General features: G+C 40.6%; 47 protein-coding genes (2 of these 47 running past the window's edge). 15 read left to right on the top strand and 32 right to left on the bottom strand.

The window, feature by feature from the left end; all coding sequences use genetic code 11:
* The 6 genes in view from FC093_RS12515 to FC093_RS12540 are tightly spaced (at most 54 nt apart) and all read right to left on the bottom strand, a layout consistent with a single transcriptional unit that may run on beyond the window.
* Positions 1–384, bottom strand: partial view of a glycosyltransferase family 2 protein gene (locus FC093_RS12515; RefSeq protein WP_137262130.1) — the beginning only. 579 nt of this gene lie to the left of the window's left edge; 384 of the gene's 963 nt are visible here — the first part of the coding sequence; the start codon lies at positions 382–384; its stop codon lies off the left edge, out of view.
* A complete protein-coding gene (locus FC093_RS12520; protein WP_137262131.1) occupies positions 377–1,564 on the bottom strand; it encodes an O-antigen polymerase in 1,188 nt (395 codons plus the stop codon). Before FC093_RS12520 ends, FC093_RS12515 begins: the two co-directional genes overlap by 8 nt.
* Entirely contained in the window at positions 1,542–2,843 is a 1,302-nt protein-coding gene (locus FC093_RS12525; RefSeq protein ID WP_137262132.1) for an oligosaccharide flippase family protein, read from the bottom strand. Before FC093_RS12525 ends, FC093_RS12520 begins: the two co-directional genes overlap by 23 nt.
* A gap of 26 nt (positions 2,844–2,869) precedes the next feature.
* Entirely contained in the window at positions 2,870–3,907 is a 1,038-nt protein-coding gene (locus FC093_RS12530; protein ID WP_137262133.1) for a GumC domain-containing protein, read from the bottom strand.
* 16 nt (positions 3,908–3,923) lie between these two features.
* Positions 3,924–4,943: a Wzz/FepE/Etk N-terminal domain-containing protein gene (locus FC093_RS12535; protein ID WP_137262134.1), complete on the bottom strand. Its 1,020-nt coding sequence runs from the start codon at positions 4,941–4,943 to the stop codon at positions 3,924–3,926.
* A 54-nt stretch (positions 4,944–4,997) separates the two neighbouring features.
* Positions 4,998–7,466, bottom strand: a complete 2,469-nt coding sequence (locus FC093_RS12540) for an SLBB domain-containing protein (protein ID WP_137262135.1) — start codon at positions 7,464–7,466, stop codon at positions 4,998–5,000.
* 395 nt (positions 7,467–7,861) lie between these two features.
* Here FC093_RS12540 and FC093_RS12545 point away from each other — a divergent pair, with 395 nt between their 5' ends.
* Both FC093_RS12545 and FC093_RS12550 read left to right on the top strand, forming a co-directional pair.
* The gene (locus tag FC093_RS12545) at positions 7,862–8,749 is read left to right on the top strand and encodes a polysaccharide deacetylase family protein (protein ID WP_137262136.1); all 888 of its coding nucleotides are present in this window, start codon (positions 7,862–7,864) and stop codon (positions 8,747–8,749) included.
* 27 nt (positions 8,750–8,776) lie between these two features.
* Positions 8,777–9,547, top strand: a complete 771-nt coding sequence (locus FC093_RS12550) for a Bax inhibitor-1/YccA family protein (protein ID WP_137262137.1) — start codon at positions 8,777–8,779, stop codon at positions 9,545–9,547.
* An 87-nt stretch (positions 9,548–9,634) separates the two neighbouring features.
* Here the strand turns inward: FC093_RS12550 and FC093_RS12555 are convergent, their stop codons facing one another.
* The 4 genes from FC093_RS12555 to FC093_RS12570 all read right to left on the bottom strand — a co-directional run bounded on the left by FC093_RS12555 (position 9,635) and on the right by FC093_RS12570 (position 13,575).
* Positions 9,635–10,672, bottom strand: a complete 1,038-nt coding sequence (locus FC093_RS12555; protein ID WP_137262138.1) for a PhoH family protein — start codon at positions 10,670–10,672, stop codon at positions 9,635–9,637.
* A 324-nt stretch (positions 10,673–10,996) separates the two neighbouring features.
* Positions 10,997–11,971: a deoxyhypusine synthase family protein gene (locus tag FC093_RS12560; RefSeq protein ID WP_137262139.1), complete on the bottom strand. Its 975-nt coding sequence runs from the start codon at positions 11,969–11,971 to the stop codon at positions 10,997–10,999.
* Between the two features lie 123 nt (positions 11,972–12,094).
* The gene (locus FC093_RS12565; protein ID WP_137262140.1) at positions 12,095–12,562 is read right to left on the bottom strand and encodes a hypothetical protein; all 468 of its coding nucleotides are present in this window, start codon (positions 12,560–12,562) and stop codon (positions 12,095–12,097) included.
* 323 nt (positions 12,563–12,885) lie between these two features.
* Positions 12,886–13,575, bottom strand: coding sequence for a uracil-DNA glycosylase family protein (locus FC093_RS12570; RefSeq protein ID WP_206106561.1), 690 nt, complete (start codon positions 13,573–13,575; stop codon positions 12,886–12,888).
* A 50-nt stretch (positions 13,576–13,625) separates the two neighbouring features.
* On the opposite strand from FC093_RS12570, the gene FC093_RS12575 reads away from it, so the two are divergent.
* Positions 13,626–13,973: a hypothetical protein gene (locus tag FC093_RS12575; protein WP_137262142.1), complete on the top strand. Its 348-nt coding sequence runs from the start codon at positions 13,626–13,628 to the stop codon at positions 13,971–13,973.
* Position 13,974: 1 nt separating this feature from the next.
* Here the strand turns inward: FC093_RS12575 and FC093_RS12580 are convergent, their stop codons facing one another.
* From FC093_RS12580 to FC093_RS12615, 8 genes are all read right to left on the bottom strand, one after another.
* Positions 13,975–14,580 (bottom strand): Uma2 family endonuclease, encoded by a 606-nt coding sequence (locus FC093_RS12580; RefSeq protein WP_137262143.1) that lies wholly within the window; start codon positions 14,578–14,580, stop codon positions 13,975–13,977.
* Positions 14,581–14,698: 118 nt separating this feature from the next.
* Positions 14,699–15,496 carry an acyl-ACP--UDP-N-acetylglucosamine O-acyltransferase gene (gene lpxA, locus FC093_RS12585; protein WP_137262144.1) on the bottom strand — a complete coding sequence of 266 codons (798 nt, stop codon included), beginning with the start codon at positions 15,494–15,496 and terminating at the stop codon, positions 14,699–14,701.
* Positions 15,497–15,560: 64 nt separating this feature from the next.
* A complete protein-coding gene (locus FC093_RS12590; RefSeq protein WP_137262145.1) occupies positions 15,561–16,967 on the bottom strand; it encodes a bifunctional UDP-3-O-[3-hydroxymyristoyl] N-acetylglucosamine deacetylase/3-hydroxyacyl-ACP dehydratase in 1,407 nt (468 codons plus the stop codon).
* Positions 16,968–17,494: 527 nt separating this feature from the next.
* Positions 17,495–18,400 (bottom strand): diacylglycerol/lipid kinase family protein, encoded by a 906-nt coding sequence (locus FC093_RS12595; RefSeq protein ID WP_137262146.1) that lies wholly within the window; start codon positions 18,398–18,400, stop codon positions 17,495–17,497.
* Positions 18,401–18,518: 118 nt separating this feature from the next.
* Positions 18,519–19,484 carry a TerC/Alx family metal homeostasis membrane protein gene (locus FC093_RS12600; protein WP_137262147.1) on the bottom strand — a complete coding sequence of 322 codons (966 nt, stop codon included), beginning with the start codon at positions 19,482–19,484 and terminating at the stop codon, positions 18,519–18,521.
* 222 nt (positions 19,485–19,706) lie between these two features.
* Positions 19,707–20,759, bottom strand: a complete 1,053-nt coding sequence (gene lpxD / locus FC093_RS12605) for a UDP-3-O-(3-hydroxymyristoyl)glucosamine N-acyltransferase (RefSeq protein ID WP_137262148.1) — start codon at positions 20,757–20,759, stop codon at positions 19,707–19,709.
* Between the two features lie 35 nt (positions 20,760–20,794).
* On the bottom strand, positions 20,795–22,006 hold the full coding sequence (locus tag FC093_RS12610) for an HD domain-containing protein (protein ID WP_137262149.1): 1,212 nt from the start codon (positions 22,004–22,006) through the stop codon (positions 20,795–20,797).
* Positions 22,007–22,252: 246 nt separating this feature from the next.
* The gene (locus tag FC093_RS12615; protein ID WP_137262150.1) at positions 22,253–23,665 is read right to left on the bottom strand and encodes a glucoamylase family protein; all 1,413 of its coding nucleotides are present in this window, start codon (positions 23,663–23,665) and stop codon (positions 22,253–22,255) included.
* A 278-nt stretch (positions 23,666–23,943) separates the two neighbouring features.
* Between FC093_RS12615 and FC093_RS12620 the strand changes: the two genes are divergently transcribed.
* Complete coding sequence (locus FC093_RS12620) at positions 23,944–24,294, top strand: PadR family transcriptional regulator (protein ID WP_137262151.1); 351 nt, start codon at positions 23,944–23,946, stop codon at positions 24,292–24,294.
* A gap of 21 nt (positions 24,295–24,315) precedes the next feature.
* The gene (locus tag FC093_RS12625) at positions 24,316–26,433 is read left to right on the top strand and encodes a PspC domain-containing protein (RefSeq protein WP_137262152.1); all 2,118 of its coding nucleotides are present in this window, start codon (positions 24,316–24,318) and stop codon (positions 26,431–26,433) included.
* A 173-nt stretch (positions 26,434–26,606) separates the two neighbouring features.
* On the opposite strand, the gene FC093_RS12630 is transcribed toward FC093_RS12625, so the two are convergent.
* Positions 26,607–27,746 carry a glycosyltransferase gene (locus tag FC093_RS12630; RefSeq protein WP_137262153.1) on the bottom strand — a complete coding sequence of 380 codons (1,140 nt, stop codon included), beginning with the start codon at positions 27,744–27,746 and terminating at the stop codon, positions 26,607–26,609.
* Between the two features lie 229 nt (positions 27,747–27,975).
* Here FC093_RS12630 and FC093_RS12635 point away from each other — a divergent pair, with 229 nt between their 5' ends.
* On the top strand, positions 27,976–29,364 hold the full coding sequence (locus tag FC093_RS12635) for a hypothetical protein (protein WP_137262154.1): 1,389 nt from the start codon (positions 27,976–27,978) through the stop codon (positions 29,362–29,364).
* 4 nt (positions 29,365–29,368) lie between these two features.
* Positions 29,369–29,698 (top strand): DUF2249 domain-containing protein, encoded by a 330-nt coding sequence (locus FC093_RS12640; protein ID WP_137262155.1) that lies wholly within the window; start codon positions 29,369–29,371, stop codon positions 29,696–29,698.
* 174 nt (positions 29,699–29,872) lie between these two features.
* Here the strand turns inward: FC093_RS12640 and FC093_RS12645 are convergent, their stop codons facing one another.
* The 3 genes from FC093_RS12645 to FC093_RS12655 form a co-directional block, all read right to left on the bottom strand.
* Positions 29,873–30,334, bottom strand: coding sequence for a GNAT family N-acetyltransferase (locus tag FC093_RS12645; protein WP_137262156.1), 462 nt, complete (start codon positions 30,332–30,334; stop codon positions 29,873–29,875).
* Positions 30,335–30,482: 148 nt separating this feature from the next.
* The gene (locus FC093_RS12650) at positions 30,483–32,501 is read right to left on the bottom strand and encodes an alpha-ketoacid dehydrogenase subunit alpha/beta (RefSeq protein WP_137262157.1); all 2,019 of its coding nucleotides are present in this window, start codon (positions 32,499–32,501) and stop codon (positions 30,483–30,485) included.
* 472 nt (positions 32,502–32,973) lie between these two features.
* On the bottom strand, positions 32,974–33,945 hold the full coding sequence (locus tag FC093_RS12655) for a M23 family metallopeptidase (protein WP_137262158.1): 972 nt from the start codon (positions 33,943–33,945) through the stop codon (positions 32,974–32,976).
* A gap of 227 nt (positions 33,946–34,172) precedes the next feature.
* Between FC093_RS12655 and alaS the strand changes: the two genes are divergently transcribed.
* Positions 34,173–36,797: an alanine--tRNA ligase gene (gene alaS, locus FC093_RS12660; RefSeq protein WP_137262159.1), complete on the top strand. Its 2,625-nt coding sequence runs from the start codon at positions 34,173–34,175 to the stop codon at positions 36,795–36,797.
* A 65-nt stretch (positions 36,798–36,862) separates the two neighbouring features.
* Here alaS and FC093_RS12665 read toward each other — a convergent pair whose 3' ends face one another.
* A complete protein-coding gene (locus FC093_RS12665) occupies positions 36,863–37,600 on the bottom strand; it encodes an SDR family oxidoreductase (RefSeq protein WP_137262160.1) in 738 nt (245 codons plus the stop codon).
* Between the two features lie 587 nt (positions 37,601–38,187).
* On the opposite strand from FC093_RS12665, the gene FC093_RS12670 reads away from it, so the two are divergent.
* Positions 38,188–40,626, top strand: coding sequence for a glycoside hydrolase family 127 protein (locus tag FC093_RS12670; RefSeq protein WP_137262161.1), 2,439 nt, complete (start codon positions 38,188–38,190; stop codon positions 40,624–40,626).
* A 290-nt stretch (positions 40,627–40,916) separates the two neighbouring features.
* Here FC093_RS12670 and FC093_RS12675 read toward each other — a convergent pair whose 3' ends face one another.
* Entirely contained in the window at positions 40,917–41,501 is a 585-nt protein-coding gene (locus FC093_RS12675) for a DUF420 domain-containing protein (RefSeq protein ID WP_137262162.1), read from the bottom strand.
* Between the two features lie 3 nt (positions 41,502–41,504).
* Positions 41,505–42,314, bottom strand: a complete 810-nt coding sequence (locus FC093_RS12680) for an SCO family protein (RefSeq protein WP_137262163.1) — start codon at positions 42,312–42,314, stop codon at positions 41,505–41,507.
* A 228-nt stretch (positions 42,315–42,542) separates the two neighbouring features.
* Here FC093_RS12680 and kdsB point away from each other — a divergent pair, with 228 nt between their 5' ends.
* From kdsB to FC093_RS12705, 5 genes are all read left to right on the top strand, one after another.
* Positions 42,543–43,265, top strand: coding sequence for a 3-deoxy-manno-octulosonate cytidylyltransferase (kdsB, locus tag FC093_RS12685; protein ID WP_137262164.1), 723 nt, complete (start codon positions 42,543–42,545; stop codon positions 43,263–43,265).
* Positions 43,246–44,082 carry an amidohydrolase gene (locus FC093_RS12690; protein ID WP_240743284.1) on the top strand — a complete coding sequence of 279 codons (837 nt, stop codon included), beginning with the start codon at positions 43,246–43,248 and terminating at the stop codon, positions 44,080–44,082. Before kdsB ends, FC093_RS12690 begins: the two co-directional genes overlap by 20 nt.
* The gene (gene nagA / locus FC093_RS12695) at positions 44,075–45,199 is read left to right on the top strand and encodes an N-acetylglucosamine-6-phosphate deacetylase (RefSeq protein ID WP_137262166.1); all 1,125 of its coding nucleotides are present in this window, start codon (positions 44,075–44,077) and stop codon (positions 45,197–45,199) included. Before FC093_RS12690 ends, nagA begins: the two co-directional genes overlap by 8 nt.
* 132 nt (positions 45,200–45,331) lie before the next feature.
* Complete coding sequence (locus tag FC093_RS12700) at positions 45,332–46,048, top strand: DUF92 domain-containing protein (RefSeq protein WP_137262167.1); 717 nt, start codon at positions 45,332–45,334, stop codon at positions 46,046–46,048.
* A gap of 16 nt (positions 46,049–46,064) precedes the next feature.
* Complete coding sequence (locus tag FC093_RS12705) at positions 46,065–46,883, top strand: SDR family oxidoreductase (RefSeq protein WP_137262168.1); 819 nt, start codon at positions 46,065–46,067, stop codon at positions 46,881–46,883.
* Positions 46,884–47,329: 446 nt separating this feature from the next.
* Here FC093_RS12705 and FC093_RS12710 read toward each other — a convergent pair whose 3' ends face one another.
* The 7 genes from FC093_RS12710 to lysS form a co-directional block, all read right to left on the bottom strand.
* Positions 47,330–48,529, bottom strand: a complete 1,200-nt coding sequence (locus FC093_RS12710) for a GIY-YIG nuclease family protein (RefSeq protein ID WP_137262169.1) — start codon at positions 48,527–48,529, stop codon at positions 47,330–47,332.
* Entirely contained in the window at positions 48,522–50,594 is a 2,073-nt protein-coding gene (locus FC093_RS12715; protein WP_206106562.1) for a DEAD/DEAH box helicase, read from the bottom strand. Before FC093_RS12715 ends, FC093_RS12710 begins: the two co-directional genes overlap by 8 nt.
* A gap of 161 nt (positions 50,595–50,755) precedes the next feature.
* Positions 50,756–51,514, bottom strand: coding sequence for a DUF1828 domain-containing protein (locus FC093_RS12720; protein WP_137262170.1), 759 nt, complete (start codon positions 51,512–51,514; stop codon positions 50,756–50,758).
* Entirely contained in the window at positions 51,511–52,047 is a 537-nt protein-coding gene (locus tag FC093_RS12725; RefSeq protein ID WP_137262171.1) for a hypothetical protein, read from the bottom strand. Before FC093_RS12725 ends, FC093_RS12720 begins: the two co-directional genes overlap by 4 nt.
* A 114-nt stretch (positions 52,048–52,161) precedes the next feature.
* The gene (locus FC093_RS12730) at positions 52,162–54,870 is read right to left on the bottom strand and encodes a class I SAM-dependent DNA methyltransferase (protein WP_137262172.1); all 2,709 of its coding nucleotides are present in this window, start codon (positions 54,868–54,870) and stop codon (positions 52,162–52,164) included.
* Positions 54,871–54,991: 121 nt separating this feature from the next.
* Positions 54,992–55,249, bottom strand: a complete 258-nt coding sequence (locus FC093_RS12735) for a hypothetical protein (RefSeq protein WP_137262173.1) — start codon at positions 55,247–55,249, stop codon at positions 54,992–54,994.
* A 233-nt stretch (positions 55,250–55,482) separates the two neighbouring features.
* Positions 55,483–57,006: a lysine--tRNA ligase gene (gene lysS / locus FC093_RS12740; RefSeq protein ID WP_137262174.1), complete on the bottom strand. Its 1,524-nt coding sequence runs from the start codon at positions 57,004–57,006 to the stop codon at positions 55,483–55,485.
* A 258-nt stretch (positions 57,007–57,264) separates the two neighbouring features.
* Between lysS and FC093_RS12745 the strand changes: the two genes are divergently transcribed.
* Positions 57,265–57,671, top strand: partial view of a transposase gene (locus FC093_RS12745; protein WP_137262175.1) — the 5' portion only. 28 nt of this gene lie beyond the right edge of the window; only the first 407 of its 435 coding nucleotides appear in the window; the start codon lies at positions 57,265–57,267; its stop codon lies beyond the right edge, outside the window.

The raw sequence follows: 57,671 nt of genomic DNA on the forward strand, positions 1-57,671 counted from the left end.
AGTGAACACCATTACAGGAAAGTTGCTTCCATATTGCTTTTCCAGTTCCAGCATTTTATGTAAGGTAATTGCTATTTTATTATTCATCCATTCATCATCCTGGTCACAAAACATAATGTATGCAGCATCTGTAGCTGCGCTCAACAGCGCACTAAAATTTAAAACACTACCACTATTGCTCCTGTTATTTTCCACAACAAAAATCTTATCGGGATAAGCTGTACAATATTGTTGAATAATAACAGGTGTTTTATCAGTAGAATGGTCATCGCGGATGAGTAAACGCCAGTTGCTATATGTCTGGTGTAGTAAACTCTCTATCTGACGACTCAAATATTTTTCACCATTATAAGTAGCGAGTAATATGGTAACGGATTCATTCATCTGCAGGCGTAGATTTAATGAAAAAGTGTTTTAATTTTTCAAGCAGCGGAAAAATTAAAATAATACTCAGCGGTGTAAAAGTAAATACGTTATCAAAAATGCTTAGAATGATAAGCGTGTTGAGGCAAGCGAGATAAGTGATATAATATTTACTCGCTGTATTCAATGTAAATAAAAAAACAGCAGTCAGCAACATTATAAAGAAAAACATGATATACATGCCCCAAAGACCTAAATAAGCATACGCATGGGAGAACACGGTGCCTACGTTAAAAGCAAGATTAATTTGAGTAATATCTGTACGATTGAAGTTGTACTTTTCATCAATACGTTTACTCACCGCATCCCAAAAAAACTCGTGAATCACTAATTGCTGCAAATTGTTTTTGGTAAAAGCAACTTCCCGCCTATTGATGTTGAGCTGCAGGTTTGCCAACGGGGAAGCAATATACATATACGCCCAAAAGTACGAATCGGGTATGCCTGATTGCCTGAAAGAAGGTTTGGCTTCGCTTACATTTAAAATCACCTCGCCGGCATCCACCTCATTGCCGGTTCGTAAATTACCAATAAAACCAAACGCTAAAAAAAACAACATCGCTATTACTGCTATCTTAAGAATCTTACCAGCAAAGTTTTTTTGAATAGACATCAGATACACCAAAACTGAACCGATAAAAATAAATGTAAGTGTAATACGGCTGATAACTAATAGTGTAAGTACAAGGGTTAAGATATAGTACAGCAGGTATTTCTTTCTCTTTTGAGATAAATAACTATGAAAGAAAAAGATGCTGAGAAAAACAGTAAAACCTACCAAAAACACATGAAAGACAGGAATACCAAAGGTAGCCGCAATATCCTGAAAAGTAATATTGCGCAGCAATGCAAGTAATGGAACAGACCTTGAATAAGCAAACTCCAGCAGGTAAAATAGCACTAACAATATTGCGTATATATCCTTTACTTCTACCTTTTGTTTTTTGTATTCCAGGCTCAGTAAATCTTTAAAAAATAAGGCGCCAAGAATAGCTATACAAAAAGTAATCAGGAAGAAAAACAGGAGCGTAAAAGTAAGCTTTGGAAACAGGTACGACCAGTCGAGCAGGTAAATAGGAATCACCAGCAAAAAAGCAAAACAATACGCCATGAATGGGCTAAAGATGGTGCGGTATTTCATGGCTTTTTTGTTTTAAAACTTTAAAAAAATAATATCCCAACCCAAACGTAATGAACGATTCGGTAATTAATATGGCATACACTGTTCCTAATGATTTAAACAAGTTAACCAACACAATATTTGCAATGATGTTGATGGCGCAACCGAGTATCAGCACCAAGCCATATTTATTTTTTTCGTTGTACGCAAGCAAGGTTTGAAATGCCGGAATATCGCATGCATTTATAATAATGGCGATGCAAAAAATATTAATGAGCAAAATCAAATGATAATTGATTTCGCCTTTTAAAAAATAGCTGGAGATAAGATGCGTGGCAAAGAAAACCACAACACACGCCAGCATTATAAGTGCAATAAAAGGTACAAATACCTTCTTTAGAAATGCCTTTAATGCAGTAACTGAACTTGCTGCCAGCAAACAGATTTGCGGAAAGATTACCTGTGAAAAAACATTACTTAATTGCTTCAATGCATAATATACTTTTTCGGCGATGCTATAAATACCCACTTCGGCCGGCGATGCAAAAACACCCAGAATAAAGGCATTGGAATTTAAATAAATATTCACTGCAACCGAAGAAAAGAACAACATTTTACCACTGGTAACTTCAGTTTTTACATCCTTAACAGTTATACGCACAAACCGCACATTGAATTTTTTTAAAACAATATAGATGCTCAATATACCTGCTACAATGGCCGACAAACCCTGGAATAAATTGACTAAATAATAGTCGGTTGGCAGCCGTATATACAGCAGTATGCACGCAAAGTAAATGAGCTTTGACAAGATGTTGCAGATGGCTAAAAACTTCATATCTTCCATACCCTGAAACAGCCAGATAGGAATGAGTGCCTGCCCCACTACAATAGCAAAACTGCTAAGGTGCAACCAGCGTTGAGCATACAAAACAGGAAAAGTATAAATGAGCGCTATATACAGCAGAAAGCATATTGACAAAAAAATCAGTTTGCTTATATACACTGTAGAAAAAATAGTATTGACCACCTCTTTATTACTTCTATTTACAGAGATGCGTTGCGTAGCAGATAAATTAAATCCATAATCTACAATCACATTAAAGTAATTGACAAAAGCATAAGAAAATGCAACTAATCCAAAGTTGGCAACGCCAATCCGGCTGATTAGATACGGTACAATTATCAGCGGCACTGCAAAGTTGACCACCTGATAAATAGATAAGAAAAAGTAGTTCTTAAATATGGTGGATTGTAATGTTCTTTTTAAGCTAAAATTTTCTATATACTTCAGCAGCATGTATGTAAAGAATTACAATTTTTAAACTAGGATTCTTCGAGTGTCTTTTTGATTAATAAAAAAAACACACAAAAGAAAGTAGCCAGCAAAGCGGCTATTAAAAAGGAACTCACCAGTCCCGGTTTAGACACTGGCAAAGCTAATCCCGGCTCATCAATCACCTGATAAACGGGCGTTACTTTTTGCAACGTAGCCCGCGCTATTTCCAGGTTTTGTACTACGGTCTGATACGTTTCCTGCAATACGCGTGTTTGTACTTCGCTCTTTTTTGCAGGCGCTTCTGCCGATTGAAAAGCAGGGTTTAAATTGAATACCTGCTCTCTTTGCACCAAAGAAGATTGCAGACTTTTATCCAACTCATATTTCAAACTATCTGCTTCATGCTCCAGCATTTGCAGGTTGCGCCTAGCAATGTCCGATTTTATTTCGGTGTAAAAATTAGCTGTTACATTGGTTAGCGCAAGGGGTAAAAAATGAGCAACGTGTTCGCTGCCCGATGTAACAGATATTTTATAAAAATTCAGTTCTTTCTCAATCTTATCCAGCTTCAAATAGTGCAACAGCGCATATTTATATACCTCTGTTATCAAACTGTCTTTTACACCTGTTGCAGCCGTATCGCTGATGGTAAAGGGAATCAGCGGTTGCAAACGTGCTTCTTTTTGCCAGTCTTTAAAGAAGTTTTCTTCCCTGCACATTTCATTTATCAGCAGTTGATTATTCTGCGGAATCGTTTGAAATAAAGCTCTTTCAAACATTTTTTTAGACTCAAATAATTTGATGATGTTTTCGCCATCAAACGCATTGTTTTTAGAGCCGAAGCTTAAGCCAAACTGGTTTGCCAATGCCATCAATCCACCGCTTGGGTTACTTTCGGAAGAGAGTACGAATGTGAGGTTACCGGTATAAGTGGGTTTCGAAAAAAGTGCAACCATCAAGCCTATAATGCCACCAATGAGCGCTACGATAACAATGCGCACACGCCTTGCTGCCAGGTACCGAATCCAGTCCTTTGCTTTTGCTACAAAGTTTTTGATAGAGATGTAATTGATGCTTGCAGGCATGACTCATTTACTGGGTTCAAAAGATATTTTGTGCAAATTTTTTGGCAACAACAAACAATACAGCCAATATACCGCCGATAAACAAACCGGCAATAAGGCTCAATAGTTTTCCCTGTCCAATTCTTTCCAGCGGCAGATGCGGCTCGTCCAATATCAGGTAAATAGGAGATTGCTTTTGTAATGAAATTTTTGCCAGCTCCAGGTTCTTCAGCACTTCGCCGTAAGCCGCTTCGTTTACCTGTGCTTTAAACTGGTTTTTGTATATGGGCGAACGCTGTGCCTGCATGGAAGGATTGAGATTAAACACCTGGTCGGTTGCAGTGCCGGTAGCAGTAATAGCACCGTTGATGAGCGCATGAATACTATCTGCCTCTCGCTGCAACATTTGCAGGTTTTGCCGTGCAAGACTCGTCTTTGTATCAATATAGAGTTTTGAAGTGGCATCCACTATGTATTTGGTAAAATAACAACTGAATACTTCGCTGCTATAAATAGTTTTTACTGTAAAAAACGAGAGCTTGGTGTCGGGTCTTCCAATCTCCAGATATTTAGTAATAATGTCTTTATGTATTTCGCGGAGCAGGCTATCCTGCAAAGGCGAAACTTTCTCCATATTATCCGGAAAAGGTAGTACATGTTGCAATCGCTGCTCTTTGCCCCATTCTTTATCCAGTTTATTTTCTTTTACATAAATGTCCAGCAGCTTTTGGTTAGTATTTGGTACTTTTTGAAAAAGCGCCCATTGCACCATTTTTCTGGAGGTAAAAAGATTAACGATGTTGTCTGCCGAAAAAACGTCGTTGCTACCGCCCAAGCTGATGCCGAACTGACTGGTAAGGCTGGATAAATCGTTGTTGTCTTCGTTGGATAATACAAAAGTCAGTTCACTTTTGTACGTTACTTTTTTAAACAAGGCAAACACCAGTCCCAGTACACCGCCTATTACAGCAACGAGCAGGATCAGCTTCCATTTGCTCCAAATGTAACTGCTCCATTCTTTGATAGCGGCAATGTTTTTCTTTTCAGTTTGCTCCATGAAGTAAATACTTTGCTTACGATAACGGTTGAATGCGTTCTTTGCTGGCGTACTTTATTTTATGTAATTCATCAATGCCACTACCACAGCCGCCAGCGATGCCACGCTGCCGGTAATAGCTACTACTTCAGAGGTGGTAAGACGGTGTCTTTCTCTTATCTGCTCTTTGGGCACAATAATTTCGGCGCCGGGCTCTATCTTAGGTGTGTGTTTAAAGAATAAAAAATGGCTCACCTTACGGGCTTCCCCATTGGGATATAATACCAGCGTGTTTTTCTTTTTACTGTTGGGTGCGTAACCACCGGCGCGGTCAATATAATATTCCAGCGATTTGCCTTTTTCGTACACCGAGATAGAAGGATTATATACCTGTCCACTCACTTTTACATTATTATTAAGGCGGTTGATGACCAATACATCGCCCGGCTTCAGCACTACATCCTGTACCGAACCCGGATGTGCTCTTAAAAAATTAAGGTTTAGAATAAATTTATCATACGCGCTTAGCATATCGTTGGTAATATACACCTGCTTCTCATCGCCACTAGTAATGGCTTCCAGGTGCCGCCGGCGTTCTGCTTCGGAGGCATTATCCCGCAGTCTTAATAAATAAGCCGAGCCGGCATTAGCCGTAGGCAACAACCCGCCGCTACGATCAATGAGCGAAGTAGCCGTTTCCATTTTTGTTTGTAAAGTATAGCCACCAGGATACAATACTTCGCCATTTACAAAAGCCTGCTCCGGCAGTACAAAAGAAGGATTGGTTTTTACAAAAATGCGGTCGTAAGGCTGCAGCCAGATATTGCTGCTGCCGTTGAAAAACGAGGAGTCGTACACCACTTCTATCGTTTGTGAGATGGGGGCATTCTTATCAAAAGGGTTGGTATTTTTTACCCGGCGCGAAATTTCTATTTTCTTATCCGCCCCGATAGTTAAGCCGCCGGCCTGCAAAATGGCATCCTGCAAGGTAAGACTGTCTATAAACGGAATATTGCCCGGCTTGGCTACTGCACCATCTACCGTAACATTAAAGTTCTCGCGCAAATCAAAATTGGATAAAATGGTTACTATATCTTCTCTTTGCAATACCACATTACTTCTGCCGGCAAGCACATCCGCTACATTAAAGTCCACTGCCATTGGAGTATAATCGCTTTGCAGGCGGCGTATAAAACCTTGCTTCAGATATGCTTCTTCCTTTATACCTCTTGCCTTTTCGAACAGCTCTTTTAGTGTCATGCCGGGGTGCCAGGCGTAGTTGCCGGGCGCAAATACAGCGCCGGTTACCTGCACACGGTTTTCGTAGCGGTCCTGAACCGTATCTGCAGTATATACATCGGCGTTTTGGGGTACAAAAGTGGCGTAGTCACTGTTGGGTATATCCACAATACGGCGACCAGTGCCTGTAATTTGCACATCCGAAATAAATGCAGTTGCCGCTGAGTCGCTGAAGCCGCCGGCATAGTTCATAACATCCTGCAGGGTTTCGCCAGACGCTACTTCAAAAATGGCGGGACGCTTAAAAGCACCTTTGAGTGTTACGCGCCTGGTGTAGATTGGTATGCGAATAATGTCTTGGTCGGCTAATAAAATATTACTGCTTAGATCGCCTTTGCTCAAAAAAGCATATACATCCAATGTATCCACTACGCGGTTATTGCGGATAACCTCAATATTGCGGAAAGAGCCGCGGTTATTAGGCCCGCCAGAGGCATATAAAGCGTTGAAAACGGTAGCGAGCGATGGCAAAGTATAAGTGCCCGGTCTTTTTACTTCGCCAATAAGCGTTACATGTATGCTGCGGATATCGCCAAGCGTAATATTTACTTTGGTAAGACCGGTGCGTATATTGCTGTAGCCATTAGCAGCCAGTTTGTCTTTAATGCGCTGCGATGCTTCTTCAAATGTTAAACCCGCCACATACACTACACCAACATTGGGAATAGAAATAAATCCTTCGGGGTTTACCTTAAAACGGTTGTTGTATTCCTGGTAGCCCGAAATAATAACAACAATTTCGTCATCTGGACCAATAATATAATTGAGTGGTGTGGCAATGCGCAGGTTAGGCTCAAAAGTAAGATTACTGTTGCTAAAAATTTCTGCACCATACACTTGCAACTGGTTAGGATTGGGCCTTACATGGAGTGTATCATTGGGTTTTCTTCGCCCCAGCGAGTCGAAGCCAAGGGTATCGCTGTTGTTGAAATTGTAATTGCGGCCGCTATTATAATTATTAATAGCAGTATCGTTACGATCATTGGCGTTCAGCGGGCCTGTTTTCTTATTAATGCGTTCCTGCACAAGGTTCGCTTCCGAAGGGTTCATGCCTCTTGCTACGGCAAGCTCAAAAAACTGACCGGGCGTATAGCCTGCAGCCGTCATTTGCTGGATAATTTGCGTAAGCTGATTGTCGGAAATAGAAGCTGACTTTATATTTGAAAAATTAGCCGGCAAGGTTTGAGCATACAAGGTATAAAAGCAGGAAAGCAGTAAAAGCCCTAAGAAAATGATTTTTTTCATAATGATTTTAGCAAAGCCAAAGGCTTTAATACTTAATAAAATAATACTGTACCCGGCTTGTACAATTACAAAGCAGCACTGCAGCAGTAATTAAAAAAAGTTTAATGCAAGAACTTTGTACAGCAGTAATTTTTAAACGATTTTCCGTTTAAAAAAGCGTGCAAATGTAGAGTTTTTAACGCTTACTTGCGTAAGTACGCACCTGCTGAACCCGCGTAAAATGGGCGATGTATGAAATTTTATATTATTATTTTTTATTCTTACAAAAGTGTGTTCATATTTACAGCGGCAGCAACAAAGCGCTATGTTGATATCTTTGCTGTTTAGTTAAATTATCCTTTACGCTTAAACTTATTAGGCTGCCCTTCTATCTTTACTCCCTCATTTACCAAAATATGTTGTCCGCAACCTGGTGTTTTCTCCGTTTTACCCTTCTGCTTTCCCTTGTAAATAGTGTACTTGTAAGTTGCAACAGCCCATCGGGTGATACACATAACGTGCGGCATATTGCCGGTGCAAAGGCCGAAGCCGGAATAGCTGCAACAAAAAATACAAAGGCTGGAGTAGCTGCTGCGAACGAAGCTATTTACGATAGCACCAAACAGTACATTTATCTTACTTTCGATGATGGCCCACAGCCCGGCACTATGGCTTGCTTCCGTACGATAGAGCAGTTGGGCGTAAAAGCAAGCTTTTTTATGGTAGGTATGCACCGGTGGGATGCCCATTACAAAGCCATAGCAGATACTATTGACGATAATTACCCGGTTACCTTATTAGCCAACCACAGCTTCAGCCATGCTTTTCGCGATAAATACAAAGCATTTTATACCCATCCTTATGCCGCTTTGGCAGATTTTAAAAGGGCACAGGATTCGCTACAAGTACCTTATAAAATTGTTCGCCTGCCGGGTAATAGCAGTTGGGTACGCAACGGCGTTATCAAGGCTTCAAAACTTACTAAGCCGGTTTGTGCTTTGTTGGACTCAGCCGGGTATAAAGTAATAGGCTGGGATGTGGAGTGGAACTTTAAACCGGACCGTGGTGGCGCCAGGCCGGTACAGAGCGTGGAAACTATGGTAAAAATGGTGGAGAATACGCTGCAAAAGAACGAATGTTATAGAAAGAATAATATTGTATTATTGGCACACGACCGTATGTTTCATACACCGGCTTATACCGATTCTTTATTTAAATTTGTATCTATATTAAAACAAAATCCGCATTATGTATTTGAAACTGTTGACAAATACCCAATGCAACGGCAAACAATCAATTTATAAGTAAAAAATAAAAAAGGAAATAAAACTATGGCACTTTTTCAATCAGGCAATCCTACGCTGTCCGAAAAGATTTTCGAGCGAAGTGTAGATCGTACCAACGACGGCGTAATGACCGTAAGAGGCTCTATTGTAAAGTTTGGCTTTTTGCTGACGATGGTGATTGTAGGCGCTGTGTACACCTGGAATATGTATTATAACCTGCAGCAAAACACTATGAGCACCTTCTTAATGATTGGTCTTTTTGGTGGAATGATTACCGGTTTGGTTATCTCATTCAAGCCTACGCTTGCCAAATACCTGGCGCCTGCCTATGGCTTGCTCGAAGGTTTTGTGTTAGGCGCTTTATCAGCCATTTTCAACGATATGTTTGCAGCAAAAGCTCCCAACCTGATATTGACAGCCGTTGGACTTACATTTGGTGTGGCTGTCGCTATGTTTCTGCTGTACAGCTTCCGCATTATCAGGCCTACACAAAAATTTAAAGCCGTGATTATGGCTTCGGTGTTCGGTATTATGATTTTCTATCTCATCACTTTTGTGTTGTCTTTATTTCATATTTACATACCATTTATGAGTATCAGCAACAGCAGCCCCCTGGCTATTGGTATCAACCTGTTTATTGTGGCCATTGCTGCATTAAGCCTGATTCTTGACTTTGAAATGATTGAAGTAGGAGCAAACACCGGCGCACCCAAATACATGGAGTGGTATGGCGCATGGGGCTTACTGGTAACTATGGTTTGGTTGTATTTGGAAATATTGAAGCTTTTAAGCCGTTTTGCCAACAACAGAAGTTAATTATTTGTAGCTTTTCCATAAACAAGTAATAAATAAAACAGCCGGTCTTTTTAAGAACCGGCTGTTTTTGTTGTATCTCCCTTCTAATTATTCTCTATATTCCTTTTTATTATTGTAATCCCTGTAATGACGCGGCTGATGCCCTTCATTATGTTGCTGATGAGCCAATTGCTCTTCTCCGTCTTTATTATACGCCTTAATGATGGCTTTCACCAAACGGTGACGTACCACATCTTCTTCATCCAGCTCGATATGCGCAATGCCATCAATATTCCGCAATATTCTGGCTGCTTTGCTTAAACCGCTCTGCATATTACGTGGCAAATCCACCTGTGTAGGGTCGCCGGTAATAATGGCTTTGGCATTAGCGCCAATACGCGTTAAAAACATCTTCAGCTGCAAATCGTTGGCGTTCTGCGCTTCATCCAAAATAATGAACGCATTATCCAATGTGCGACCACGCATATAAGCCAGCGGTGCAATCTCGATGGTACGCGTACTCATATAATAGCCCAGTTTATCGGCGGGTATCATATCGTCCAGCGCATCATACAATGGCCGCAAATACGGATCGATCTTTTCCTTTAAATCGCCGGGCAAAAAGCCTAAGCTTTCGCCTGCTTCTACGGCCGGGCGGGTAAGAATAATCTTTTTGACCAGCTTGTTTTTGAGCGCACGAACTGCAATAGCTACCGCCGTGTAGGTTTTACCGGTACCTGCAGGTCCAATAGCAAAAACTATATCGTTGCGGTCGGCTGCCTGTACCATCTTCTTTTGGTTGGCAGTGCGGGCGCGAACGGTTTTGCCGTTTGGTCCAAATACCAGAATGTCGTTAGGATTGCGATCTACAAAGTTGTCAATGGTTTCGGCATCATCGCCGCCGAGGATTTGCTCAAAATAGTTATCGCTCAGGTCGCCGTTGCGCTCCATGTACTGAACAATAAGGTCTATTTTTTCTTTCGCCTGATCTATCTGCTCCGGTGCACCACTTAGTTTTATTTGTGTGCCACGGCTAAGTATTTTCAACAATGGAAATTTCTTTTTGAGCAGATCTAGTTTGCGGTTATTTACTCCAAAGAATTCAATGGGATTTACCGTCTCGAGGTTAATGATTGTGTCTGTCAAATTGTAAAGGTTTTATGTTCTCTTCTATCCCAAATTTAATACAAATACACAGTATTCCACAGGTTGGTTTATACACTTTTGTTAATAAAAAGGAGCGAAAAAGTGAAAGAATAAGTGTATATGAATAGTTACCTCTCTTTAAAGCTACTTTCCGCCCGGAACGGAAGAAACAGCGTTAAATGATCGGGTTATAATGAGATGAAGACAGGATTGGTGAAGAGAAATGGTGAAGAAAGCATGATTGGTGAAAGATAGCAGCCCTGTGTAATGCCTGCTAACGCATACTCACAGGGCTGCCAAAAGGTTCAATTATCATACTGAAAATTACCAGCCCAGAATATACGCAAATATTAACGGCGCTACAATAGTAGCATCGCTTTCTACAATGTATTTAGGTGTGTGAATGTCCAATTTTCCCCAGGTAATTTTTTCGTTAGGTACAGCGCCGCTGTAAGAGCCATACGAAGTGGTGCTATCGCTTATCTGGCAGAAATAACTCCAGAACGGAATCTCATGCATTTCCAGATCCTGATACATCATGGGCACCACGCATATCGGAAAATCGCCGGCTATGCCACCGCCAATCTGAAAAAAGCCAATGCCTTTTCCACCACTGTTGTGTTTGTAATAGTCACTGAGATACACCATGTATTCAATACCACTCTTCATGGTAGAAGGCTGCAACTCGCCTTTAATGCAATAAGATGCGAAAATGTTGCCCATCGTGCTGTCTTCCCAGCCGGGAACAATAATAGGCAGGTTTTTTTCGGCGGCTGCTATCATCCAGCTATGTTCTACCGGTATTTCGTAGTTTTCTTTCATCACGCCGCTCAGCAACAATTTATACATATACTCGTGTGGAAAATAGCGCTCGCCTTTGTCCTGCGCCTCTTTCCATATTTTATGTATGTGCTTTTGTATGCGGCGAAAAGCTTCTTCTTCGGGTATGCAGGTATCAGTTACGCGATTATAGCCATTCTCTAATAAATCCCATTCTTCCTGCGGACTTAAATCGCGATAGTTGGGCACCCGCTTGTACGAGTTATGTGCTACCAAATTCATAATATCCTCTTCGAGGTTGGCGCCGGTGCAGCTTATAATATCCACTTTGCCCTGGCGTATCATTTCGGCCAACGAAATACCCAGTTCGGCCGTACTCATGGCGCCAGCCAATGTTATCATCATTTTGCCACCCTCAATTAAGTGTCGCTCATATCCTTTGGCGGCATCTACCAGTGCTGCTGCATTGAAGTGCCGGTAATGGTGCTCTATAAATTGCGAAACGGGTCCTTTATTCATAGGTAAAACTTTTAAGCTGCAAAAGTACTCCTTTCAAATAATTGACCTGTGCGAATAGCCATTTATATACAACAAAAAAGCTCCCGATCTTCTGGGAGCTTTTTAACAACAATGATTCAGCATTTATTTCTTAGTGGTTTTAAATACCTCTGTATAGCCGTCTGCATCAGACTGCAGGATGATTTTCTTGTTATCGTTTTCCAGCTCTGTATAGTAACGAATAGTACCATCTGCACCTACGCATTTGATAGCAGTAGTACAGCGATAGTCGTCATACTTATTTTGGATGGTGGATAAGGCATTACAAGGCATATCATTCAGGGTAATGTAAGTGCTGGTGCATATCAGTTGGTCTTTCGCATCGTAAAACACTTCCATGCGCTGGTTGTTGCGTGTGAAAGAAGCTTTAGAATAATCTCTTGTATGCTTCCAGGTTACGTTTTCTGCGGTAGCGAATGTTTTTGCAAAATGCTTTAGTATTTTAGCATCAACATTTTCGGGCATAGCGGCAGCGCGGGAAACAGAGACTACAGATACAACAAGTGCTAACATAGCTACAAATGCCTGGCGAATAATGGAATTCCTTTTCATAATTATAGGTTTTTGAGATGATGGTTTTTTGTTTAGACAATGTAAAAGTAGATAGCCGCCAGTATGTGGGGAAGCGAATTGTGATGAATATAAGAAGGATTTCGTAGATGGGCGGGATGAGTGGTTGTACGGTTGTGATACACTGGCACTAGACTATGCATAACATACTGTAATTAAGCTAAATACATATATTCATAATAAAAACTAAAAGCCTTATTTTACCCCATTTTTGAGATAAGAAATGGTAGTGCTTTTGGATGAATGGTAAATGCGGTGAAGTATATTGTATGCAAATAAAAGGCAGGCGAAATTGAAGATTACTATTACATTCTCTTGCTCAGTTTTTCCACATACACATCAATAAAGGCATTCATCTCTTTTCTTTTATATTGAACAATAAAGCGCGGATGCGGTAATTCGGTGATTGTTTTGAAGAAGTGAAATTCTTCATTCAAAACGGATAAGTAAGCAGTATTCTTTTTACCCAGGCAGAAACATTCTTCGGTATATAAGCCCAATGCAATCTGTTGTTGAATGCTTTGAATAATGAATGCTTTTACGGCTGCATACAAAGCTTTATCATCGTAGTAATTATAGTTCATCCATTTGCCATTGCTTTTAAGAATAATAAAACCCAGAGGGCATATCGAGTTGATATAAAAATGTTTATAAAAAACATCCACACCGCCCATTGCTGCTATCATGCAATAAATAAATTCGGAAGAAGGCTCGTGCGATGAAGCGCCGCCGGTTTCAATGCCACAAACCTGTTGCAATCTTTTAAAATCGGTAAACGGAACGCCGGTAAGCCCGGCACCAAAACGCCCCGGATTGATGCCGAGTATGGGCCAACGCTTTTTATTATCGCTGTAATATTTATCGTAAAATGCATCGGCGCAAGACAATGCCAACTTGTTCTCGCCAAAAGGATTGAGCACACCTACATTGGGCGGCAAAGCAGCAGTAAGGTGCAGATTACGATTAAAATCTTTCATCCGTTGAGCAAACGACATACCCTGCATTTTGTATAAAAAAGGCTAACTTAGCAATAAACAGCGCTGCTATGAAATATTTTATTGCTTCCATTGTATTTGTTTTTGCCGGTTTGATGGTGCAGGCACAAACAAATAACCCAATGCTTTATACTTATAGGCAAAAACAATTAAATGATACTTTGCATATGCTTTTTCCAGATTTGCAACCAGATAAAGAAGTGCCGTTTAAAGATAATACACCTGTGTTGCCATTAAGAAACGGAGGCGTGAAAGTAGGTAGCAGCAGTTTGGGTGATGTATATAGTATGAATGTTGATAAAATGCCTTGCCTTAAGCCTTTTGCAACAAAAGATGAAATGCCGAATGCGGTGAAGCTACAACCTGTATTACCACATGTTCAGAAGGAGAAGGAATAAGCTATTGTATAATTATTAATTCTGTTCTTTCATACACATCAGTAAGCGGAATACTCAGCTGAATGGTTTCTATCCGTAACACATCAGTTGCATTTTTATATTCCTTCAATTCCCAACGGTTATTTTTATTAATAAAAAACGCTTCTACACTGATAGATTCTGAATCTACCAGCAGGTATTCTTTTAATGTAGGCAAATCGCGATACAGTTTAAATTTATCGCCCCGATCATAATTTTTTGTAGAAGGAGATAGCATCTCTATAATAACAGCCGGATTTAAAATATTCCAGTCATCATTTTTGCGGGTTTCGGTTTTACCACACACAATAAAGATGTCGGGGTAAGTAAATAAGCCATTTTTTTCTATATACACACGCTGGCCGCTGTGAAAAGGCTTGCAGGACTTACCTTTTAAATGAGTGGCTACATCTCTTATTAAGTTGATGGAAATAGTATTATGCGGCACTTTGGTGCCAGACATCAGGAATATTTCGCCCTGGTAGTACCCATGTTTTTCCAGGGATTTTTCTTCCATCGCTAAGTATTCTTCCTCAGTGATGTATTGCTTTTGATAAGCAACAGCCGGTTCCTTAAGTTCCGTTTCCATAAGGCTAAAATTAACCTTTTTGGAGGAAAAGAAACAGAGTGTTCAATGCAATGAACGACAAAATACAACAGTGTGAATTTAACTGTATAGCTGCAATAAACTTGTGAGCTTGTAAACTTTAAACCTCTTCTTCCGAACCCTTCGTATGCCGCTTAATGATACCGCGTCCGCTCTCACGAATAAAAGTGACAATATCGTCCCGCTCGTCGGTAGCAGGTAGTTCTTCTTCAATATACTCCAGGGCTTGCGTAATGTTCATGCCTTTGTTGTATATAATCCGGTAGATATCGAGAATATGATTGATTTGCTGCAAAGTAAATCCACGCCGCTTAAGTCCCACGCTGTTTACGCCGCCATAGCTTAGCGGATTGCGTACTGCTTTTATAAAAGGAGGAACATCTTTATTTACCAGGCTGCCGCCGGCAATAAAGGCGTGCTCGCCAATACGGGTAAACTGCTGGATAGCACAAACACCTGCAATAATAGCCCAGTCGCCCATAGTTACGTGTCCCGCCATTTGCGAGCTATTGCTCATAATGCAATTATCACCTACAATACAGTCGTGGGCAATATGACAGTAAGCCATGATAAGACAGTTGTCGCCTATCTTAGTCTTGCCGCGGTCAACCGTACCGCGGTGGATAGTTACAAACTCGCGGATAGTGGTATTATCTCCAATTTCAATAATGGTTTTTTCACCGGTAAACTTCAGGTCCTGCGGTACGGCTGCAAGTACAGCACCCGGAAAGATACGGCAGTTTTTACCAATGCGGGCTCCTTCCATAATGGTTACATTACTGCCTATCCAAGTCCCTTCGCCTATCTCCACATCTTCGTGGATAACGGTAAAAGGATCCACTTTTACATTGCGGGCGAGTTTGGCATTAACATGTATATAGGTATGCGGATGAATCATTCAAAAAATGCTTCCTTTTGAGAAGCCGGGCAAAAATAGCCTTAATAATTTAATAACGGTTTTGCTATTGTCTTTTAACAATTTGCGCTATCATATCTGCTTCGGTTGCCACTTTACCATTAATATACACTGTACCATGCATATCGCATAAGCCGCGGCGGATGGGCGCATTAAACTCCATTTTCATAACCATGGTATCGCCGGGGCGCACCATTTGTTTAAACTTACAGTTATCTATTTTTACAAAGTAAGTATCGTATTGTCCTTCGGGGCTAATGTTGATGGCAAGAATACCGCCCGTTTGCGCCAGCGCTTCTATTTGCAATACACCCGGCATAATAGGATTTCCGGGAAAATGACCTAAAAAAAACCATTCATTAACAGTAACATTCTTAATGCCTACTATGTGCGTATCACTTAGTTCAATCACCTTATCCACCATCAAAAAAGGGTACCGGTGTGGCAGTGTTTTCTGTATATGATCGTAATCAAAAACCGGCGGCTGCATAGGATTGTACACTGGCACATCTTTTACGTGCTTGTTTTTTTTGATGTACTGCTTTATTTTTTTGGCAAAAGCTACATTGGTACTATGCCCCGGACGGTTTGCAATAATACGGGCTTTAATAGGGTAGCCAATTAAAGCCAAATCGCCTACCACATCCAGCAGTTTGTGGCGGGCAGGTTCGTTAGGAAAACGCAATTCCAGGTTATTTAGATAGCCTTCACTCTTTACTTCCATTTTATCGCGCCCAAAAGCTTTGGCTAAGCGGCTCATCTCCTTCTCCGTTACCGGTTTGTCCACAATTACAATGGCATTGTTAATATCGCCGCCTTTTATAAGATCGTGATCCAGCAGCATTTCCAGTTCGTGCAAAAAGCTGAAGGTACGGCAGGGAGCCACCTCTGCTTTAAAGTTTTGCATACTTTTCAACTGCGCGTATTGGGTGCCCAGTACGGGGCTGTTAAAATCTATCAGCGTGGTAATCTGATATTCCATAGCAGGTATTGCCACCATTTCTACCCGCTTTTGCTCGTCGTAATGATAAATATTTTCATCAATGCTGTACCATGCTTTGGCAGCTTCCTGCTCCTGCACGCCAGCTTCTTCTATCAGCTCTACAAAGGGCTGGCTGCTGCCATCCATAATGGGCACTTCGGGTGCATTCAATTCTATCAGCACATTATCCACGCCCATACCCACCAGCGCTGCCAGCAGGTGCTCTACGGTACTCACTTTGGCATCTCCAACCTGCAGTGTAGTACCACGGGCAGTGTCGGTTACGAGGTCACAATCGGCTTTAATCATTGGCTGGTGCGGCAGGTCAATACGCTGAAATTGTATGCCAAAGCCGGCACTTGCAGGACTCAAAGTCATATCTACCAATATACCGGTATGCAAGCCTTTGCCGCTAATACTTACCGAAGTTTCCAGCGTATGTTGCTTATCGGGATTGAAGTTCGCTTTCATTTGTTTTGTTTAAATAGCAAGCCGGCACAACTGCCGCATTTTATATATAATAATATAATTCTGTTATAAATTCAATGGCAGCAAAAGTAATGTGTGAACCGGGATTTTGACCGGGATTTTTGGGATTCAAGGATTACCGGAATGGTGGAAGCCTGGGCCGGAATATTGTAAAATAGATAGGATTTGGAGATTAAAGACAGTTACTTTGTTATTATTTATTGGTTTTTGGTGATGCCTGAAGAAGGGAGATAAATAAATTTTAACTGAGCAAATTTGTATGCTTTTATAGCTTTCCCTTAATGTTTGTCAGAGAATAATTTATGATACTGTGAGGGTCAAAAAACACATTTGTTTAAATGCAACTTGCATTCTTAAGTTGTAGTGAGTTACACGCTAAATATTTCATAATTGCACTTCTGACTGCCTGCAAAAAGAAAACATTATCAGGTGTTTTCTTACTGTATTCTAATACATGCCTGTATTAACATTGCATAATTGAAGATTAACAATATTCAATTAACAGTCCTCTATGGTTGAATGAGTTTAAAGCAATCTTTTATAATAGAAGCTTTAAATTCTTCACTTGTTTCTGTTGGCTCACCATCTATATGAAAAGGAGCATGTTTAAGATTGCGGATGGTAATGCAAGGTGATTGGAAGTATAAAATATTTTTTTTTGACATATCTTCTACCATCTGTTGCAACTTATTGTTACCGCGTATTTGCTGCAGCACAGCAAAAGGCAGGCGTGCCTTGTGCATTTTTTGCACTATCACAATATCCAGCAAGCCATCGTTGAGGCTGGCTTGTGGTGCTATGGTTACATTGTTACCAAACTGGTTGCTGTTGGCAATAGAGATAAAATAAGCATCGGTAAAAAAAGAAAAGCCGTCTATTATTACTTCAAACTGGTAAGGCTGCGCTTTAAAAAAATTGATGAGACTTTGCTGCGTGTAAGTAAACAAACCACGGCTGGCACTGGCAGCAAAATCATGCGCTACTTTTGCGTCAAAGCCAATGCCGCTGAGCATACACGAAAAATAGTTGTTAATAGTAAACGCATCGGTATATTTAGCAGTGCCATCAAAAATAAGATGGAGCGCCTGCATGGGTTTTTTGGAAATGCCGGCAGCATACGCCAGCCCGTTTCCACTGCCTAAGGGAATAATGCCAAATTGCAAATCGGGAATATCACGAAAATTATTAACCACCTGGTTAACCGTACCATCGCCGCCAATAATTACTACATCTGTAAAATGTTCTTCTACAATTTTTTCCTTATGCAAAGTATAGTTTCCACTGGCTGTTGTATATGCTACCTCGTAAGCAATGCCCCGTGCAGCAGTTTGTTTTTTTATATTATTAACTAATAACTCTTTTTTGCCTGTACCCGAAATAGGATTGACGAGGTACATAATTTTTCTTGGGTTCATACTTCCTCTTCTGCTTGTGGCATGGCTAAGTTTAAAAACAGTGCCAGCCTGTAATATAAATAATTTGGCTGCTGTTAAAGTATTATAATTGTTGTATAATCATGCTATAACAAGCTTGTTAAAATTTTTTCTTATGCTGCTTTTGTGTTCTCTTTATTTTAGAATATACAATAGAAGTTGCAATACAAACTACAATAACTGCGAGCGATATGTAAATAGAAATGTGCACGTAGGATTCTATCAGCATTTTTACACCAATAAATACCAGTACCGCAGCAATGCCCTGCTGCAAGTATTTAAACTCATTAGCAGCGCCGCGCAACATAAAAAACAAACTTCGTAAACCTAAAACTGCAAATATATTGCTGGAATAAATGACCATAATATCATCCGGCTGAAAAGGCACGTCAGCCCGCTCGCGTACCAGGGATACAACCGTGGGTATGCTGTCTAAAGCAAATAAAATATCGGTACCGGCAAGCATCAACACCACAAGCGACAAAGTAGTAAAAAATGCTTTTCCGTTTGTTTTAATAATGTATTTGCCGGGGTAATAAACATGCGTTACTCTAAAGACTTTCGTCATTAATTTATAAAGCCCTGATTCCTGTGGCTTATATTCTTCATCATGCTTTTGAAAGAAAAGCTTAATGCCGGTATATAAAAGAAATACGCCAAAAATATATAGCACCCAATGAAACTGATTAATAATGCCAATGCCTACAGCAATAAAAATAATGCGCAGGAAAATAGCCAGTAAAACACCTATCAGCAAAGCGCGGGCAATATCCTGTTCATGTATTTTAAAAAATGAAAAAATGAGAATGAATACAAATACATTATCTATGCTCAGGCTCCATTCCATCAGGTACGCACTGATGTATTTAGTAGCTACAACTGCATCTTTTTCTATCCATATAAAAGCCCAGAACGCTAAAGATAAACCTACCCAAAATATGGTTTGCAGCAGCGCCTTTCTTACTGTAATAGTTGTATTTTTTTTGCTGATAATGCCTAAATCAAAAACCAGTGCCAACAATAAAGCAATACCAAAAACAAGATAAATAATTTCTGTTCTGTCCATCGTATAATATAAGTAAAAGGAAAGGTGAAAATGAAAGTAAGATGACTTACATTTTCATTTTTATTGGTAAATAATCCTGCCGCCCGGCAGGGAACAGCCGCCATCTGTTGGAAACAGATGCAACTTCAACCCCATAACAGCATTAATGCCTGCTCTATAAGAATCTTGCTTTTACCCAATGGCAAAAGCAAATCGTGCTGTACGGGGGTTTATAAGCAAATATTATGCATTTACCTGTGCACCCGTTAATTGCTGTACTTGTTTTTCCAATTCCGCAATACGTTTTTCTAAATCCGGCAGGTTGCGCATTACCGCCTGGCTGCGCAAAGCAGAAGTATAATCGAATGCCGGAGAACCGGTAACCGCAACATTTGGTATTTTGATAGATTTGGTAACGCCGCTCTGCGCATTTATTTTGCTGCCATCGGCAATGTGCAGGTGGCCTACAATACCCGCTTGCCCACCTACTACTACATTATTACCTACTTTGGTGCTGCCGCTAATGCCGGCCTGCGCTGCAATTACCGTATTACAGCCAATCTCTACATTATGCGCTATCTGTATCAAATTGTCCAGCTTGGCTCCTGTATGAATAATAGTGGAGCCTATCGTTGCGCGGTCTATACAAGTATTACAGCCAATTTCTACAAAGTCTTCTATTACCACGTTGCCAATCTGCGGTATTTTTTTGTATGTACCGTTTGCCTGCGGCGCAAAACCAAAACCGTCGGCGCCAATTACCGCGCCCGCATGGATGGTTACATTTTTACCAACCACACAATCGTTGTAAATTTTTACACCGGCATATAAAACTGTATTATCGCTAATGCGCACATTGTTGCCGAGAAATACGCCTGGAAACAATTTTACATTATTACCTATCTGCACATTTTCGCCAATATAAGTAAAAGCGCCTACATACACCGTTTCGCCCAGCAGCGCAGACTGCGAAATATACGAAGGTTGTTGAATGCCGGTAAGCTGCTGTGTCATTATTTCCTGGTACTTGCGTAGCAGGGCTGCAAAAGCAGAATACGCATCGGGCACACGGATAAGGGCTGCAGCAACCGGCTGCTTTAGCTCGAAGCTTTTATTGATAATAATAATTGACGCCTTGGTAGTATAAATAAACTCTTCGTATTTAGGATTAGCCAAAAAAGCAAGTTGCCCTTTCTGTGCTTCTTCAATTTTCCCAAACGAGCTTACTGCGAGGTTGGCATCGCCTTCTACCTCACCGCCAATCATCATAGCTATTTGCGCTGCGCTGAACTGCATATAGTAGTTTAAAATTGTTATTAGACTAACAACCGTTATCTTAGTTGGCAAAAGTAGAATTTTTTGACAGGCATAGATAGGGTTGGATGAATTAACGGGTTATCAACTTGTGAAATTTCTCTTACGTTGCCGTCTTTAAATAAAATATCAATGTGTTCATTGCCTATTTTGTAGGTCGTATTTTCTGCGTTGCCCGAGAATACCAGATAAGCTGCTGCTTCTTCGCTGATGCACAGCCGCTTAGCCGCTAACCGGCGGGCTGCAATCACCAATCCGCTATCCACCGGTATATTTTGCAGCGTGCACTTTAGCAGCCGGCGGTTGAGCAATCCATTGCTTAAAATAGATAATACCTCGTCGGAATGGCGGCTCCAGCGTTTAATGGCAAACATTACATCCGTATCATCAATACTGCAAAAAGCATCAATAAAGTCGGGTGGCGTATGTCCGTCTGAAGCCAAAAAAAGGTCTAAAGATGAGCCCGTTTGGAGCAAGGTATCATCCGGCTGCCAGATATCTTTTACCCGCTGCACTGTTTTTTTCAGCATTTTTTCGGCGGCAAGTACCGCTTTGTGCAAATACACCTGCCAGTACATCTGGCGGCGGGCAATTAAAAATTTTTCGGCACTGTAAATGGCTTTTTCTTCAATCATCAGCTCGCCATTGTGCACGATGAGCATTTTTAAAATGCGGTCGTAGCCAATTACGCCTTCGCTTACGCCGGTATAAAAAGAATCACGCGTAAGGTAATCCATTCTATCCATATCCAACTGCCCGCTGATGAGGCTGTGGAGAAAGGTTTTGTGGTATCGGTTGGTAAAAATGTCAATGGCGAGGGAGAGCCGCCCATCCAGATCCTCATTCATCTTGTGCATAATCTGCAAGCCAATTGCTTCGTGACCGGCAGATGGAACAAGTACATTTTCAAGCGCGTGCGAGTAAGGGCCATGCCCAATATCGTGCAGCAGGATGGCAGCTTTTGCTGCTTCGCTCTCTTCTTCGGTAATTTCTATGCCTTTATTGCACAGCTCGGTAATTGCCTGGCACATAAGGTGGTAAGCGCCAATGGAATGATGAAAACGCGTATGCACCGCACCGGGATACACATAGTTGGCAAGCGCCATTTGCTGTATGCGCCGCAACCGCTGATAATAAGGATGCGCAATAATATCGAAGATAAGCTGCCTGCTGATGGTGATAAAGCCATATACAGGATCGTTGATGATTTTGCGCTGGGGCTGCTGCATGAATGAAAGTGAAACATCAAAAATAAGGAAAAGGCGGTTATAAAAAATAAGGAAAAGGCGGTTATATAAGTATTGTTTAAGACAGCCTGTTTTTCACATACGTAATGAGTAGCAGATAAAAATAAGTAGTGAATATAAATTTATATAAAGCATATCTATAAGCAAACGGCCCTACGGAAGAAGGGCTGGCTTCCTGATAAAGGGTCATATTTAACATAACAATTAGCTTAAAGATCGGATGCTTACTTATTTTATATACGGACTTTTAAACCCTAATCGCTTTAAGCCATTTTGTACATCCGGGATACTCATAAACAGCTTCCAAAGCAGGCCAGTACGGTAGTTTTCTATCATTACCACAATAGGTCCCTCATCAATTGCCAGGTGTGTTTTGGCATACCAGTTATGTGTTTCGCTAAAGCCATCGGCAAAGCCGTATTCGCCCCATATCTTATCGCCCAAATCGTAATAAAAATGCCGGAGTGCCTGCATACTATACTCCGGTGTGTATGGGAAAGAAGACAAGGCCGCAGTAGGCTGAATAACGCCAAGATCTTCCTGCGGGCAGTGTGCTACATAACCTTTATAGCTGTCGCCTGCCGTTAAGCCCCAGCAGTTTTCGCCATAACCCTTATATTTTTTAGGATTATCTATACAGTATGCCCGGTTAATGAGGGTATGATTCGTATTCTGCTCCCAATAGTCGGTATGCCAGTCTTTTAATCCGTGCGGGTCTATTCCCTGAAATGTATAGTGGGCAAAGAAAAGCGGACCGCCATATTCGAACCCTAATGGAAGCTTTATACCATAGTAAGTCTTGTCATTAATATAGGAAGTACTATTGACAAAGCCATTAAAATAAACCTCCGGAGCAATAGGATGTACAGGCGAAGAGGCAGACATAATATAAGTTATGAGGCATTCGTTCCAGCCGCGTATAGGAAAATTCATGTCAAAGTCGTTCCAGGGGCTCCAGTGCCAGTAAAGCATAGCATTACTGTTAGCGGTATGCCAGTTCCAGTTGGCAGTTTGCCACAATTGGTTAATCCGGTTGCGGAGGTATTTTTCCAGTTCTGTATTTGCATTAAAATATTCGCGGGCGCATAAAAACCCCATCAGCAGGTAAGAGGTTTCAACAATATCAGCCCCATCATCCAGCCTGCCAAAAGGGATGGTTTTGCCGGTAGTCCCATTCATGAAGTGCGGAAAGATGCCATGATAGCTATCGGCATGCAAGAGAAATTCTACCATTTTTTTCAGGCGCTTTACTGCCGTATCTCTTCCAATCCAGCCCCGGTTAACGGCTACAATGGTGGCCATAATGCCAAAACCCGTTCCGCCAATAGCACAAGCTTCGGGTCCGTAAGTGTGGGTACTCAGGTTAGGCTCGTCATAAGCTTCGTTAATGAAATCCCAATAATATTCTCCCCGTACTGTATTGTCTCTTTCCCTGGCGAGTCCGCTTACCGGGTGCGCATAATGCCAGAAATACCGGAAGGTTTGCCGCTGCACCACATCAAGCAGTGCCGAGTCGGACAAATTGTTGATAATACCGGCAACGGGAATAGAATCGGGATAAGTAGCGGCTTCTCTTTTTTGTGCTGAAACGCTATGATATAATACGCAGGCAGCAAAAACAAGTATCAGATTGTATTTCATATAGCATCAATCAAGGCCTAAAATTATGGGATATCACTGGCTAAAGCAGAGTAGTGGTACAAAACTGCCAAATAAATAGATTTACTTCATCAACTTATTTTACCGTTTATCCTTTTTGAAAATCCTTATGATTTTATAACCTACTGATTATCAATAGACATAGTTTTGTATATTTCTTTCCTAAGCAAATTACCTTAAAAAAGCAGCTACTATGTGTTGCATAGTAGCTGCTTTATACTATATCTTTGTGTTGTCATTAACCAATAAACTCCTCAACAATGGATATACAAAACACACAAAGCCAGATGCGCAAGGGAGTGCTGGAGTTTTGCATTTTATCAATTATAAAACAAGGTGAAGTGTACCCGAGTGATATAGTGGAAAAAATGAAAACCGCCAACCTGCAAATTCTGGAAGGTACGCTGTACCCGCTGCTTACAAGGCTAAAAAATGCAGGCTATCTCACCTATCGCTGGGTAGAAAGCATAAGCGGCCCGCCCCGCAAATATTTTATTATGACCGACGAGGGGCTTTCCTTTTATGCCGAACTGGAACGCACCTGGAAGGAGCTGGCAGATGCCGTACATACGCTGACGCAGCAAAACGGAGAAGAAAACCATCAACTATAACCACTTAAACATATTTTATAAATGAAAAAGGTAATCAACATCAACTTTCAGGGGAGAGTGATACCGATAGAAGAAACCGCCTACGACCTATTACAACAATATGTGGACAGTTTGCGCCGCTACTTCAGGGATGAAGAAGGTCGTGACGAAATTATAAATGATATAGAAAGCCGTATAGCCGAGCTGATGGGCGAAACACTCAAAAAAGGCAACACCTGCATTACCGATGCCGATGTGGAAGCTATTATAGCCAGCATTGGCCGCCCCGAAGACTTTGACGGCGAAGAAGAAAAAGTAAAAAGCAAGGTGTATGAAGAAAGCGGACGCAGCAACTACACCTACACCAAAGGTGAACGCTTATACCGTTCCGAAAACGACAAGGTAATAGCCGGTGTGTGCAGTGGTATTGGCCATTATTTTGGTATAGATCCGCTGATCGTACGCATCCTCTTTATCATATTTGCTTTCGGTTTTGGCTTTGGCTTTATTGTGTATTTAGTATTGTGGGTAGCTGTGCCGAGTACAGCTTCTACAGTGTTGGGCGCTGCTAAAAAGCGTTTGCTGCGCGACCCGGATAATAAAATCATCGCTGGCGTGTGCAGTGGTTTGGGCTATTATTTTGGGGTAAATGCATGGATCCCGAGAGTGCTTTTCCTCATTCCGTTCTTTTCTTTCTTCTTTAGATGGAATCACTGGGGCGCTTTTGACTTCCCCAATTTCCTGAGCTTTTCTTTTAGCCCCGCTTCCACTATTATTTATATTATCCTGTGGCTGGTATTGCCCGAGGCAAAAACGACCAGCGAACGGCTGGAAATGAAGGGCGAAAAAGTAGATATTAATTCCATTAAAAATAACATTAGCGAAGAAATGAAAGGCGTGGGGGAGCGTGTCTCTAAGTTTGGTAAAGAAGCAGCTGACTTTGCTCAACAAACCGGCAAGCGCTTTGGCGGCGAAGTAGGCAAAACAGCCCGTCGCAGTGGACGAGGTTTGGGCAATGCACTTGCACTGTTAATTAAGATCTTCGTTTACTTTATTATTGGTGCTATCTTATTTGCCATTGTAAGTGCCTTGTTTGGTTTGGGTGTGGCAGTATTTGGCCTCCTGCCTTTGAAGGGCTATATTTTGCACGATGGCTGGCAAACCATCTTTGCCTGGGGCTCGCTGTTATTCATTTGGGTGCCGGTGATTGCTATCATTACCAGTATTATCCGCCGCATAGCCAGGGTACACAACAATTCAGGTGTTATCCGCACTGCTTTCTTATCCTTATGGATACTCGGTTTAATATGTGTGATTGGTTTAATCACTTCTGTTGCCAATGATTTTTATTACGAGAATAATCATAACATTCAAACTGTACCGCTCAGCAACCCAACAGTAGATAAGCTGGAAGTAAAAGCTGCCAGACCCAATGTGCTGTACAACCGTTTTGAATGGTTAAAGCTGGAACCATTTGCAAGAATAGATGAAGACACCATGTACATCAATAATGTATCGGTGCAAATAATAAAAGCAAACAACGACAGCTTTGCAATACAAATGGCTAAGAACAGCAATGGTGTTTCAAGGGAAAAAGCAAATGAATTGGCCAGCCGCATTAATTATCCCGTTACTCAGCAAGACTCTACCCTTTGGGTACCGAGAGGCATTGGCATCTCTCAAGACGAAAAGTTCAGAAACCAGTCTGTAATCCTCAGCATAGCCGTGCCGGTGGGTAAAAGAATAAAAATAGATAACAATGTGGGCGGATGGGAAGGCAGGCTGCACTTTGGCTGGCACAACGATGCAGACGACTGGCGCTGGAACAACGATGCCGACTATGGCTATCCCTGGGAGTTTAATGTAGAATACCTGATGACCAACGACGGGCTGAAAAGAGTGGATGGCAAAGTAGATAATGATAATGAAGAAAATAATAATGATACTATTCAACCGGACCTACAGGATTTTGACAGGCAGCGCCAGCAACTGGAAGAGCAGCGTGAGCAAAAGCGCCGCGAGTTGCAGCAACTGGATAGTGTACTAAGGAAAAATAGGGACACTATTCCATCCACGCCGGCAACACCCGCAAAAACCGCGGTAATACTGGAAAACAATATGACCATACCTAATATCCTGTTATCCCGGTTTTCTATATAAATTTGGTTATAGTCTCGGCAAAAAGGAATCCTGCTTTCTGGTGAAGGCGGGGTTCTTTGTTTTGGGGAGCCACAAAGACACTAAGCCACGAAGTTGTACAAAGAATGAAGGGAAACCGCGGAGGCGCTAAGGCGCAAGGGAATCCATTATCAACATTATTTTCTTCAATTCCCTCAATTCAAAAAGTCACCCCAAATCTGCCTCCTGATTTGTTGTGCGCTTGCCGCATTATTGAAATGGTTATACAGCACTGCTTTTCTTTTATCCAGTTCTGCCTGTGTAAATGGTTGTGTAAATAATGCTTTAACTAACTGCTGCATATCGCTGGCGGTGTTTGCAATGTGACAAAGCCCTTCCAAGCCGGTGTCTTCTATTGCTGCATTGTTTACTATACAATGCCTGCCATTATACAAAGCATTTAAGAGTTTTATTTTAATGCCGGTTGTATTGAAAGATGGTAATACTTGTATGTGTGCATCCATAATCAAATTGTCCATCCCGGCAGAAGAAGGATTGGCAATAATTTGAACGTTTTTAGTGCGTGCAGCCGCTTGTACTAAACATTGTGTTGGATTTTTTCCGGCAACAATTAAAGGTATATCCAAATTGATAAATACTTTTTTTATCAGCCAGGTAGCAGCCTGTTCATTTTCTTCCACCTCCAGATTGCCGTGATAGATGCAATATGTGCCTGTGCCTAATTTTCCGGCTACTTGCCATGGCGGTAAAAACAAAGGCAGATAGCCCGCATTTTTACAATTAAAAATTCCCCTGTACACATTCGCATCTTTATAAGAAACTGTCCAAAAAGCAGATGCTTTATTAGCAATGCGGCGTTCATAGTTTTTTAGCAAAAAGCTTTCTGCCAAATAGTATAATCTCTTAAAAAGAGAGGTAGTGTTTTTATATAAATGATAGTAATAGCGGTACTCTACATTGTGCAACCGTACAAACAGTTTGCGATTACTAAAACGCTTATCCAGTAATGGATACGTGCAATGCACGCCTTCTATTAAAATAGGATAATCATCTTTTAACAGAGTTTGAAACAAGTCTGCACTTCTTCTGCTTGCAACAATATATGGCAGTGTAAAACTAATGCCGCTAATACCCGTTTTACGTGGGTAATAATGCACCGATGCACAATACTTCTCTAATTCCTTTTGCGGGCTGCGATTGTAAGTAAAACAGTGTAAATGCACAGCAATACCCGCCTGCTGCAATGCAGGCAATTTGTAAAACAAATCGTACATCGCACCAAAATCTACCGGATAAGGTACATTGAGGCAAATGATATGTAAATGTTGTGGCAAGCAGCAAAGATAAAAGGAGTAAGAATCAAGTGGTAAGATACAAGAAGGCAAGTACAAGGCACAAGATATAGCACACGGCTTTAACTGTAGAATAAATAAGATGCAAATTGTTTAATCCCTGATTACAATCATGTCCCCTTTCATTTTTGCTCAGGTTATTACCGGAGGGGCAGCCCTACGTTTGCACCTATCGTAATAAGACAGATGACATGCAAACTGCATAATGGATATGAAAATTGCAGAAACGATAGACACGAACTTGCCCATGCTACATCATGAGGTACGGCGGATGGATAACATAGCAGAAAAGTTGATAGTAAGTGATTCAAATCATAAAAGGTTATCATCGTATGTTGTCTCTTTGCCCCTTATGAAAAAGTGGTACCAGGTAGCGTTGTTCAACCTTGTTGTACTGGCTTTGCTGGGCTTGTTGATGCGCTATAAAATGAATTTTCCGTTTCCTGTGTTGGAGCAGAAAAATATATTGCATGCTCATTCTCATTTCGCTTTTAACGGCTGGATAGGGTTCCTGCTGCAAGTGTTGATTGTCGATGAATTTACTCACGATTATAAAAAGTCCACACGATTCTGGAACCGGTTTTTCCTCGTTTCTACAGTGGTAAATCATGCCATGATTTTCTCTTTTGCGTGGGAAGGATATGGCGCTATTTCCATTGCACTTTCTACCGCTGGCTTGTGGTTGTCTTATGTATTTGCTTATAAAATATTTAAAACACTTCCGGCTGCCAGCAGCAAAAACGAGAGTATAAAATTTGTAAAAGCAGCTTTATTTTTTATGCTGCTTTCTTCGCTGGGGCCTTATGCGCTTGCCATCATTATGGCGCTCCATGTTAGCAATGTTTATTGGTCTCAAAATGCCTTGCTTTTCTTTCTGCATTTTCAGTACAGCGGCTGGTTTACGTTTGCAACACTGGCTTTTCTGATAAAGAAACTGGAGCAAAGTCCTGCATTTAATTTCAGAACTGAGCGTGCATTCTTTCTGTTGCTTGCAGTTACCTGTGTCCCATCTTACTTTTATACCATGCTGTGGCAGCATCGGCCTGAAACAGTCACAGTTGTTATGGCAATTACTGCCATACTGCAGGCTATCTCGTTGTATTTTTTTGTGCTGCTGCTTTACAAAAACGGACGTAATGCATTTACAAAACTGCCAGCTATTTGCAGGTGGCTATATACGTTGGCTGTTGCAGCCTATATCTTAAAAGTAATATTACCTTTTTTTATACTACATCCGCATGTAGGGCAATTAGCTTTAGGGCTCCGTCCCATTATCATTGGCTACCTGCATCTTGTTTTTCTATCTTTTGTAAGTATGTATTTACTGGGGATACTGGCAGATAAAAACATTGTTCCACACGATAATCGCATTAGCCTAACCGGACTTGTCACTTTTGCAGTAGGCATTACTATTAATGAAATCTTATTGGCAGCGCAAGGACTTGCAGCCATGTATGTTTTGTATTTACCGGCGGTAAGTAAACTGCTCTTTTACAATACATTGATACTGGTAATGGGTGCAATCGTGTTGTTTGCTGCAGCCTGCAAAAAACAGGCGTGCCCTTCTTTTTATATCAAATCTTTAAAACTAAATATATAGTTATATGCAAGTACAGGAGATAGAACAGAAGAAGCAGATAAAGGAACCCGGATATCCCTCTTTTCTTGAATTAAATGTCACACATTTAGAACCAAAATTTAAGCACCCAACTATATTCCGTTGCTTCAATGCACTACAGCCGGAGGATGGTTTTTATATACTGAATGATGACGACCTTAAACCGCTTTATTACCAGTTGGTAGCTAAGAAAGGTGAAACTTTTACCTGGGAATATATAGAGGATGGACCGCTGCGCTGGAAAATTTTAATCAGAAAATTTTTGAGAGTTTCGCAACAGCAAAATGAGCTTTCAAAAAAAGAGTTGTATGGATAAATGCAACACCTGCAAAAAGAGATAAACGCGTCGATCGGCTCCTACAATCAGAGCCTGCTAAATAATAAAGCTTATACCACGTAATAGGCGCCAACCTTGGAGTATATACTATGTGCAGTAATGTAAACAAAGTGCAATTATAACTTATTATTTAAGATCTATTTTATCTCAACCTTAAACCTTTATTTTATACACCAGTTCATCCTCAAAAGGATTGTATTGTTCAAAACCCATTGCTTCGTATAAACGTTGCGCAGTAATATTATGCTGCATGGTTTCCAACTGAATAAATGTGGCGCCTGCTTCTTTAGCAAACTGCAGAGCAGCTTCAATTAACTTTCTGCCAACACCTTGTTTTCTGTACATAACTTCTACATACAAGTCGTTCAATATCCAATTCTTTTGTGTACGCACCGATGAATACAACGGATATAATTGCGTAAAGCCGGCCGAAATCGTTTTGCCGTTTTGATTATCCAATGCCACAAAAATCACAGATTCATTACCGGATAATCGTTGTTGTAAAAATTGCCTCGCCAATTGAATGTCGGATGGCTGATGATAGAAGACTCTGTATTGATCAAATAATGCTGCTACTAAATAAAGCGTACTGTTATCTACTCGTTGTATTTGCATAAATGTGTTTAAAATTATTTTCCACAAAGGCATGAGACACGAAAATGGATGGTTGAATTTGCTTTTTACAGCCTGGCTTTTAACCTTATTCCTTACATCTTGATTCTTGTGTTTTAGCTCCTGCTTCTTGTATCTTGCGCTTTCCTTATTAATACGCCATCAACTGCTGCACTTTTCCGTCCAGTCTTGCGCTGGCTAAAAAGTTCTTTTCCAGTTTGATGTTAAACGGCACTGGTGTATCCAACGAAGCACAACGCAATACCGGCGCATCTAATAGTTGAAAACAATGTTCTGCAATCCAAGCCGCCACTTCGCCACCAATACCACCGGTAAGTGTGTCTTCGTGCAGCACCAGCACTTTGCCGGTGCGTTTTACCGATGTTTGTATAGCTTCGTAATCTAAAGGTAATAAGGTGCGCAAGTCAAGAATGTCAAAAGAAATATCGGTATGCTGTTGGGCATATTCCAGTGCCCAATGCACACCCAAACCATAGGTAATGATGCTAATGTCGCTACCTTCCTGCACATGCCGGGCTTTACCAATTTCTACTTCGTAATATTCCACAGGTACTTCACCGCTAATGCTCCGATACAAGCCTTTATGCTCAAAAAACAGAACCGGATTGGGATCGTTAATAGCTGCAATCAATAATCCCTTGGCATCCATCGGTGTGGATGGATACACCACTTTTAAACCGGGTGTATGCACAAACCAGGCTTCGTTGCTTTGACTATGAAAAGGACCTGCACCCACGCTCGCACCCGTTGGCATACGAATTACCACATCAGCATATTGCCCCCAGCGGTAATGTATTTTGGCAAGGTTATTTACAATTTGCGTAAAGCCTGCCGTTACAAAATCGGCAAACTGCATCTCCATCACACTTTTAAAATCTTCCAGACTTAAGCCTAAAGCAGTGCCAACTATGGCACTTTCGCACAGCGGTGTATTGCGCACGCGGTCTTTGCCAAACTCATATACAAAACCTTCGGTTATTTTAAAAGCGCCGCCGTATTCTGCAATATCCTGCCCCATCAAAATCAAATTGGGATGCTGCTGCATACTTTGCCGTAAGCCTTCTTTAATCGCATCAATAAACCGCTTTTCAGCAAATAACTCATTGACAACGGTGCCGGATGAAGCATTACCAATCAATATTACATCCGTTTGCCAGTTACCTTGTGTATAAGGTGCATATACATCAGCTAATTCTTCGCTGGTGCTGGGTATAATTTGGGGCGCATTCATGGCTTGCTGTAATTCATCTTCTATGTATTGCTTGATGTCGGCACGTGTTATCAATACCTCTTTCTCTTTTAATATGCCCTCTTTCAGCAAAAAGTTTTCATAGCTTTTTATCGGGTCTTTTTTGCTCCATTCATCCAGCATTTCCTGTGGTACATATTTAGTGCCGCTGGCTTCTTCGTGCCCACGCATACGAAAGGTGGCACATTCTACCAAATAAGGCTTTTGCTGTGCAATACAATTTTTACGCACATTGGTAATGGCTTCTATCACTTCCAATATATTATTGCCATCTATGCGAATGCCCTGTATTCCATAGCCTTTGGCTTTATCCACCAGATGCTCGCAACGGTATTGTTCCGTTACCGGGGTGCTTAAGCCATAGTAGTTGTTTTCTATTAAAAAAATGACCGGCAGGTTCCACACAGCAGCCACATTCAGGGCTTCGTGAAAATCGCCTTCGCTCGTGCCACCATCGCCGGTAAATGCGAGTGATGCTTTATTTTGATTTCTTAATTTATAAGCTAAAGCCGCGCCATCGGCTACTGCGAGTTGTGGACCCAGGTGCGAAATCATGCCGCAGATATAGTAATCTTTAATACCAAAATGAAAGCTCCTTTCGCGCCCTTTGCTATAGCCTTCTTTGTTGCCCTGCCATTGCATAAACAGCTTGCGCAATGGCATATTGCGGGTAGTAAAAACACCCAAATTCCGATGCAGTGGCATAATCCACTCGTCCGGCTGCATGGCATAGGTGCAGCCTACGGCAATTGCTTCCTGGCCAATGCCGCTAAACCATTTGCTGATCTTACCCTGCCGCAGCAGCACCAGCATCTTTTCTTCTATTAGCCGGGGTAATAACAGTAGTTTATAAATAGCAATAAGCTGATCGTTAGTAAAGTTTTTCCTGTTGAACTGCATGGGTAGCCTTGTGAATTGTAGGGGCTAAAGTAAGAAAAGTTGAGTGGGTTGGAGAATGCTTGTGTAATTCGTAAGTCTGAACTATGCACTAAGCTAATGCAATCAGATTACCGTATTTAAACTGAATAATGTCTGTATTTTTCGTCATTGCGAGCGTCAGCGAAGCAATCTGTGGACAGTAGCAAAATTAAAATAAGCCTGCAATGGGTTGAACTTATATGCTTTTTGATAAAGCGCTCAATAAGTCATAAATATTGGTTTAAACTATTAACAGATTGCTTCGCTGTCGCTCGCAATGACAAGGTGCGCACAGGTGTTGCAGTGAGTGACACGCCAACAGCCAATAACAGCACTATAGCCTGTTCCATAAAAAACAAAACACCGCAAATGTTTTCAACTGCTACCAAATACTTTGAAGTTATTGTAAGTATGTTCCCTTCCCCACTGTGGAGAAGGATACAGGGAATGAGGGCTAATCAAAGCTCTGGTTGCTCGCCGATGCCAGCTTCAACAAACGGTCGTATTGTTCCGGTGTTAAATCGTTATAAAAGAAATACACCGGATCAACGGGGGTACCGTATTTATGCACTTCGTAGTGGCAGTGCGGGCCAGTGCTTTTGCCGGTGCTGCCCACCCAGCCAATCACTTCGCCGCGCTTTACTTTTTTTCCTGCCCGCACTTTGATGCGCACCATGTGTCCATACAACGTTTCGTAACCATAGCCGTGATTGATAACCACGTGGTTGCCATATCCCCCTTCGTTAAAGCTCGCTTCCTTTACAGTGCCGTTGGCAGTAGCATAAATAGGCGTGCCCACAGGTGCGGCAAAGTCAAGCCCCGCATGTAATTTGGTTACTTTATACACCGGATCTATACGATAGCCAAAGCCTGAGGCAATACGCGTTAAATTTTTATTGCTTACCGGCTGTATGGCAGGAATGGCAGCCAGCAACTGCTCCTTGTTTTTCACCATGTCGCTAATATCATCATAGCTCTTTTGCTGGTAGGCAATGCGTTTTGCCAACGTATTTACCTGTCCGGTAATGCTTTTTACCAGCGCATCTTCGCTCATGCTTTGCACCAGTTTTACTTCTTTGGTTTTTTCTATGGCTTTCAGGCGTGCACTATCAGGTATCGGCTGTGCCTCAAAGATGGCGCGATATACATTGTTATCGCGGTTTTCCAGTTCTGCCATTTGTTGCTGTAATTGTTGTAATTGCTGGCTAAGCACTGCATAATCTTCGCGCATGTCTTCATTTTGCTGTTGAAGTAACTTTTCCTTTGGAGATTGTATATATTTAAAAGCAATAGCCACAATAATAGCCGCTGATACTACTACCGTTGCCAGAAAAGCAAACACGCGCAGCAGTTTTACCCGCAACGGCGTTACCAGCTTTTCGTAGCGTAGTGTATGCGTATTATAGAAATATTTGATTTTTTTCATAGTTTTTGAGAAGCTGCAAACTAAGCGCAGTTGACAGACGATAGTTGTTAGACGACCGTTAAAGAAACACGATACTTACCTTTTGTATATGCTAAAACATATTTATTAAGCTGCCATCTGTCACCCGGCACCTGTTATCTATACGTATTCCTCACCCCTAATTCCTACCTTTGCCGGCCGTTTTCAAATCATTCAAAGATAACGGCATTTTAAAAGATATATTTTCTATGACTTCTTCCGAAATACGACAAGCATTTCTTAATTTTTTTAAAAGCAAAGGTCACACGATTGTGCCTTCGGCGCCAATTGTGGTAAAAAATGACCCGACACTTTTATTTACCAACGCGGGCATGAACCAGTTTAAAGATTATTTTTTAGGCAACAAAACACCCGAACATAAATGCATTGCAGATACGCAAAAATGCCTGCGTGTAAGCGGCAAGCACAACGACCTGGAAGAAGTAGGCGTAGATACCTACCACCACACCATGTTTGAAATGTTGGGCAACTGGAGCTTTGGCGATTATTTTAAAAAAGAAGCTATTGCGTGGAGCTGGGAATTATTGACAGAAGTGTATCAACTGGATAAGGACCGCTTGTATGTAACTATTTTTGAAGGGGATGCAAAAGAAGGCCTGAAAAAAGACGAAGAAGCCTTTAACGAATGGAAAAAGTATGTGCCGGAAGAGCGGATTTTATTGGGCAATAAAAAGGATAATTTTTGGGAGATGGGCGATACCGGTCCCTGTGGACCTTCGAGCGAAATACATTTTGATAGCCGCAGCGATGAAGAGCGAAAAAGGGTAAATGGTGCTACTTTAGTGAATGCCGACAATCCGCAGGTGATTGAGATTTGGAATAATGTATTCATCCAGTTTAACCGTATGAAAGATGGTTCGCTGGAGCTGTTGCCCTCTAAAAATGTAGATACGGGAATGGGCTTTGAGCGCCTGGTGCGCGTGATACAGGGCAAACAAAGCAACTACGATACCGATGTATTTAGCGGAACAATAAAGGAAATAGAAAAGATAACCGGCAAGCAGTATGATGGCAGCGATAGCAAGCAGGCCATTGCTTTTAGAGTGTTGGCCGATCATATCCGCGCCATTGCTTTTACTATTGCAGACGGGCAGTTACCTTCTAATACCGGCGCCGGCTATGTGATACGAAGAATCTTACGCCGTGCAGTTCGCTATTATTATTCTTATTTAGATTATAAGCAACCATTGTTGTTTCAATTAGTACCTGTAATTGCAAAGCAGTTTGAGCAGGTGTTTCCAGAGTTGCAACAGCAGGCGGATTTTGTAAGCAAAGTAGTGAAGGAGGAGGAAGATGCGTTTTTAAGAACGCTGGAGAAAGGAATTGCTAAGTTTAATGATATTGTTGATCCGAAACATTTTATGGTTGAGCCTACAAAAAGAATTGGAGGTATTTCTGCTTTTATATTAAATGACACTTATGGCTTTCCGATAGACCTTACTCAATTAATGGCTAAAGAAATAGGTTGGGAAGTAGATATGCAAGGCTATGAAGAAGCCTTGCAACAACAAAAAAACCGTTCACGTGCAGCAACAGCTATCGATACAGAAGATTGGGTTTTATTACATGATAATTCTTTAAATGAATTTGTTGGATATGATAGCTTAGAAGTAAATACAAGAGTAAATCAGTATCGAAAAGTAAAAATAAAAGGTAAAGACCTTTATCAAATTGTATTACAAAAAACACCTTTCTATGCTGAAAGCGGCGGACAGGTTGGTGATAAAGGAAAATTGATATTTGGCAATGAAGAAATTGATGTTATTGATACAAAGAAAGAGAACAATTTAATCATCCAATTTACGGAAAAACTTCCTGCTGTTATTGGTGGTGAAGTAACCGCTATTGTTCCAAGAGGGCGAAGGCAAGATATTGCGGTACACCACAGTGCTACGCATTTATTACATGCGGCTTTGCGCAAAGTATTAGGTACGCACGTAGCACAAAAAGGTTCATTGGTAAATAATGAATATCTGCGTTTCGACTTCTCGCATTTTGCCAAAGTAACCGATGAGGAAATTACGCAAATAGAAGCTATTGTAAATGAAAAAATAAGGGAAAATATTCCGGTTATCATCAAATACATGAATAGAGAAGAGGCTATGCAAACCGGTGCTATGGCTTTATTTGGTGAGAAATACGGCGATGTGGTGCGGGTAGTAACAATCGATCCAAGTTATTCAATTGAACTGTGTGGTGGTACGCATGTAGGTGCCACCGGCGAGTTAGGCTTTTTTAAAATAAAACATGAAACCGCAGTAGCTGCTGGTGTACGCCGCATAGAAGCTGTGACCGGTAAAGCCGCAGAGGATTTTGTAGATGAACAATTAGCTGAGTTAAACATTGCAAAAGCTGCACTCAGAAATCCAAAGCAATTAAGCAAGAGCATTGAAAGTTTATTGGCTGAACAAAGTGAACTAAAGAAAAAATTAGAATCGCTGGAAGCAAAACTATCGAACAACCTGGAAGGTGAGTTACTGCAAAAAGCAACTACCATTAGCGACATTACCTTTATTGGCGGAACAGTAGAGGTAAGCAGTGCCGATGTGTTGAAGAAATTAGCTAACGATCTATCTAAAAAAGCAAACGGTGCAATAGTGCTTTGCGCCAGTATCAACAGCAAGGCATCGGTTGCAGTTGCTTTGGATGAAAGCTTACTTAGCAAAGGATTAGATGCGAATAAAATTATTAAAGAACAAATTGCTCCGTTGATAAAGGGTGGCGGTGGCGGACAAAAAACGCTGGCTACCGCTGGCGGACAAGACAGCAGTAACTTTCAACAGGTGATTGATAGAGTAAAAGGCTTATTATAAATTTTATTTTATAATACTCACTTTATAAAAAGCTCCGAACCTTTTAGCAGTTCGGAGCTTTTTATTTACCATCTGTTAAGCACATCAAACATCTCCTGTGGTTTTGCCCGCAGGTTGGCTGTTGTACCAATAGCAGCTTCATATATATCATTTTGCAAAGCATCAATCACCTGGCTTGCAAATTCATTTACATCCATACCGCCATGTGTGCTGGTTTTATCTTCTCTATGCTCATATCCTAATTCTGTATCTACACTAGGTGGTACTATTTCAAATACCTTTATCGTGGTGTTTCTCAACTGATACCGCAACGATAAAGTAAGCGAATGAATAGCGGCTTTGGTGGCACTATACACAGCAGCAACAGCCAGCGGTACAAAGGCAAGCCCCGATGAAATATTGATGATAGCTGCACTTTCTTTGCGTGATAAATAACTCGTAAATAATTGGATAAAATGAATAGGCGCAATAAAATTGATTTCTGTTTCTTTTCGTATGTTGGCAAGATCGCCGGTGCGCAAAAAGTCGGTGTGCAACTGTACACCGGCATTATTAATGAGTATATTTATTTCGGGATAATTTTGAAAAATCCATTCTGTTAAATCTACACGTTGCTGTGCATCGGCTATATCACATACCTTAGTAACAATGCCCGCGTTCACTCTCCTTATTTCCTCCAGTCGCTCTGCTCTCCTGCCACAAATAATCACTTTATTGTTTAGCATATTGAGTTGCTTGGCCAATGCCAATCCGATGCCTGAAGTGCCGCCGGTGATCAAAATGGTGTTGCCGGTAAGATTCATAGGTTGTATCTTTTATTGTGCAGGTTAATGCTTCAAAAAAGCTGCCAGCAAGTAATATCTTTTAAGCAATCTGAGGGTTACAGAAAGATAAATAGGCTATCAATAGTGATTATGTGCCAGGCACAGATTGCTTTACTTCACCTTCCTGCCGGTAGCTTTGGCTTACTGCAATTTTGAAATCTCTTTTTAATATGGAAGTTTAATCCATTCTTCAGGTGTTAGCGCAGCGTACCCCGAAGAACGTAGGAAAAAAGTTAGAAATTAAGATAGGTAATTGGACAACATTTTTTAATGGTAGGTGTATCATCCACCAGTAGCATTAAGTTCGGTTGGGCACACCGGGCAGTAGAGAAACTACCTTTGTTGAAAGCTGGCTTTTATTCGTCAAACTGCAATTTTTGCGAGAGTTCTCTTTAACTCCTTTATTGCTTTTGCGCCTTTGCCGGTGTACTTTACCAGCAGAGGCAAAAACTTCCAAAGGCCACCTATCCCTTATGCCTATTAACCTATAAAAGACAGGTGTACACCAACTTCTCATTATATTTAAGGCGCGTAATCATCATTACAAAATCTAACATTACATACCATTGAAAACGAGCTCAAAAAAGTACCGTACAATCATTAAGATGGGTGTTGTTTGCATTACACCTATCCTTTTCCTTGCTAATTCCTTCGCACAATATTCACCTCATAAATTTACCATTGCTGAAGCGGTAAAGCCCAAAGTGCAATCTTTTCCATTAGGTGAAGTAGAGATAACCGATGCATTGTTCCGTAAGGCAAAAGATAAAGACCATGCTTACCTCTTACAATGGAATTGCGACAGCCTCCTGTATTGGCACCGCAAGGCAGCCGGACTCAAGCCAAAAGTACCGGGGCACTATGGTGGCTGGGAAGGGGGCGGCAGCAATATTTTAGGGCATTATCTTACTGCTCTCTCCCTTATGTATGCCACTACCAAAGACCAGCAACTGCTCAATAGAATCAATTATATTGTTGATGAATTAGCCTTATGCCAGCAGAACGCAAAAACAGGTGCTGTTTTCAACGGACCGGGCTTTAAAGAAGCCTTTGAAGAAATGCGGAAAGGCAACTTCAACTTCCGGCTCGTGGGTCCTGAATTTCCGGTAGTAAATGGCGGAAATTATTTTTATGGAATACATAAAAATATTGCAGGCTTAAGAGATGCTTATCTTTTAGCCAATAACCAAAAGGCAAAAGAAGTATTGGTTAAGTATGTAAACTGGATTGATGATTTTGTGAACGCCGTTCCAACAGAAAAGTTTCAGGAAGTGCTGAATGTAGAACATGGCGGTATGGCAGAAGTAATTGCAGATGTATATGGCATTACGGGCGATAAAAAGTATGCAGCCCTCTCCAAAAAGTTTGTACAGCGCCGGATGGCCAACCCCATTGCACAGGGAATAGACATGCTGTATCCGCAACATGCCAATGCAAAAATTCCGCAGTTTGTTGGTTATGGCAGAATGTACGAATGGATGGGCAACGATGCAGACAGTGCAGGCAGATCTGCCTTTAAGTTTTGGGACATCGTAACCGAAGATCATACGTTGGTAAATGGTGGCAATAGCGAGTATGAACGTTTTGGTCCGGCAGCGCAGATATCGCAACGCATTGGCATGAGTTCTTCCGAAACCTGCAACACGTACAACATGCTCAAGCTAAGCCATGAGTTGTACGAACTTACAGGCCATACAAAGTATATGGATTACTACGAACGTGCCTTTTACAATCACATACTTGCCTCGCTGGATGATGAAGGCATGTTTTGTTATTATGTATCTACAAAGCCGGGCTGGTTTAAAACCTTCAGCACACCATTTAATTCCAACTGGTGTTGTGTAGGTACCGGCATGGAAAACCCTGGTAAATACGAGCAGGACATTTATGCGCATGATGATAAGAATATTTATGTCAATCTCTTTATTTCTTCTACTGTCAACTGGAAAGAACAGGGATTAATTCTAAAGCAACAAACCACCTTTCCACAAAGCGATACCGTATATCTGAGTGTAGAAAAGGCGGGCAAGGGAGTGGGCATACAATTCAGGCAGCCATCATGGCTCAGCGGAGCGGCGCAAATTTGGGTAAACAATACAGCGCAACCCATTACTGTAAAAGATAGCTATCTTACCATTCCTCATCCATTGAATAAAGGGGATAAAATACGCCTTATTTTACCAATGAGTTTACGGGTAGAAGAAGCCCCCGATAATCCAACGGTTGGCGCTATTTTGTATGGTCCTGTTTTACTTGCCGGTGAATTAGGAAGAAAAGGTATAGAGCATTTAAATCAGCAAGCGAATGAAATGTGGGATCTCAAAAACAATCCTGAGTTAAAAGATATTCCGGTGCTCATAGGTGATAAAAAACATCCCGAAAACTGGATAACGAGCGTACCGGCACAACCACTAACATTCACTGCTAAATCGTTGGATAATAAAGACATTGTTTTAAGTCCTTTTTACAAGGTAACTAACCAGCGTTATTCCGTTTACTGGGATATGTTTTCCAACCAGCAATGGCAGGATTACCAGCATTATAAAAAGAGTTACCTGAGAGATGAAGTAATACCGGGAGATACTGATAGCGAGATAGCTCATCAACTACAAAGTAAAAACGACACTATCGAAAACATCTATTTCAAAACCTGCCGTACTGCAAAAGAAGGCGGGCAATTTTCCTACAACCTGAAGGCTGCAACAAACGAACCTTTATTCCTCGTAGTGAAATACTGGGGCGGCGGCTGGGGGCCCGATCCTTCGGGCATGTTGGACATTTATGTAGAAAATGTAAAGCTTGCAACACATGATCTCGGCAACAAACTGCACGAGACTACCTTTTACGATTTGAATTATGCTATACCTGTTCAGCTAACAGAAGATAAGGAGAAAGTCGATGTAACATTTAAAGCAAAAAATGGAAAGCTGGAAAGTGGCGTATTCGAATGTAAGTTGGTTACTGCACAAGGACTGGTCTTTAAAGATTTGTTGAAAGATCAGTAGTGTGATGGTCAAATAGCTTTTGCTGCTTCACTTATCCGAACTTTGGCATGTTCATGTGTCAGTACAATATACACTTCCCTTTGTTTTAGTGTTTTAATTTATAAGGGCGCCCTATTTTTACATGAGGGGGTTAAATAGGTGATATCCAAAATTGCCCTTGGCTAATTTACTCCCTTAGGCAACAACTTTGTACTTCCAAAAATTGCTAAAGTCCAGCTAAGAACAAGCAAAATTTCATGGCGCCGCAACTCACCCATAAACATTCAACGGCAGGCTTTAGCAACCACTGCTTAATGGTAATACGGACTAATCATTAAGTACACCACAGGACCGCTGATAGCCACATACAGCCACAATGGCCAGGTATATCTTGCAATTTTTTTGTGTTGTGCAAACTCGGCGGTCAATCCTTTGTAAGCAGTGTATAAAATGAACGGCAGTATTACGCTGGCGAGTAAAATATGTGTAATTAAAATAAAGAAATAAATGCCCCGCGTGCTACTAACAGCAGCCAGTTCTGCAGGCGATACTTCGCCATCGTGGTTACTGTCGCCATAGCGTGCCTCACCCGCCAGCAGGTGATGTGCAACGTACGAAGCAAGAAATACAACAGATAGTACCAAAGCAGTAATCATCAACTGCTTGTGCAGCTTGTATCTTTTCTGCTTTACGGCCAGCAAAGCAGCTATCAGCAGCAGTGCTATAATGCTGTTAATGACCGCGTTTATGGCCGCAAAAATGTGTACGTCAAACGGTACGGATATATCCAGCTTAACATTGCCCAACAGCGCCACTGCCAAAAACATTACAACCGAAAAAATACCGATCAGCCACTTTGCCTGTTTATCATTCTTTTTAATCGTAGCCTGTAACATAGCCTAAGGATTGATTCTGTTTTTTCTGAATAAAAGTCTTATTGCAATCACTACCACTACGATGGTTACTGCAAAGAAGATAGCCATAAGCACCGGGTCGAAAGGCAGCGGTTCGGGATTAGTAGCTTTTTCCACCATCAGTATTCCAATATCATGTGCCAGTTTGCCAAGCGCAGCACTATCGGTACCATCGTAGTAGCCACGCACTTTATGCATTTTATCTATCAGTACAAAGCGGTTGGTGTGTACAAAGTTGGAATCAATAGGCTCATTGCTGTACTTATCAACCCTTAATTGTTCAAAAATGAAGTTGTAAATAGAATCACGGTTGCCGGTTAAAAACCACCAATTGTCGTGATTTACACCAAAATGGTCGGCATACGCTTTTAAGCGCGATGCTGAGTCACGCTCAGGATCAATGGTAAACGATACAAACTGCACTATCGAAGTATCTATGCGGTGGTATTGATCGCCGCCCCTGGCGAAGGAGCGTTGCAGCTTCGCCATGTTTTTGGTGAGTGTAGGACAAATACCGGCACAGGATGTAAAAAAGAAATCGGCCACAATCATTTTATTCTGGATGTCGTACAAGCTTACGGTATCACCAAACTGATTTTGCAGCCGGATGTTGGCTACGGTGTGCCATACAGTGTCTTGCATCATTTTGCCATCCTCCACGCGATTTACAACACTGTCGGGTAGGTAATGACGTGGCATATCAATGCTATGTTCGCTGGCATATTTTGCAAGCAGATAGCCAATGATGGGTATAAGCAGCGCAATACACAGCGCCAGTATAGTAGTTCTCCTCATGATTGAAGTATAAACATCGCTCAATACTGCATACAACAGTATTAGCGGCGCAAAAGTAATGGCAAAAAGTAAAAAGCCTCCTGCTTACGCGTAAGGCTTGTACTATTGTTGTGCTAAAATTTATCGTGCGCAATCATAGCACTGCGGTTGCTTTCAATCAATCATTCACGATTGACTACTCACAATCCACAATTTTCACTATCATTGTTCACTACAATATTTTATGGAATGAAAAAGATGGCACTCATACCGGCACGCTATGCAGCCACGCGTTTTCCTGCCAAACTAATGCAGCCGCTGGGCAACAAAACTGTTATTCGCCATACGTATGAAAATACGGTAGCCACACAGCTTTTTGATGACGTAATGGTAGCTACCGACAGCGATATTATTTACCACGAAATTACCAGCCACGGCGGTAAAGCAGTAATGAGTAAAAAGCAACACGAAAGCGGCAGCGACCGCATTGCCGAAGCAGTAGAAGAGATAGAAGTGGATATAATTTTGAATGTGCAGGGCGATGAACCGCTCATACAGAAAGAACCGCTTGCAAAATTATTGCAGGTATTTGAAGGAGATGCCGGTAAGAATGTGCAGGTAGCCAGCATGATGAAAATCTTTACAGACCTGCGCATGGTGGAAGACCCGAACAATGTGAAGGTTGTTGTTGATAACAAAATGAATTCTTTGTTTTTCAGCCGCTCGGTGATACCTTACAACCGCGCTGCCATACCGGTTAATTATTATCATCATATTGGCGTATATGCCTTTCGCAAAAAAGCATTAATGAATTTTACCCAATGGCCAATTACGCCCTTGGAAGCGGCTGAAAAGATTGAATGTTTACGCTACTTAGAGCATGGTATTCCACTAAAAATGGTAGTAGTGGATTTTAAAGGTGTGGGCATCGATACGCCGCAAGATTTAGAGCATGCAAAGCAATATGTATAACCGTATGCAACCACTTACTTTTACATTGATACAAACCCATCTGCATTGGGAAGATAAAGCAGCCAATCTGGCTATGCTGGAGCAAAAAATAAATAGCATCAACCAGGTAACCGAGGTTATTGTGCTGCCCGAAATGTTTAGCACCGGCTTTAGTATGCAGCCGCATCTCTTTGCCGAAGACATGCAGGGCGAAACAGTGCAGTGGATGAAAAGAATAGCACAGCAAAAAAAAGCCATCATTACCGGCAGCGTGATTATACAGGAAAAAGACAACTTTTATAATCGTCTCCTCTGGATGCTGCCTAATGGCAGTTATGGTTGTTACGACAAAAGGCATTTGTTTGCCTATGCAGGCGAAGACGGACATTATACACCCGGTAATAAACGCCTTATCGCCTCCGTGAAGGGCTGGAAAATCAACCTGCAAATATGCTACGATTTACGTTTTCCGGTTTGGGCGCGCCAGCAAACTCCTTCTCTTTTGGAGAAGCCCGGAGATGAGGTGGAATACGATGTATTGCTCTACGTGGCCAACTGGCCTGAACGCCGCAACCATGCCTGGCAAACATTGCTTACCGCACGTGCTATAGAAAACCAGTGCTATGTGATAGGCGTAAACCGTGTAGGTGCCGATGGCAATAATATAGCACATTGCGGCAACAGTATGGTTATAGATGCACTGGGAACTGTTTTATACCAAAAAGAAAATGAAGAAGCTATTTTTACCATTATGCTGCAAAAAGAGGCATTGCAGGAAGTAAGAAAAAAATATCCCTTTTTGCACGATGCCGATCACTTCAACATCATCAATGAATAACAAAAAAGCATACACCGCCGGCACTGTATTTACCGGCACCGATAAATTGCGCCATCATGCCGTACTCACGGTAAACGGGTGTATTAAAGCACTGACGCCTTCTATTGCAGTGCCCAAAGATTTTGAGGTCACTCATTTTGGTAAAAACGCCATTATCGCTCCGGCTTTGGTTGACCTGCAATTGTATGGTGCCAACAACAGGCTCTTATCGGTATATCCCGATGCGCAAACAGTAAGTGATATTGTGCAGTACAGCAAAAACGGCGGCGCGGCATGGTGTATGCCTACCGTAGCAACCAATACTTACGAAGTGTTTTTTAAATGTATTGATGCAGTAAGAAGCTATTGGCAACAGGGCGGCAAAGGTGCATTGGGGTTGCACGTAGAAGGTCCGTGGATAAGCGTGGAAAAAAGAGGAGCACATAACCCTGACTGGATTTTTTCACCTACGCTACAGCAGGTAAAAGAACTGGTGGAATATGGCAAGGGTGTAATAAAAATCATCACGCTGGCGCCGGAAGTTTGCACGCCCGATTTACTGGAGTATATACAGTTGCATAAAATAATTATCTCTGCCGGGCACAGCAATGCCACGTATGAACAGGCAATTGAAACATTTAATACAACGGGTATTGATACGGTAACGCATTTATACAACGCTATGAGTTCTTTGCAGCATCGCGCACCGGGGCTTGTGGGTGCAGTGTTCGATCATCCACTGGTAAAGGCGGCTATTATACCTGATGGACATCATGTGGATTATGCTGCCATTCGCATAGCCAAAAAAATATTGGACGAGCGGTTGTTCGCCATTACCGATGCAGTAACTACTACCACCGAAGGATATTATAAACACGAATTTGCCGGTGATAAATACACCTCTAATGGCATACTCAGTGGCTCTGCATTAACCATGCATAAAGCATTTAAAAACTTAGTGGTGTATGCCGGTATAAAGGTAGATGAAGCCCTGCGCATGTGCAGTTTGTATCCGGCGCGCGTTATTAAACATAGCGATGAAATTGCTTTACTTAAAAAGGGCTATCCTGCAGCCATGATAGTGCTGGATAAAGAATTGAATCTGGTAGAAACAGTTTGTGAATGGGGAGTAGTATAAATGGCGAATGGTCAATTGTGAATGATGGAGCCACACTCACTTAAATCTTACATCTTTTATGTTGTTATCTCGTTCGCTATTCACAACTGACTATTTACGATACACCACCTTATAAAAAATTATCAATACACAATGGTTCTGCAATACGTATGGTTGTTTGTGATATTGGCAGGTGCTATGATAACGAGTGTGGCTGCAAAAAAACTAACTGTAGCAGCCGCACTAACAGGCGGTATTTTAGGTTTATCCATTTATGCCGGTGCGGGCTTCACCGGTATTGCTTTGATAGCAGTATTTTTTATGCTTGGTACGTTGGCAACAAGCTGGAAAAAGAAGTATAAAGAAGACGCCGGCTTATCTGAAATTGACAGTAGCAGGCGCAATGCGGGGCAAGTAATGGCGAATGCCGGTGTGGCTGCTATATGCGGTGTGTTCGGCCATTTTTTTAAGGAATATGTTTTTATATTCAGGCTAATGATGTCTGCCTCACTATCATCGGCAATGGCAGATACTTTGTCATCGGAATTGGGCAATGTATATGGTAAACGGTTTTACAACATTCTTACTTTACAAAAAGATATGCGTGGTTTAAATGGTGTGGTAAGCCTGGAAGGAACTGTGATAGGTATTGTTGGAAGTGCTGTAATTGCTTTGGTGTATGCTGTTGGTTTTGGCTTTGCACCGAATACTTTTTTGACCATCATTATTGCCGGAACGATTGGCAATTTATGTGATTCCGTTTTAGGCGCTTCGCTGGAAAGAAAGCAATATTTAAATAATGATGCAGTCAACTTTTTAAATACTGCCATTGCTGCCTTAGTAGCCTTCTCTTTATACTTTCTATTTTAAAATTATATACTCATTTATGCTGTTTACCAACAAAACTATTTTTATAACGGGTGCAAGTCGCGGCATTGGTAAAGCCATTGCACTGCGCCTCGCTGCCGAAGGTGCCAATATTGTGATTGCTGCCAAAAGCATTGTAGAAAATGAAAAGCTCGGCGGCACTATTTATACAGCAGCAAAAGAAATGGAAGCCGCCGGTGGTCAAGCCCTGCCGGTACAAATGGATATACGTTTTGAAGAGCAGATTGATAATTCAGTAAGCCAAGTTGTACAAGCCTTTGGCGGCATTGATATATTGGTAAATAATGCGTCGGCTATTCAACTAAGTAATACCGAGCAAACCGAAGCGAAGCGATTTTATCTAATGCACGACATAAATGTTCGTGGCACATTTATGATGACAAAAGCCTGTATTCCTTATTTGAAACAAAGTGCGCATGCACATATTCTTACTTTATCGCCACCCATTGATTTGCAGCCAAAATGGTTAGGCCCTTACGTTGCTTATACCATCAGCAAATACAGCATGAGCATGATGGCATTGGGCTGGGCAGCAGAGTTTAAAAAATATGGCATTGCATCTAATGCTTTGTGGCCAACAACAACGATTGACACGGCGGCAGTGCGCAATTTGCTCGGCGGCGAACAATTGGCCGCTATGAGCCGCAAGCCGGAGATTGTAGCCGATGCAGCTTTTGAAATTTTGAGCAAATCACCGGCTGCATGTACCGGCAATACTTTCCTGGATGAAGCGGTATTGCGCAATGCAGGTATTACTGACTTTGATAAATACGCGGTAACGCCGGGTGGCAAATTGTATCCTGATTTGTATGTGTAAGCCCCTACCCTTAAGGGAGTTTAGAAGAGCGATTTGGATTGTGTTTTCTAACGAATAATGTATTTATAACTTTTGAAGATGGATTAACTAATGAGCGGCTACAAGCAGCGGCATTTTGCCAAAGAAACCGTTGCAAAGTAGTTTTATATTACTTTGCTCTAATATCTTTTGCTGTTGCAACATAGAAGTGCCTATTACTACTGGAGTAGCAGTTATATATGGATAAGGGTTCCTGTAATGTTCCTATAATGTACCTGTAAGATTCCTAAAGGAATGGAGAGAAAGTATAAAGCAATATTTATAAATTTTTATAAGCAAATGGGTGGCATGGAATCAAGATATAAAAGTAAAATAATAAAATGATGTGTACAATTGTTGGTGAAAAGTGAGGAGAATCTGTTGTATTTTGGTTAGAGTTTATAAATATTTTACTATATGATTTTAAATCACTTCAACAAAATTTGTTGTTTTTCTTTATCATACCTATAGTTAATGATAATTCCTTTAGTTAACAAGTTAATAGCCTCATTAATCATTGGTAATGGTACAACAAACCATTCTCTTGGAGTGATCCTCTGTTGTTGATCATTATATAAATCTATATTCAAGCAGCTTTCGCCAAAAAAACGATGTATTAAGTTCTCAAAAAGATGCATATTAAGGTTATAGCAATGGTAAGTAGCAACAATATCTACGTCCGCAAAAAGGAAGGTTGCCTCACGCGAAGCATTTTTTATCCTATCTGCAACCTGCATTGTCGAAAACCCAATTTTGTATAAGTCTCTTATTGCAGAAATCTCCAAATTTTGAGATTTAGATTTCAAAACATAGATCCATCCGCTTTGTAAGTCGTCTTCCGAAACCTGATTAGCCCTTTCAATTAAATTATATTGTATTGCACCATCAGATTGAGTAATCAATTTTCCACTCTTTTGAATCATTTTACCTAAAGAACGATAAAGCATATTGCTTTTAGTGGCATTTTCAAATATGGTTATTGTTCTGCCGTCTTTTCTTACTCTTCCGCCTGATTTTAAATTTTTGTATTCTGTTTCTAGTTCTGCAGATTCTAAATACAACATCACGCCATCAATAAGATAATAGTTGCCTATATGAAGATTTTGTTCAATATTATCAAACCTCAACAACTTCCGTTTTCCTTCCTTTATTTCTTTGTGCACCTGTTGAAACATTAATTCATATTTGCTAAACTCCTCTTCCGGCATAGGCTGCCTTTGAGCTACAAAATCAGTTTCGGCTCGTTTATCCTGTTTCGGCGTGTGTTTAAAATTAAATATGGACGTGTCGCCATCTGTGTTTAATAATCCTAAATCATCATCTTCCAGTATTTCATCAAAAGTTTTTTTCTCCATTTCTACATAGCCCAGCAAATTAAACCTGTCAAAAGGCTTTAGTATTTTCTTCTTCTTATCATCGTTTCTAAAACCCTTCAATCGGGCTAATAGATTGTATTCAGACATACTGCCTGTGGATGGTTCACGATTGTTTTTTTCAAAAAAAGTATTGATTTCTTCAAAGGAATCAACCAGCCGGTCTTCATCCGTTTTGACGTTGGAAGACTTTTCTTTTGAATTTAACAAACCAAAATCATCATCATTAAATATGTCATCAAGTGTTTTAGCCATTTTGTGCCCGTTTTCTTTTTGCTTCTCTCAAAAATATTAAAGCTTGTGCCATTCGTTGCTCTTTTGGATCAAAAGATTGAATATTGGGCTGCTCGCCGGTTTTTACCACCCATTCCTTTATTTTAGGCCATAATACAATAGCTTCCTCTTCAGTCATGTCTATTTTGGAAACTGTGATAGTATCTTGTATGACTCTTAATACAGATGTTGTAACGGATTTTGATAATATTTCAAAAGCTTTTTGAAATGGATTAATGGTGTCAATCAGGTCTATACTAATATCATCAATATTCACAAAGCTTCCTGCCATCCGGATGAATTTCTTACTGCCCTGTTCTTCTATCGTACTGTTTTTTATTACCGAATCTACAACCACATATTGCCTTACAGCTTCCACCTCGTCTTCATTCAAGTCGGGATAAATCTCCCTGATAATTTTGGGTATCAACACCGTATTTATCACTTCCGGCTCTATGTTCCCGGGCATTGCTTTCAGCATGGTATCGTCCTGTAAAATCCTTGCTTTCAGGTCATTCAAATCACTTTCAATAATGTCCTTTGCACGTTGTGAAGTTGCTTTTTTAAATCCTCTTATATGTATTATTTTTCCATCATTATCATCGCTGTCTTCGTCCCCTTCATTCTCCGGGTATTTTGGTTTGAACTTAAAGTTGGGCGCCAACACCTGTTCCATTAACAGCGATGCAGTAATAGCTTTCAGCATGTTGTTTACCGCCAGTTTTACATCATCATCTACCGCATCGGGCTGTGCTATCAAATTGGTAAACTGTGCGTGTGTTTTATTTTCGCTATCACGCGTAGCACGACCGATTATCTGAATGATTTCGGTGAGTGAACCCCGGTAACCGATGGTAAGTGCATGCTCGCAAAAAGGCCAGTCAAAACCTTCTTTAGCCATTCCCAAAGCTATAATCATATCTATATCATCCGGTTTGCTAACACCTCTTAGGTAGGAAACTACTTTATCTCTTTCTTTTTGATTATCATTGACTAAATCTGCAATTTTCAAAATCCTGCCTGTTCTTTTGCTTTTTACATATAAAATACCTGTTTCATTATCCTGGTATTCCATTTCGCCAATGCAATCAATCACATGACTTACTTCTTCATATTTTTCTTTGGAAGATTCGGCAGAATTTACGCTAGGAATATGGATAATGGTTTTAAGGTTCTCATCCAATATTTCTTCCAGGGCTGATAGCTCACTTTCCGGCTGCTTTTTATAATATCGCCCCTGGTAAAAATGGTAACCAATTCCCAACGACTTTAGATGCTCATATCCATTCAACTGGTCGTAATAATTATAGGTAACCTTTGTAAACTTTTCTTCATCTTCAGGTAGCAAAACGGGTATGCTGTCACCACGGAAATACGAACCTGTCATAGCTACAATATGCGCATTAGATTTTTGCATCACATTTCTGATTACTTCTCCCAAACGGTTATCTCCATCTGCCGAAACATGATGAAACTCATCTATAGCAAGCAGGCAATCATTCAAATCTTTTTCATTCAAACCCTCAAAGGCAAAGCGGAGGGTAGCATGTGTGCAAATCAGAATTTGTTCTTTGCCTTGCAGAAAATTTAAAAATGCCTGCACTTTGCTCCCTTCGCTTCCCGGTGTGCAAAGGTTATAGCGTTGAGCCGGCTCCCAGTTGGCAAAGAAGCCATACTTTGTTAATTCAGTAGGACTGAAAGAATTGCCGATAGAACGTTCCGGAACGGCAACAATTACTTTTTTTATGCCTTGATGCATTAACTTATCCAAAGCAATAAACATTAAGGCTCTGGATTTTCCCGAAGCCGGTGGTGCTTTTAGTAAAAGATATTTAGCCGTTCTTGCCTCATACGCTTTTGCCTGCATTTCGCGCATGCCTAAAGCATTTGTTTTTTTACTCGCACCGGTTTGCGCATAGTTTACAGCTACCAGATTGATAGGCTTAACATATTCGGTCTGAATGGTTTCGTTATTCACCTTTTGTTTTGCTTTTACTGTAAAATAAACTTTTTTATTATTCCTTTCTGTTTGTGGAGTTTCTCTCACTACTGGTGAGAGTTTTTCGCCTCCAATATAAATTAATCAATTATACATTAACAGCTTTAATCGCTTTAAATTTGGAATTGTGCAATAAGGATAACAATGAATCTGCGGTGCTGCTTAGGGAGCGAAATTTCTGAAAAAGGATAATGTTTAAAAATTGGTAATTATGCTTTTTCCTTTTCTAAAAAAGGCCGGGCATTGGCCTTAAATTCATCAAGCGAAGTAAATTGCTTATCACAAGCATTTGTCAACCTAAGTTTGTCCTTACGGGGAAGCGCCTCAAAATTTTCGGTAACGACCCACCCGTGATATTTTATATTACCTAACAGGTATGCCTGATAACTCAATGTTACAAGCCTTGCTTTAGCAACATCTTTTACGCCAAATAAGTAAACAGGTTTTCCATTAGGCTGAAAAGAATAGTCAGCTTCTAAATCATCCCGTTCAGGAATTGGAAGAACTTTTTTTTGGGGATTGAAATCTTTTAAATCACTAAAAATATATTCATCCAGCATTTCAAAAAACAAGTTCTCTATTACTTCCCTTTTAAAATAACGCATACTACCAATCTTGGCATAAGCCTGTGTAATGTGCATTATATCGGTGTAAAGCGTTTCTGGTGTTGTTTCCAGGCAAATATTTCCCTCTTGTTCCGTTAATTTGTTTTCAGAAATTATTTTCTGTAGAATAGTTTCCTTGTTTTCAGTATCAATATCGTAGGAATAAGATAACCGTTGCAGCGTGAGACCGTAATCGCACAAAGCAAATTTGTTTTCCGAAACTGGTGTAATGAACAAATCTATCATATCACCATCTTCGTGGTAAATTGGTAACAGCAACTGGTAAATGCCAGGCCTTTTTTGCCTGATTGCAACCCTGCCGTTAAAATCCTTTTTAATATGATTTAATATCTGCTCCATCATACATTTCCACCAGCTTCAAAGTTAATATCTATTTGGTTGTTTGGAGGAGGAAAGTGCTTTTGTCTATCTGTAATTATAACGTTTATTCGCTTTACAAAGTATTGAATGGCATCCTCAATTGTTGCATAAGGAACTCCTGTTTCTATTTTCCCTTCAGGCTTTAAACCGGCATTTATTCTTTCTGCTGTTGCCAAATGAACATGAGGTCCCTCATGATGCGGGATATTCTCATTTGGCCCATGAGGACCATTTACCCGCAGCAGTACAATTGTTCCCCTCTCATCTTTGGGTTGATAAACCAAACCAGTTGAAAAATTCAACTGAAAAGTTAGGTTTTTGGATATAAAGCCGCTAAACGAGTACTTCCCATCTATTGACTCCAGCATAAATTTGATTTTACTGCTCCCCCTTCCTACACCCGAATCTTTAGGCGAATTGGTTACCTTTTTAGGGCAACCAAGCAATTCCTCTATAAGCTCGTTAGTATAAAGCATAAAGGCAAAATAAAGAAAATACCTATTTGAAATATACATTCTCCTTATTTCAAAGAACTAATTCAGCCAACCGTAAAACGCATAATTAAAACAGGTTTTAGTGCAACGAGAAAGACAGCATACAACTTTATTTTGATTGATGGCTTTTCTTTTTTATTGCACTTTCTTTTTCCCCTTTTTTTTCTCTTTGGCAAACAGCGTGTTCTTTTTGGTCATTTCTTCATACAACTTAAACAAATATTCCAATCTCTCTGCATCATTCTGAAACGGATTAAGGCGGTATATCCGTTCAATCGCTTCGTCTAATTCTTTGTGCGCTAGTTTTAAACCTGCCGGCATGGTTTCAGGATTGTATAACCAGGCCATTGTTTTTTCCGGATATTTTGCCCGTTCGTCCAATACCTGAAAAACATATTGATTGATGGTTTCTTTTTGCTTTTCGCTGATGTCGGGAAAGGGAAAAGTATTGTAGCATAATTTGGCAGAATAACGATAATCAGTTTTCAATTTTCCACCCACTGCGTTTACCCAAACCATGTGCATTCTACTGGTAATCACAGCAAAAAGCCAAGGTTGGGCGTTATATATAGCCATAGAAGAATTTGAAATAATTGAATTCTTATTTAAAAACCCGATAGGAATATATTTTCTTTTTTCAGATGAAGTTGCTGGAACAAAAATTGAGTCAGTAGGCTTATATCTAATTTCACCAAATCTATGGGGAAAAGCAGCCAATTTCTTAGTTGCAATTTTTGTGCTATTACTCCTCAATTCTTTTATGGCAAGTAATCTTTTTCTGATGGCGGGGATTTCGCTTATATGCCTTATATCATCATTACCAATCCATAAACAAAACTTTTTTTCACCATTGATAAATTCTTCAGCTCCGTAAAACGGCTTTATCACCTTTTCAAGAATTGGAAATTGAGATAACAATTCCTTTGTTTCCCCTTCATTTAAAAGCAAATTACCACCATCTGTAGGCTGACTTCCTTTTTGCATTTCAGGCAATCCTGATAAAGATTTACTTCTTTCATTGATAATTATATTTGAAGCATCAAGTAAGTACGGGTTGATATTTTTTGCTTCTTTCTTTATTTTTTCAGAAAACAAATATTTTGGTGCAGTGGATTTATTTCTGAGCCCTATAATAATAACCGATACGCCTGCATTGCCTTTAGCATTGTTTGTCCATTTAAAAGAGTGGTGTGCAAAATCAATTTCAATATCATCAGAAATCAATTGCGGCCATAATAAAGCAACTTGTTGTCCCTGAGTTATAGAGTTAGTAGAAACAAAAGCAAATTTTGCATTAAATCCTTTGATATAATCTTTGGCTTTATAAAACCAACAAGCAATATAATCTAAATCACGATACTTTTTTAAATGGCTAAACACAAAATCCATATCACTTTTCTGGATTTCATCTTGTACCCTTGAGCCTAAATACGGCGGATTGCCCAAAATATAAATTTCATCATCTAAGCTTTTCGGGCAAGCCTCTTCCCAATCAATCCGAGCAGCATTTCCGCAAACAATTTTCCCCGCTTCCTTTAACGGCAGTATAGGTTTTGACTGTCCATAGCCTTCCAGCATTTCATCAAATACTTTGTTCATCTGATGCTCTGCCAGCCAAAGAGATAGCAATGCCATTTCGTGAGGAAAGTCTTTGATTTCAATACCGTAAAATTGCGAGAGACTAATGGAGGTGAAGAATAAGGCTAGTTGTTCGCCACCCTTTTTTAATTCAATCAGCCGTTGAATGATTTTGATTTCCAACAGCCGGATTTCTTTGTAAGTAATAATCAGGAAATTTCCACTTCCGCAAGCCGGGTCAAAAAACTTGATGCCGACAATTCTGTTAATAAGTTTCTTTAAGTTATTCGGACTATCATAGCTTTTTTGAAAATCATCATACAACTCATTTAAAAATAACGGCTCAATCAATTTCTTTATGTTAGGAACAGAAGTGTAATGCATGCCCAAATCACTTCTTTCTTCGGGGTCGGCTACTGCCTGAATCATAGAGCCGAATATATCCGGATTGATTTCACTCCAATCCAAATCGCCACATTCTACCAGTATCTTTCTCGACCTGGCAGAGAATTTTGGAGCATTGATTTCAGCATTAAAAAGACCGCCGTTTACATAGGGGAACTGTTCTAAATAAGCCGGAAAATTACCTTCTTTCGAATTGAGCTTACGAAACAAATCATTTAAAAACAGGTGTACATTGCTGCCATCTTCGGCAGTATGCTGTACTAAGATTTCGGTAAAAACACTTTCTTTTTCAAAAATGCCGGTGTCCTCGGCAAAAAAGCAAAACAATAAACGGGAAAGAAAAATATTTAATTTATGGCTGCCTTCTTTATAAAGATCCGAATTGTCGGTTACCAGATTATCATACAACTGAGCCAGCTTGTAAGCCGCATCTCTGTCTGCTTTATTGTCATTGGAAGATTTATAAATTTCCGCACCTGTTAAAGGCAGAAAAAAGTCGTAATATTTGGGTAGTTCTGCAATTTTAAAATCACGGTTGAGTCTGGTTTTTAAATCTTTGGCAACAATGGTTTCAAAATCTGTAATGATTACAAACCTTGGATGTTGTTTTAAAATGCGTTCCTCTTTTGCCGATTCTTCCGCTTCAATCAAGAGCCTGTCTGTTTGCTCCACTTTAAAGAAGAGCTTGTTTTTATACAAAACTTCGCCCTCAACTTTCGATAGGTTATAATCGCCTTTCTTGAGCCGGGTAACCGAAGTCTTTGAAATGCCGTAGGCCAAAAGAAAGTCGTAAATAAACTCTTCCTTATTTAAAGATGTTACTAATTCGCTAAGCTTTTTTTCTATTTCGCCTGAATTCATAATATTTTACTAAGCCGATTGCTTCTTAAGAATTTTTATTCAATAAGTTCTCCCATAATGAAAATGGTACAATACTAAATACTATAAAAGCAATGTTGCTAAAATCTGTTCATCAAAATCATTACTGAAAGTATTGTTGTTTTATAGCAGTCTGGCAGAATGGTGTACACTTGACATATAGGTGTACTCTATTGCAACCATGATGCGAGATATTGTTTGGCTTCTTCAATTGTATAAGTTTTATCTTCCCTGATATTTTTTCAGCTTTTTCAATTTTCTGCAGCATAATCATTCGTTCCAGCAAAACATCCATATCTTCAAATTCGTCTTCAGGCATTGCATTTATTATGTCAATAATTTGCTTTTTAGTAATTGCCATGCTATTCCTTTCTCCAAATATAAAACATCAGAATATAAAAGTGTCGGATAACATATTATCCGCAGAATGAAATATTGAAAAGCGTTCTTCTCTTTAGTCGGGGTCGCATAAATCATAGCAAGAAAAATAGTTCAATATATGGCTATTATTAACTACAATTCAATACAAAACAAAAGAGCAATTGCCGCATCATTCAGCAATTGCTCTTTATTATCTTCATCTTAAAAACTAAATTACTCCTGCTCCAGTTTCTCCGGCCGCATCTGCGGAAACAGCAACACATCCTGTATGCTCGGTTGATTGGTCATCAGCATACACAACCTGTCTATACCAATGCCAATACCGCTTGTAGGTGGCATACCATATTCCAAAGCACGTAAGAAATCATGGTCTATAAACATCGCTTCTTCATCGCCGCGGTTCATCAATTCCAACTGTTCTTCAAAGCGCTGGCGCTGGTCTATAGGGTCGTTTAACTCGCTATAAGCATTGGCTATTTCTTTGCCGTTTACCATTAGTTCAAAACGTTCTACCAAGCCTGGTTTGCTACGGTGTTTTTTGGTAAGCGGACTCATCTCTACCGGATAGTCCATAATGAATGTGGGCTGCACATATTTATGTTCCGATGTTTCACTAAACAACTCATCTATCAGCTTGCCTTTTCCCATGCTGGCATCTACATGAATGTTTAATTGCTGGCAGGTTTTGCGCAACTCTTCTTCATTCATGCTACTTACATCAATGCCGGTGTGTTCTTGTATGGCATCAAAAATAGTAACACGCTTGAATGGTGCTTTAAAGGATAATGTGGTATCGCCTACCTGCACATCTGTAGTGCCATGTAATGCAATGGCTATGCGCTCCATCACTTGTTCCGTTACCTCCATCATCCAGAAATAATCTTTGTACGCCGTGTACCATTCCAGTACGGTAAACTCCGGGTTGTGTGTTCTGTCCATGCCTTCGTTTCGGAAGTTGCGGCTGAATTCATACACCCAGTCAAAGCCACCAACGATTAATCTTTTCAAATACAACTCATTCGCTATACGCAAATAAAACGGTACATCCAGTGCATTGTGGTGTGTGATGAATGGCTTGGCCGCCGCACCGCCGGGAATGTTTTGCAACACCGGTGTATCTACTTCTATAGCGCCCCTTTCATTCAAAAAATCGCGGATAGTATTGATGAGTTTAGTGCGTTTGATAAATGTATTTTTTACCTCCGGATTAATGATTAAATCGGCATACCGCTGGCGGTACTTAAATTCAGGATCAGTTACCGCATCATACACGTTGCCTTGTTCATCGCGCTTTACTACGGGCAATGGTTTAAGCGACTTTGCCAGTAAAGTAAGTGTTTGTGCATGTACCGAAATTTCGCCGGTGCGGGTTATAAATACAAAACCGGTAACGCCGATAATATCACCTAAATCCAGTTGTTTTACTACTTTCTCAAACAGTGTTTTGTCTTCACCGGGGCAGATGTCGTCCCGTTTTACATACAGTTGAATAATGCCTTTGCTGTCTTGTATTTTTATGAAGAAAACCTTGCCTTTATCATTAATACTCATGATGCGGCCGGCAACCGTTACATGACTAAACTGTTCTTTGGTCTCTTCGCTAAATTGTTCTTTTATATTTGCAGAATAGTACGATACCGGGTATAATGCAGCGGGATATGCGTCAATGCCGTTTTGCTGCAATGCCTTCAGCTTGTCTCTGCGGATAACTTCCTGCTCTGATAATTGCTGGCTCATTATGTGAAATTTAAAAAGTGTGCAAAGATAGCTGTTGAACCACAAAGCCGCAAAGGACAAGAAGGAGCACGATAAAAGGATGAGAAAAGAGGCGTGTGTTTGAAGTATTATGCTATTATAATTTTTATTATTATGTTTAGTTCGCTTCGGCTAAAGCAGTTTGACTGGCTGCTTGTTAACCCAAGGTTTAAGCCTTGGGTTGACATAAATTGCTCATAAGCGGCTTTAGCCGAAGTTACTACAAGTAAATGATTGCTTATGTCGTACATCAAAATATGGATACATGCTGTTTGGGGAACTAAGAACCGATTGCCTTTATTGAAAGAACCAGTACTCTCCCAAGTGTGTAAGCATATTTTAGACAATGCAAAGGAAAAGGGTATTTATATTAACACCATTAACGGTTATGATGAGCATTTACATATTTTGATGTTGCTAAAGCACGATTGTAGTATTTCAAAGCAAATGCAGTTGCTAAATGGTGAATCTGCATTTTGGATAAATAAAAATAGTGTCACAAAAGCAAACTTTGAATGGGCAGATAAATATTTCGCAGCTTCTGTGAGCGATGATAAAATAGATAAAGTACGTGCTTATATATGCAATCAGCAAGAGCATCATAAGCGATATACATTTGCAGAAGAGTATAAATTATTTTTAAGAGG

It is taken from the genome of Ilyomonas limi (assembly GCF_005233845.1).
Lineage (GTDB): Bacteria > Bacteroidota > Bacteroidia > Chitinophagales > Chitinophagaceae > Ilyomonas > Ilyomonas limi.

What these genes read in the sequence shown, in the direction of transcription:
- FC093_RS12575 (WP_137262142.1), top strand. Translation starts at nt 13,626, where the DNA reads ATGAAATATTTTATTGCTTCCATTGTATTTGTTTTTGCCGGTTTGATG.
- FC093_RS12675 (WP_137262162.1), bottom strand. Translation starts at nt 41,501, where the DNA reads ATGTTACAGGCTACGATTAAAAAGAATGATAAACAGGCAAAGTGGCTG.
- FC093_RS12525 (WP_137262132.1), bottom strand. Translation starts at nt 2,843, where the DNA reads ATGCTGCTGAAGTATATAGAAAATTTTAGCTTAAAAAGAACATTACAA.
- FC093_RS12710 (WP_137262169.1), bottom strand. Translation starts at nt 48,529, where the DNA reads ATGGCTAAAACACTTGATGACATATTTAATGATGATGATTTTGGTTTG.
- FC093_RS12580 (WP_137262143.1), bottom strand. Translation starts at nt 14,580, where the DNA reads ATGGAAACGGAACTTAAGGAACCGGCTGTTGCTTATCAAAAGCAATAC.
- FC093_RS12645 (WP_137262156.1), bottom strand. Translation starts at nt 30,334, where the DNA reads ATGCAAATACAACGAGTAGATAACAGTACGCTTTATTTAGTAGCAGCA.
- FC093_RS12565 (WP_137262140.1), bottom strand. Translation starts at nt 12,562, where the DNA reads ATGAAAAGGAATTCCATTATTCGCCAGGCATTTGTAGCTATGTTAGCA.
- FC093_RS12595 (WP_137262146.1), bottom strand. Translation starts at nt 18,400, where the DNA reads ATGAACCCAAGAAAAATTATGTACCTCGTCAATCCTATTTCGGGTACA.
- FC093_RS12680 (WP_137262163.1), bottom strand. Translation starts at nt 42,314, where the DNA reads ATGAGGAGAACTACTATACTGGCGCTGTGTATTGCGCTGCTTATACCC.
- FC093_RS12520 (WP_137262131.1), bottom strand. Translation starts at nt 1,564, where the DNA reads ATGAAATACCGCACCATCTTTAGCCCATTCATGGCGTATTGTTTTGCT.
- FC093_RS12620 (WP_137262151.1), top strand. Translation starts at nt 23,944, where the DNA reads ATGGATATACAAAACACACAAAGCCAGATGCGCAAGGGAGTGCTGGAG.
- FC093_RS12610 (WP_137262149.1), bottom strand. Translation starts at nt 22,006, where the DNA reads ATGCAGCAGCCCCAGCGCAAAATCATCAACGATCCTGTATATGGCTTT.
- FC093_RS12615 (WP_137262150.1), bottom strand. Translation starts at nt 23,665, where the DNA reads ATGAAATACAATCTGATACTTGTTTTTGCTGCCTGCGTATTATATCAT.
- FC093_RS12705 (WP_137262168.1), top strand. Translation starts at nt 46,065, where the DNA reads ATGCTGTTTACCAACAAAACTATTTTTATAACGGGTGCAAGTCGCGGC.
- lpxD (WP_137262148.1), bottom strand. Translation starts at nt 20,759, where the DNA reads ATGCAGTTCAGCGCAGCGCAAATAGCTATGATGATTGGCGGTGAGGTA.
- FC093_RS12635 (WP_137262154.1), top strand. Translation starts at nt 27,976, where the DNA reads ATGAAAATTGCAGAAACGATAGACACGAACTTGCCCATGCTACATCAT.
- lpxA (WP_137262144.1), bottom strand. Translation starts at nt 15,496, where the DNA reads ATGATTCATCCGCATACCTATATACATGTTAATGCCAAACTCGCCCGC.
- FC093_RS12560 (WP_137262139.1), bottom strand. Translation starts at nt 11,971, where the DNA reads ATGAATAAAGGACCCGTTTCGCAATTTATAGAGCACCATTACCGGCAC.
- FC093_RS12730 (WP_137262172.1), bottom strand. Translation starts at nt 54,870, where the DNA reads ATGAATTCAGGCGAAATAGAAAAAAAGCTTAGCGAATTAGTAACATCT.
- FC093_RS12530 (WP_137262133.1), bottom strand. Translation starts at nt 3,907, where the DNA reads ATGCCTGCAAGCATCAATTACATCTCTATCAAAAACTTTGTAGCAAAA.
- lysS (WP_137262174.1), bottom strand. Translation starts at nt 57,006, where the DNA reads ATGAGCCAGCAATTATCAGAGCAGGAAGTTATCCGCAGAGACAAGCTG.
- FC093_RS12735 (WP_137262173.1), bottom strand. Translation starts at nt 55,249, where the DNA reads ATGGCAATTACTAAAAAGCAAATTATTGACATAATAAATGCAATGCCT.
- FC093_RS12700 (WP_137262167.1), top strand. Translation starts at nt 45,332, where the DNA reads ATGGTTCTGCAATACGTATGGTTGTTTGTGATATTGGCAGGTGCTATG.
- FC093_RS12540 (WP_137262135.1), bottom strand. Translation starts at nt 7,466, where the DNA reads ATGAAAAAAATCATTTTCTTAGGGCTTTTACTGCTTTCCTGCTTTTAT.
- FC093_RS12625 (WP_137262152.1), top strand. Translation starts at nt 24,316, where the DNA reads ATGAAAAAGGTAATCAACATCAACTTTCAGGGGAGAGTGATACCGATA.
- FC093_RS12545 (WP_137262136.1), top strand. Translation starts at nt 7,862, where the DNA reads ATGTTGTCCGCAACCTGGTGTTTTCTCCGTTTTACCCTTCTGCTTTCC.
- FC093_RS12720 (WP_137262170.1), bottom strand. Translation starts at nt 51,514, where the DNA reads ATGATGGAGCAGATATTAAATCATATTAAAAAGGATTTTAACGGCAGG.
- FC093_RS12650 (WP_137262157.1), bottom strand. Translation starts at nt 32,501, where the DNA reads ATGCAGTTCAACAGGAAAAACTTTACTAACGATCAGCTTATTGCTATT.
- FC093_RS12590 (WP_137262145.1), bottom strand. Translation starts at nt 16,967, where the DNA reads ATGAAAGCGAACTTCAATCCCGATAAGCAACATACGCTGGAAACTTCG.
- alaS (WP_137262159.1), top strand. Translation starts at nt 34,173, where the DNA reads ATGACTTCTTCCGAAATACGACAAGCATTTCTTAATTTTTTTAAAAGC.
- FC093_RS12665 (WP_137262160.1), bottom strand. Translation starts at nt 37,600, where the DNA reads ATGAATCTTACCGGCAACACCATTTTGATCACCGGCGGCACTTCAGGC.
- nagA (WP_137262166.1), top strand. Translation starts at nt 44,075, where the DNA reads ATGAATAACAAAAAAGCATACACCGCCGGCACTGTATTTACCGGCACC.
- FC093_RS12690 (WP_240743284.1), top strand. Translation starts at nt 43,246, where the DNA reads ATGCAAAGCAATATGTATAACCGTATGCAACCACTTACTTTTACATTG.
- FC093_RS12535 (WP_137262134.1), bottom strand. Translation starts at nt 4,943, where the DNA reads ATGGAGCAAACTGAAAAGAAAAACATTGCCGCTATCAAAGAATGGAGC.
- FC093_RS12600 (WP_137262147.1), bottom strand. Translation starts at nt 19,484, where the DNA reads ATGGACAGAACAGAAATTATTTATCTTGTTTTTGGTATTGCTTTATTG.
- FC093_RS12550 (WP_137262137.1), top strand. Translation starts at nt 8,777, where the DNA reads ATGGCACTTTTTCAATCAGGCAATCCTACGCTGTCCGAAAAGATTTTC.
- FC093_RS12725 (WP_137262171.1), bottom strand. Translation starts at nt 52,047, where the DNA reads ATGTATATTTCAAATAGGTATTTTCTTTATTTTGCCTTTATGCTTTAT.
- kdsB (WP_137262164.1), top strand. Translation starts at nt 42,543, where the DNA reads ATGAAAAAGATGGCACTCATACCGGCACGCTATGCAGCCACGCGTTTT.
- FC093_RS12570 (WP_206106561.1), bottom strand. Translation starts at nt 13,575, where the DNA reads ATGTCGTTTGCTCAACGGATGAAAGATTTTAATCGTAATCTGCACCTT.
- FC093_RS12640 (WP_137262155.1), top strand. Translation starts at nt 29,369, where the DNA reads ATGCAAGTACAGGAGATAGAACAGAAGAAGCAGATAAAGGAACCCGGA.
- FC093_RS12655 (WP_137262158.1), bottom strand. Translation starts at nt 33,945, where the DNA reads ATGAAAAAAATCAAATATTTCTATAATACGCATACACTACGCTACGAA.